Below are 57,671 nucleotides of genomic sequence, written 5' to 3'. Positions count from 1 at the left end.
GCTCTAGTCCTAACTCAGACACAATATCCTCTATAACATCTAAAGAAAATAATTTATTTCGACCTGATATTTTATTATATTCTTCAGCAAATAAATTTAACATCAGTTCATAATTTTTTTTATAGCCTTTCGTGTCTAAATCAGAAGGAACTATACCTTGTACTACATTCGTTATAACTTTCTTTGAGTTAACTACGGATAGTGATCTACCAAACCTGTTTTTTAAGACATCTAGCTTCTGGAATACTCTTGTAACCGCTGTACCATAACTTAAAAATCCTTCAAAAAATTCAGCACAATAATCTACATAATAACGTCCAACATCTAGCCCTAAAAAATCGAATGACCCTCCAGCGACATAATCACTAAGTGTCATACCCAATATTGTTTCACACGAACGATTAAGCGCACCATTAAATTCAGGTACAGAAAAATCACTCCAAATCCCTTTAACTTTATATAGTCCCAGCGCAGAAACAAGATTCTTATGTTTGAATATACGAAATATAACACTATGTGAAGGGGCTGATAGTCGCTTAATCAAGCTATTATTTTCATAATCAGAAGTTAATAAGACATTAAAAAAATCTTCAATATTATCTTTGTTAATATCATTGAAATTTCCAGATTTAAGAAAATAAAACAACAATTCTAATACAGATAAAATAGATCCTTGCTTTCGAGTTATGCTTAATGATTTTGACATTTCTAAGTAAAGATATTTTACAAAGTCAACAAAACTTATTTTAGCCTCTTCACCTTCTTTGTTTGAAATACTTACAAAATTCATTAACTTAAGATTAGATTTAAACTCTGAAAAATCTATTACAACAATTTCATTATTGTAACAGTTATTAGAAAATGAAAACGACCAAGAATCATCATTAAAATTTGCAGATCCTGACAAATCTTTTGATTTGAGCAGCTCATCACATTTCTGATAAAACCCTTCAACTAACGAATTTGGAGAAGTATTATTGAACAGCAATTGATTCATTAAACACCTCCTGTATGAGCGTTAAATAAAGGGGGCAGATGCTCTTTTAATCTATTGTAGAGAGATTCACCTTCGTTTAATACTTTCTTCTTAAAGTTACTATTCGTTAATATTGCATGAATCCACTCAACGGTAGGTAAAGCTGTATTAAATAGAAATTCAGGGTTATTTTCGAACAATCGTATATGAGTTCTATCGACCTCTGCAATGTAATGCTTTAGCTTTAAAACAGTCTCTGGTGATTGAAGTAAATAAATAGTATCAGATAAATCTCCGCTATTTATTTTTGAACTGGTAACTAATCCAAGATCATCGACTTGGATATCTTCACCATTTTTTGAAGCTACTATTTTCAGTTTCGATAGTAGACTTTGCTTTTTCGTGTAAATAAATTTTGTGGCTTTTAAATACTCACTTTTTAACTTTTCACGCTCACTTAAAGATGGTCGTAAAACATTAATTAGAATGTCATTCATTATTGTTCTAGTTATTCTTCCTGTATTATTTTGCCACACTTCATTTTCCTCCGTGAGGTAACACAATCTCTCAGTATCATTAGAATGGGAGCGGGTATTAATAAGGGATGTTGGGTCAAAGTCATCTGAGTTTTTGTGAATACTTGAGTTTTTTATATAGCTTGCAGAAAACCAACGAGTTTCACATGTAAAGCCTTCTTTACTTTTTTTATCATAGCCCTTACTTTCTCCGTGTATAGCAATCTTGTTTATTGCTGCTGGAAAAACCTGAGTTGAACCTTTTGCTGCTAATTTTACATTTATTTTCTGTCTAAGAGACGATTCTGTAATAAATCTATAGAATATAGTTAGAAATGATGTAGGTAATGTTTTTCCATTAAAATTATTATTTTCTATTAGAACAGCGTTCTTCAAGTTTAAACTTGCTGTTTTATCATTTAAGTATGCTATGAATGCTCTACCAAAGTCTGTTTTCAAGCTAATTGTATCTAGCGTATGAACCTTCTTAGATCTAGTTTTGAAATACTCACTTTGTATTTGAGATATGACACCATTCTGACGCTTGATAAATTTAAAGTTACTTAACTTTAATCTCAGTAAATCGGTAGCAGGAACAGTCATAATACTAAGCATAATAGAGAAAAGTAACTCTTCCCCCTTACTCACTGGTACAGGCTTAACAATGGTTTCGTCTCTATTGTATTTAACTAATTCTCTAATGAATTCAGGTGAAAACAGAAGACAATTTTGTGTTGATTGTTTAAAAATCGATTTCCTTCCACGCTCTGTTTCTTGTTGTGTATATATTTTAAGGTTTGCCAATAATCTGAATACGATAGAATTCCATGAATCACTGGTGCACTGCGAGTACACCATAGCTTCAGATATAAGAGTGAATGATTTTATATCTTGTTGCTTTTTTATCTTTTTTCCTAATAAATTAAATAAATCCTGCTTTATTTTAATTTCATTGTTTTTATATCTAGCCTCCGTTTTCCTGAACCCCTCACTTTTACGACCATTATCAAAATCACTTTCCTTCGGTCTAATTATGTTAGTTCTTACTTCAATATCTGCATTATCTTTTAGAAGGTTGATCAGCTGATGCTTAGCTTTATTAATTTCTAATAAACTGGTCACTACTGTTATTTCTAAAGACTCCATTAGAGATTTTGGAAATGAAGCCCTTTTATATAGTTCATGACCTATTCCAACATCATGTCTTCTTAACCAAGAATGCTTCCCAAACCAATTAGATAACGTTAACTGTTCAGTAGGATCGTCAGATGCTACTTTAGTGTTAGCAATTAGGTATAGGTAATCATAATCTTGTTGATTAATATTTTCTTTACAAAAAAAGTATAATGATAATGCCTGATTAATATACTTTTTTATTTCTGCCAAACCTGTAGATTGAGTCTTTACCTTACCCTTTTTTACTCTGTACGCCTCAAAATCTTTTAAAACAGTCATTTTTGAGCTTATATCCATCACGAAGGTATCTAAGAATTCCAAAAAAATACTTAACGTACTTACTGATAATGCATAAGAGGAACCCATTACGTAGTGTTGATAGTATCTTGCATGTAATGCCGAGAATATAAGTTTTTTATGATCACAAGTAGCTTTTTCAAGTCTTAAAACATTGCCATCTATAGTGAAAGACGTTGCTGTTACTGAGTATGGAATATGTCCTACATCTAAAACTTTACGGTGCTCTTTTAACATTTCTTTTTGTGCTGTCAGTAAATCCTTATTATTCATACATGTGACTCTATTGCTAATTTTATCTGACAAGAATGTATATATGTTCTAGTAGTCTCTGATGCACCTCTTCTATCATTCGTTTGGTGTCCGAGTAGTCTTGCTACAATTAAATAAGGAAGCGAGTCTGATGTCACACTATCTAATTTTAAGTTATTTTCGACTACAGCTTCATAGAATTTATTTGTTCCGAAGCTATGCCTTAATACATGATATGAATGTTCATCTTCAAGTACATCCATATTGTCGGAAAACAGTCCTTCTATTTGTTTATTTAAAATACTGCTTCTAGCTGACCCAAAAGCATCTCTAACTACAGCAGAAGAAATAGCTTTTAAATACCCCGAACTAGGCTCTGTTAAAAAAAGATTATCAATGTTGCAGCTAGGTCTTTCCCGATGTATGTATCTTTCAAAATAAATCAGTGTTTCCCTTGAAATATGGATCATTCTAGATAATCCCCCATGATGGGTTCTACCTTTTGTATAAATTCCCTGTAAATAAAATTCAAAGCTATCGCTTTCTGTATTATTCATTTCATCGATTAGAGAGCTAATACCTTTATAGGTTTTTTTCTGGATTGTAAAATCGTCCATAAGCAAACCTATATTTTCTTTTGCTCTAAGTCCACACTCGCCTCCCGCCCTAAGAATGCACTCATCCCGTAAACTATTGGCGTTACTATAAATAGTATTCATAAGTAATGGAGAAAAATAACGTATCGCCGTTTTAGTTTGTGTATTACCTCTAGATAATTCTCGATATTTAGGGGTGAGGTGCAAATTCTTGATAGTTGTGAATCCATTATATGCAAGGTAGTTATAATATGTACGCAAAGCCATCACAGCTTTATTAGCCATACCTTCACTTTTTTGTAAATCACCAACTAAGAAGTCATTTAAATAATAATTTAGAATATCTTCATGTGCATTATGATGTTTAGCTAAAGAAATAAACGAGTTACCTTGTGAATAATTTTCTATCCATAATAAAAAATTTTTCAGCTCATTCATAACTTGAATTATAGTCGTTTCACTTAACTCTTTTTCAGTTAACTTTGCTGGCTTAATACGGTTTTTATCGCCTTCTATGTAAGTGAGTAAATAACTCATTTGTCTAGTAGCCAATGCGTGAGAAAAAAGGCAAGGTACAACAATAGGCGTACCATCTTCATGGCAGTAAAGAGAACATCCAAACTTAATACTAAAAAAATTATGCATCTCAAAATATCCTTTCTTTACGATAACAACTCAATAACATACATATTTAGGCCATGTATCGTTAAACAATAACAGACCACCCAAGTTTTAACATACATTTATTAATATTATTGTAGGCTGTCCATTTCATTTGGGCACGGTGGTGAGGTTGCTCTTAATTATATGATGCGTAACCATGGCGGCTTTGAAGGCAATGGGCAAACTTTTCGCATTGTTTCACACTTAGAGCCCTTTAGTGAGTTTTATGGGATGAATTTATCTCGCCGAACATTATTAGGCTTAATAAAATACCCACAACTATTAACCGAGTTAACACAATTACCTTTACCTGTTGCTCCGCACAGTTTTAGACAATTAAAAGCGGCTGACTGGCATCCTGCCAAAGGCTTATATAGTGATGACACTGAAATGTTTGATTGGGTTTTATCGCCATTATCTGCTGATGATCGCGCTCTTTTTCAATCAATAAAAAAAACCAAAAACAAACATAACAAAACAATATTTAAATCACTCGATTGTTCAATTATGGAGCTCGCTGACGATATAGCTTACGGTATTCATGACCTAGAAGACGCAATAGTTACAGGTGTAGTCAGCCAGCAAGATTTTGAACAAGAAGTTATCACTAAACTTAAAGCAATCGATGAACCTTGGTTGCAAGATTATTGTCAACGTTTAACAGCAAAGCTTTTTAATGAACAACACTACATTCAAAAAGAAGCGATTGGCGGCTTAGTCAATTATTTAATTACCGAAATATATTTAGCTGATTTAAATGAAAACTCGACAATAAGCTTTACTGAACCCTTATTACGCTACAACGCTAAGCTACCAGTTAATGCCGCGAAGGCACTACAGATATTCAAAGACTTTGTCTTCTCATTTGTTATTAAACAAACCAGTATTCAACAACTCGAATATCGTGGGCAACAAATAGTGATGGAGTTATTTGAAGCACTGGCCAGTGATCCCGCTCGATTATTGCCTAAACATACCAAGCAGCGTTGACTTTATGCAAAAACGCATAACTTGAACGAACATCGAGTAATTGCTGATTATGTCTCAGGGATGACGGATGACTATGCTACTCATCTTTATCAGCGACTGTTCCTGCCCAGTGGTTCATTCCCACTAAGTGAGCGCTAACTCTAAGCAAAAAAATGAAGCTAGATATTGACTCGGCTTCATTGTTTACTGTGCGCGCTAAAAGTAAAACGGTCGATACTGATAAAAATTAGCGTAATAGATAAAGCTTAATTCAACCTTGCTGATAGAGTGAACAAACAGCACCTGCGGGATCTTTAATCACCACATGCTTATCTTTACCTACCTGCTTTATTTCAGTGAGCAATTCGCCGCCAAGCTCGATAACATTTGCAACGGCAGCGTGAATATCTTTAACTAAAAAATAAGGTAACCATGTCGCAGGCATACTAGCATTCACTCCTTTAGCATGACAAATACCACTGATAGCTTCACCGCTATCAGGACTCTTCATGACATAATCGTTATGATCGCCCATCGCCACGTTTTCAACTTGCCAACCAATAACGCGCTGGTAAAAATCTTTCACCTCAGTGGCATTGTCTACCGTTAAATCTAACCAAGCCATTTCACCTATTTTGTCACTCATTTTATTTCTCCACTGATTCAATTATTTTTGGGTTTCTTGGATAATACTTTTCAGGCAAGGTGCTGATATGTTCAAAATATCGGGTATCTTTATAGGGTAACTTCATAAAGCCTGATATTCCCTGACCTTGAATTGTTGGTAATAGCGTAATAATTTCAGCTAAACACTCGGCAAATTCTTGCTTTTTTTCATGGTTAAGTAACATTAAATAACTATGAATTTTTAAGTGAGTGGGCAAGACTTCAAAAATAATACAGCCCGTATGATGAATTAGATTTAAACGTCCTAATACAGCCATTATTTCATCGGGTAGATAGAGGTATTCATCGGGGTCTTTACCGTCTTCAAAGTATGAATGCAAACGTGTAATATCATCTACCTCAGCAACATCACTGATCTCAAATGAAAACTCCTGTCCCAACTCAGCAATGAAGTCGTGCTCACTACTTTGTCTTTCGACATGCAAAGTATTTCTGGCATTAAATAAACAACTCTTAAACATACCAACGCGGTGAATACCTTGAGCGAGATGCACCATATTATTGACAGCACTTTGAAAAGAAGCATTAAGATTAGGGTCAAACAAGGTTAAGTTAGAATCAATATAAACACCATCGGCCTGCCAACGTATCGCTAAACCACCAACCACAGGAAAATTACCTAGCCGGCCAACTGCGGCAATAAATGCTTTTTCGGTATCGCCCATGCCCATCAAAAAGTTTTTGTAATATTTTTCTAGTTGCGCATCATCAATCTCGTTTAACTCATCACTCTCGGTAGACTCTCTTAAAAAAGATTTTCTCGAACCGTAAACCACAGTATCAAAAATTTTGTCTGTTTTAGATTTTAACCAAACAGGAATAAGTAATTTAGCATCGAAAGCCGTATGCTTTTTGGCCATGACCATGCGTTTTAAATAAGGTAACTGTTTAAAAAAGTAATCACCGGCGCTATTACGTGTTTTGAGATCGTCGCTGAGCATAGCATCAATAATTTTCGCCAGTAACTTTGGTAAACCCAATGAAAGCGGAGAAATAACCTGATGACCATATCGACACGATTGACCTGACGCAATCGCATAAATAGTTGCCGCTAACCCCTGTTCATCAAAGCGAGGCGAAGACATTGCGCCACTTATTTGGTCTTGACCAATAAAGTAAACATCACCTAAACGCGCATTAGTATTTTGCAAATCGCTACTCATTAAATCCATGACACTATTCGCGGTATTTTGCCCAGTAGCATCTAGCTGCGCAACAACAGCAGAGCCCCAGTCGACTAAGTAAACCTTGCCCGTTTTTTCATTAAAAACAACATTCGAGGGTTTAATATCCCCATGAACATAGGGTTTCCCTTTGCTGTGTTTTTTAGGGTTGCGTAAATAAAGCAAAATTTCAGCGAGTTGAATCGCGATATTAACGACAAGTTCAGGCGCTAACGGCCCATGCTGTTGAGAATATTTCTCTAAATCGATGCCCGGCGCTCGTTCCATATGCACGATAGATTGGCGCTTAATTTTGTAATATTTAACAACTTTAGGGATGCGTCGATGCGATAACTCTCCTTGAATTTCAGCTTCTTCTGCTAGTCTGTCTTGTACGTGTTGCGGTAAGTTCATCCGTGAAAATTTGAAAACGAAGGCATTCCCTAAGTCATCATCACCATTAAACACAAACCCATAGGCGCCCTTTCCCAATAAGGCGATATTTTTATAGCCCAGTAAACTTAATTGCTGCTGACATAATTCAACCCAAACTTTTAATTTAGTAGCGTCTTTAGTGTTTAATAAGTAAACCGATTGCTCTTCGGCAATATAAAAATGTTGCAGTTTATTTTCGTGCACGTGATTTCCTAACAATGCTTGCTCTGCTAAAAAGTATATCTTTAAAGTGACTTGATGTTAACTCAAAGCTCCCGCTTAAATTTAAGCGCTTGAAAGATAATTCTATTGAGGTAATATCTTTAAAAAATAATAAAACATAGATAAAAGGATTTATATGAATTTACTAAAAGCACTGATACTTTTGGCTGTTGGAGCAATACTCGGCTATGGTTTTTTATCGTTGAGCACAGAAAGTTATCAAGATAATTTGGCTCATCCTACGGTAATGGCAGTTAAGACACCGCCAACCGCAAAGATATCAAAATTTAAAGTCGCTCCGGATTTACTCGATCAAACCGTTGTCGCTACTCAAGTCCAACCACAAGTCACCAATAACCAGACATTAACAACTGTTGACGATGAGGAAATGTTAAATCAGCAGCACCTAGATTTAATCGCTGAGCATCAATTATTAAAAGACAAATATAAAAAATCTAAACGTAAAGTATCATCATTGAAATATCAATTAAGTGAATTTGATGGCAGTGAAGCAACCGACGAAGAAATGGAAAAACTAGCTCCAGAGCCCTTCAAATTTTTCTTGAGTTCATTTCGAGGAAAAACAAGAAATGACATCTACGATTTTCATCAAAAAGAAGACGATTTAGATTGGGGTTATAATATGCAAAACAATATTTCAGACTTTGTACTAACCCACTATGATGGCATGAACGTAGATTTAATATCAGTTATTTGTAAACAGCCTTATTGCGAAATTCTAGTGACTGAAAAACAAGAAGATGCTTGGGACAATATTATCAAAGACTTATCGGTACAAACATGGTGGAAATTCTCATCATTTTCAACGTCAACAAAGTCAAATGAAGATAATGAACTCTCTATCTATGCTTTCTTCACTCAATAAAACGTCTCCTTGAGAACCGATACCACCATAAACAAAAAAACCTGCATGAGCAGGTTTTTTTTAATATCAAAAAGCGTCAAACTAAGACATATGCATCAACATATTGCTTGGCTCTTCTAAGAATGATTTCCACAAGTTACAAAAACGGGCAATTGAACCGCCATCAATAACACGATGATCACCAGACCAACTTACTTGCATAATGTAACGTGCTTCAACTTCACCTTTATCATTAAAGCGTGGTAATTTTTGTAATTTACCTAACGCAACAATCGCTGATTCAGGTTTATTGATTATCGGTGTAGCAACCGTGCCGCCAATCGCGCCAATGTTTGAAATGGTAATAGTTCCACCCTTCAAATCTTCTGCACCAACACGACCTGCACGGGCAGAGTCAGTTAAACGCATGATATCTTTAGCAACGTCAACAATAGATTTGTTCTGTACTTGCTTAACATTAGGGACGAGTAAGCCGACTTTAGAGTCAACTGCCATACCAATATTATGATCGTCAAAATAAGTAATTTCAGTACAATCATCATTAACTTGCGTATTTACAATCGGGAATTCTTTTAATGCTAAAGAAATCGATTTCATGAAAAACGGCATCATAGTTAATTTAATATCTTGTTTCGCATAAGCGTCTTTCATACCGCTGCGTAACGCCATTAGATTCGTCATGTCAATTTCTTCACAATAAGTAAAGTGAGGAATCGTTGACACTGAACGTACCATAGCCTTTGCCATCGCCGCTTTAATACCGCGAATAGGCTCAACACGTTTACCGCCACTTTGTGCCACCGCAACAACTGGCGCTACATTTTCAGTGCTTATAACTGGCGCTTTAGTGAAAGAAACAACGTCTTCTTTATAAACACGCCCTTTCTTGCCACTGCCTGGTATTTCATGAATATTAACATTTAATTCGCGAGCTACACGGCGCACCGCCGGGCTAGCAACAGCTTTACTGTTAATAATCTTTTTCTCAACAGCTGCTGCAATAGTTGTTAAAGCCACTTTTTCAACGGCAGAAACCGTTGGCGTTTCAAGAGTTTCTGCCGCGACAACTGCATTCTGATGGCCATTAGCCGCCAGTTTTTCTATTTCAAATAAAGGCGCATGTACTTTCGCAATTTCACCTTTAGCATAGTAAAGCTTAGTCACAGTACCGTTATGCATCGCTGGAATTTGTACTAGCGCTTTGTCTGTCATTACATCAGCAATGGGTTGATCTTCAACAATCACATCACCTTCTTTAACTAACCATTCAACGAGTTCACACTCAACAATACCTTCACCAATATCAGGTAAGATAAAGTCTTCACGTTCAAGTGTTGGCTCACCATGAGTCGAAGCCGCAACTGAATGCTCAGCAACTGGCGAACTTGGCGCAGCAACCACTGGGCTTGCTTGCACAGGCGAAGGTGCCTGCTCTTGATCGGTTGTCATTGAAAAAAGTGGCTGATGTACTTTGGCAATATCGCCCTGAGCGTAATAAAGCTTAGTAACCGTACCATTATGCATCGCCGGAATTTGTACCAGCGCTTTATCTGTCATCACATCAGCAATGGGCTGATCTTCAACAATAACGTCGCCTTCTTTAACTAGCCATTCAACTAGCTCACATTCAACGATACCTTCACCAATATCGGGTAGAATAAAATCAATACTCATGACAAAAACCTTAGTAATTTATGCTGTGTTTAATGGCTTCGTACACTTTTAAGTGGTCGGCAACATATTCTTTTTCTAGTGATAATGGGTAAGGTGTATCCATACCACAGATGCGTGCAATCGGTGACTCAAGGTGTAAGAAACACTCTTTTTGAATCGTTGCTGCAATTTCACTAGCAAAACCCGCCGTTAATGGCGCTTCTTGGCTAACAACTAAGCGTCCTGTTTTGGTAACAGAATTAACAACCGTTTCAATATCCCATGGTAAAATAGTACGTAAATCTATGATTTCACATGAAATACCATCAGCTGCAGCCATTTCAGCCGCCTTCTCTATTATTTCCATTTGTGCGCCCCACGCTAATAACGTGATATCACTACCTGGCGTAACAATTTCAGCTTTGCCAAGGGGTAATTGATAGTCTTCTAAAGGCACTTCGCCCACAGAGGCACGATACAAACGCTTAGGTTCAAAAAAGATAACCGGGTTTTTATCGCGAATAGACGCTAACAATAAACCTTTTGCTTGGTAAGGGTTACGAGGTACAACAACTTTTAAGCCCGGTGTATGAGCAAAATAAGCTTCTGGTGATTGGCTATGATATAAGCCTCCCGCGATACCGCCACCGTATGGTGTACGTATCGTTAAATTACCCACATCAAATTCATTACCACTGCGGTAGCGAAACTTTGCGGATTCATTAACAATTTGATCGAAAGCAGGGAAAATATAATCAGCAAATTGAATTTCAGCGATAGGCACACTGCCTTGAGCTGCTAAACCATTAGCAAAACCAATAACACCTTGTTCAACTAGAGGTGTGTTAAAACAACGTAATTTACCAAATTTTTCTTGTAAGCCACTGGTTGCGCGAAAAACACCACCAAAATGGCCAACATCTTCACCAAAACACACAGCGCGTTCATTTTCTGTCATTGCAATTTCAAGTGCGTTATTAATTGCATGTAATAAATTCATTTGTGCCATTATTTAATTCTCCCCGCGGTGAATGGGTAGGCTTCTGGATACTTTTTAATATGTACTTTCAGCTCGGCAAGTTGTGCTTTTAATAGCGTTGGTGGTTCATCATAAACATCAGTGATTAAATCTTCAACGGGTGGTTTATCAATTTTTTCAGCAACTTTTACTGCCGCTAAGACTTCTTCACGTAATTTATCAAACAAGGTTGTTTCTTGTGCTTCATCCCACCACTTATTCGCTAACATCCAATTTTTCATACGAAGAATAGGATCATGTGCTTGCCATTTAGCTTCTTCTTCACGCGTACGATATCCAGAAGGATCATCTGAGGTAGAATGTGCACCTAAACGATAAGACATGGCTTCAATAAGTACTGGCTTGTTTTCTGCTAAAGCATAAGTACGAGCATCTTGTGTCGCTTTTAAAACCGCAAGTATATCGTTGCCGTCGATTCGAATCGTTTTAATTCCGTAACCCACACCACGAGAAGCAATACCATTACCTGCGTATTGCTCATCTGCAGGTGTTGAAATTGCGTAGCCGTTATTACGACAGAAAAAGATAACAGGAGCACGATGTACTGCTGCCATATTTAATCCCGCATGGAAGTCACCTTCTGACGCAGCGCCTTCACCGAAATAACAAATTGTTACCGCGTCAAGCCCTTGTATCTTCTGGCCATATGCATAACCGGTCGCTTGTGGTATTTGAGTAGCTAGTGGCGATGAAATCGTCATGTAGTTTAATTCACGGCTGCCGTAATGAATGGGCATTTGACGACCTTTGCCTAAATCCTTTTCATTACTGAACATTTGATTCATGAAGTTTTCAAGTGAGAAACCACGATACATTAATGCACCTTGCTCTCGGTATTGCGCCATGATCATATCTTGAGGTTTTAAACCGGCAGCACCACCGACACTTGCGGCTTCTTCGCCCAGTGCGGTCATGTAAAAGCTTAAACGACCTTGACGTTGCGATGCGACCATTCTCTCATCGAGTACACGGTGAAACGCTAACGTTTTATAAATTTTTGTTGCTGATTCTTGATCAATTTCAGGAAGCTCAGCACCTTCATATACGGTGCCGTCTTGTTGTAATACTTTGAGGATGGGAATTTCAACTGAATGACCATCAATAAAAGCGGGTTGATGTACCACCGGACTTTCTTTATATACGTCAGTGTTCATAGCCTTCTCTTCTCTTCTTGTCTTATGGAATATGTTCATTGCAGGATTTGCTATACCCATTATTCTTAATGTAAGTGTACTTAGTTTTAGTACTTTTTGGGTTTTGCGCAATGAGCTGCTGTAAATAATCGAACGTACTTTACCTTTACGTAAACTGAAACACAAGTTGTGTGAGCTAAGTAAAATTTTGGGCATACGGCAATATCATCAATATGCCCATAAAAGTTTACATAAGCATGACCATTATTCGATAGATGTGGGAATAACGGTTAATAATGCTCGCTGCCCAATAGCAACATTAGCATTAGGGAAGATAATTGCTTCCCCGACTTTATCTGTTTTGATCTCGTTACCATCATCTATTGCGAGTACGGTACCTTTTGGAAAGTCAGTAAAGTTTTCAACGTTATCAGAAAAATTTAAAGCAAAGTTTTCACCCTGACGATTAATGGTTTGGTAGATCTCATAAATACTAAAGTCATTTTCATCATAGTCTTTTAGCAACAAGTCTTGTCCTGAAATCAAACGCGTTAGTGTTTCTTTAACTTGAACGAATTTAGCCATGTCATTTTCACCAAAGGGCATCACTTTGCCTAATTCCACAGTAAAAGCGTCAGCATTAAATTCATTTGATGAAAAGTAACTAAAGGTCGTGGTGGGTGAATGCGAAAGTAAAATAGTACTTACCCCACACGCATGCATAAATTGAAGTTGAGATTTTTTCCAAGCTTTACCATGTCGAAAAGGATAAACCGCAAATTTATCGTTTTTTGAGCCTCTAATGGCGGTATGTAAATCGTAATGACAACGCTCTCTGTCTTTATTACTGGATAAGCTTTGACCTTGCTGAAAAAAATCTCGTACGGTATTTTCAAGTAATAAAGCACGGTGGCGTTCTTTATTAATTAAACCCGCCCCCTGTCCCTGATCAGCAGAATGGCCACCAGAGAATAAACGATTCATATTTTCTTCAATAAAACGTTCAGAAATATTAATAGAAGCTGGGTTACCGAAAATAAACAGTACACGCTCGGTACAAGCAAGCTCTCCTAAAATAAGCTTTTTAATGAGCTCAGCACAAATTTCAATTGGCGCGGTTTCATTACCGTGCACGGCACTAGAGAGCACAATGTCTTTATTAGATGTTTGCAGTTCAACGGGTTCAAAAGTAATAAGACCGGTATCAAGTACGGTAACGTTTGTTTCGCTATTACTTTCTTGATGTTTAACTTGAAAGGAAAAACGTCCTGCTATTGACCACTCATTTGCACGAGTTAAGGCGAGAAAGTCACCCGTAGATTGTAACGCTTGCTGTTGTTCTTGTAAGACTACTTGTAATTTATTCAAACCACATTCACTAAGGCAATAAAAATTACTTATATTGTACAAAAAAATAGAGATTATTGCTTGGTTTGATCACAATAAAAGTTAAAGCGACGATAAAGAAAAGTGATGAGAAGTAGCGACGTTTGGCAGTGCTAGCATATAATATGGGTTAATGATTTAGGTCACTAACCAATATTATTATGTTATTTCAATTTATAGCAGGGGAAAAATTCTGATACCTTTATCTTAACTATCGACCTATAAACCGGCTTTAGTAAAAGCAGCACTTACCAGTACTTGGGCTTCGGTAATAATAAGGGCTAAGTGTTTTTGATCGATAAAACTCTCGGCATAAATTTTATAAATGTCTTCGGTCCCTGAAGGACGAGCAGCAAACCAACCATTGTCAGTCGTAACTTTCACACCACCAATAGCGGCATTGTTGCCAGGTGCGTGTGATAAAACTTGGTTAATTTTTTCACCAGCGAGCATCGTAGTCGTAATGTCGTTAGCGCTTAATGAAGTTAGCACTTGTTTTTGTTCAAAACTTGCAACGGCTTCAACACGTCCATAACAAGGCTCACCTAATTTTTCAGCAAGCTCTTGGTATAGTTGATAGGGGTCTTTACCGGTAACAGCAAGAATTTCTGCTGCCAATAACGCCATAATAAAACCGTCTTTATCTGTTGTCCAGCAACTACCATCACGAGATAAAAAAGCAGCACCCGCACTCTCTTCACCACCAAATGCATATGAAGCATCACTGAGACCATCGACAAACCATTTAAAGCCCACCGGCACTTCTGATAAAGGACGGTCAATATAGTTAGCAACACGGTCTATAAGTGAACTAGACACTAACGTTTTCCCAATTTTACTGGTTTTAGGCCAGTCACGATGAGTCATCAAATAATATATAGCAACGGCTAAGTAATGATTAGGGTTCATTAACCCGCCCGTGCGAGTGACGATACCGTGGCGATCAAAATCGGGATCATTGCCAACAGCAATATCAAACTTGTCTTTTAAAGCAATGAGTCCGGCCATGGCATAAGGAGATGAGCAATCCATGCGAATTTTGCCATCTTTATCAAGTGGCATAAAAGCAAAACTGGCATCAACAACAGGATTGACAACTTCAAGATTTAACTGATATTTCTTTGCGATAACTGGCCAGTAATGAATCCCTGAACCACCAAGCGGATCAACACCAATTTTAACACCGGCTTTCGCAATAGCTTTCATGTCAACCACTTGTTCAAGTTCGTTAACATAAAAAGTAATAAAGTCTTGTTTTGATAATAAAGCGGACGAACAAGCTTGCTGGTAGCTAACTTGTTTGACATTGATGAGCTTTTCGGCAATTAAGTCATTGGCTCGTTGTTCAATTTTTTTAGTCACACCACCTTCAGCTGGCCCGCCATGAGCTGGATTATATTTAATGCCGCCATCTGTTGGTGGATTGTGAGAAGGGGTAATAATTAAACCATCGGCTTGCTTATCTTTATTTATCGATAATTTATTATGAGCAATAATGAGCCTAGAAATAACCGGGGTTGGTGTAAAACCATCATCGTCTTGAATAACGACCGGGATGTTATTAGCAATTAACACCGACAGCGCATTAGCAAAAGCGGGCTCTGAAAGGGCATGGGTATCTTTACCTAAAAACAATGGCCCTTTCAATCCTTGTTCAATGCGATGTTCGGCAACTGCCTGGCAAATAGCCAGAATATGTTGCTCATTAAAGCTGGTTTTACTGGCATTACCGCGATGACCTGAGGTACCAAAAGTTACCCTTTGTGCGGTAATGGCAACGTCTGGCCTTAATAAAAAATAATCACTGACTAATTTACCAATATTGATACGGTCTTGTGGTCTAACTGGTTTTCCTGCGTGTGCATGAATAGTCATGATATTCCCTTTATTTTTTATTTAAATATTATCGTCGACAACTTTATACGGCTTATAAAAGATCTCTAATATTTTCGGCATCTTCGTTAGTGTAACCTAACATTAGCGATGCTTTCGTTAACATCATTTTTTTACGGGTAGTGTTCGAGTTTGTCATTACCCAAAATGGACTATCAGGTATTTGTAATGGTTTGGTACTGCTACCACTGGCGGAAAGCTCATCTTTGCTTTTGGCAAAATATAGACGGTCTCGCCCGCGGATCTCAGAGACAACAGCAAAACTTTCACTGTGCACGCGATATAAAGCGGCAAGAATAAGTAAAAATCGACCAACTGCACCACGTTGCATGGCTAACTCTTCTTTATTGATATAATTGAGTACATTATCAATACTAGGTGGTTCTGCCATTACTTCTTCAACTATCACGGCTTCCATTTCGATATTTTCTTCAACGCCAGGCACTAAGTTGTCAGTGGTGACTTCAACATCTTGAACACTTTCGACAAGATCATCAAGCGCATCTTCAGCTAACGTTAAACTCAGTAAGCGACGCAAGATTGACGAAGCACTTTCGCCAATAAATTGGGTATTCGACACTATGTGTTGATAAAGTTCTTCATCTATTTCAATGTTTTTCATTAATTACCCTAGAATTTTATTATTCGCGCAGGATTATACTTAGCTTAAGGAAAACTTTCCAGCGCCAATATCTCGATAAAGCCTCAAAATAATTGCATGGTGCAATAAAAGCTAAGACAATAAAGGTTAAAGCAAGTATATACATTCGATGAGCTATCAATGACTAAGAATTTACATTACCAACAACAAGGCTCCGGCGCCGATATTATTTTAATACATGGCTTATTCGGTAGTTTAGAAAATCTCAATATGGTGGCAAAAGGTTTAAAAGATAATTACCGAGTAACTAATATCGATGTGAGAAATCACGGTTTATCTTTTCACAAAAATTCAATGAGCTATCAAGAATTAGCCCAAGACGTTGTCGATCTAATGGCAATGATTAATATTGAACGTGCCCATATCCTTGGACATTCGATGGGCGGTAAAATAGCCATGCAGCTTGCACTAGACCATAGTGAAAAAGTGGATAAGCTTATTGTTGCTGATATCGCGCCTGTTGCCTATCCACCTCACCACAATCTAATTATTGAAGGTTTACAAAGTATTAAGCTTGAAGACATTCATAATAGAAAAGATGCAGACAAGCAATTGTCTGCATTCGTTGATGACATAGGCGTTAGGCAGTTTTTATTGCGTAATTTAGTGGCCAAAGATGGAAAATTCAATTTCAAATGCAATTTAGATAATATTCAGCAATGTTATCGACAAATAATGGCGGCAAATGAAGGTAAACAAGATTTTAAAGGTGAAACCCTTTTTATCAAAGGTGGTAACTCTGATTATATAACCGCAGCGCATAGTGATATTATCCAAGCATTATTTCCAAATAGTCGAGCCAAAATCATACAAGGCACGGGGCATTGGTTACATGCAGAGAAAACGACAGTATTTAACAAAATTGTTAATGACTATTTAAGCCTTTAATATCGACTTATAAACGCTTTAAAACGAATGAATCAAATAACCTTTTTAGGTTTGCTACAATTAATTGATTGAAAAAATAGCGTCAAATTGCCTTGTCATTTGTGGTAAAAATTATGTGTTTAAGCGTTAGATTATGCTATAGTGCGCCTGAAATTTTTAGGGTGAATTATGTTAGCTGAAAACTTAGAACTTATTGAAACTATTGGTTTGAATTTATTTTTTGCTTTTATCTTTATTTTCATTGGCTTATCAGTCCATGATGTAATGACAAAAAATGATGTTCCCAAAATGGGCCGTATGGTCGTTTATTTGGTTCTATTTTTAGGTTGTGCTGGCTTTATTGCCAAAGGCATTATTCAACTGGTTTGGGAAAGCCAAGGGGTTGGGTAAGAGTTAACAATGGCAAAAGAAGCAAGTGATTTAACCACTATTGATTTGTTTAGTGATGAAAAGCGTCCCGGGCGCCCAAAAACAAATCCTCATTCGCGTAGCGTGCAAGTAAAAATAAACAAGCGCAATCAAGTTAAACGCGATAAAAACAATGGCTTAAAACGAGTTGAGTTTAAAATACATCAAGACTTGTTTGAGCAACTCGACGACTTAGCTAAAGTTAAAGGTGTTAGTCGCGGAGAACTTATTGAGTCGATATTGAAAAATTCAATGACGACACCAGCATTAAATATTAGTAAATAAGGGTTTTATACCATGGCAATTGTAGGTTTATTTTTCGGTAGTGATACAGGCAATACTGAAGCTGTCAGCAAAACTATTCAAAAAAAGTTAGGCAAAAAATTAGTTGAAGTAAAAGACATCGCAAAAAGTACAAAAGAAGAAATAGCTGAATTTGATTTAATCATTTTAGGTATTCCAACTTGGTATTATGGCGAAAATCAATGTGATTGGGACGACTTCTTACCTGAGCTTGAAGAAGTAGACTTTACCGATAAGTTAGTCGCTATTTTTGGTTTAGGTGATCAAGAGGATTATTCTGAATACTTCTGTGACGCAATGGAACCTTTAAAAGATATTGCCGAGTCGAGAGGCGCAATTATTGTTGGTAACTGGTCAACTGAAGGTTATGAATTTGAAGCATCTAAAGCCTTAGTTGATGAAAAAACGTTTATTGGTTTATGTATTGATGAAGACCGTCAGCCAGAATTAACTGAAGCGAGAATTGACAAGTGGGTTACTCAAATATTTGAAGAAATGTGTTTAGCAGAACTTGCAGACTAATTTATTTCTTATAAGCCACTAATAATAAGCCTGTATCGACAGGCTTTTTTTTGTCTTACTTTTACCTAATTAGGTCAATAAAGTCGGTTTATTCTTCTGACGTATATATAAACGCCTATTTAGTTTAGCCACTAGCTCACCATCAATATTTTTGACATAAACATTGACCGTGGGTTGATATTTTTCACCATGACGGGTTTTTTCAATAATCTCATTAATAAAATCATCACTGACGTAAAAATCAGCTGTTACTTCGCCTTTCCCTGGTCTGATAAAGTCAATGTCAGCTGATTTATCCCAGACATAATATTGATTATCTAAACGCGCTAAAATCATTAACACATAAAAAGGGTCGGTCATCGAGAATAGTGAACCTCCAAAATGTGTGCCTAAAGCATTTTTATTCCATGCTCGCATTTTTAAACGCACCTTGGCTTGTCTAAAATCACTAGATAGCTCTGTAACTTTGATACCCGTAAATAAAAATGGCGGCCAAATATTTAGCAGTAATTTTAATAACCACGCTTTTCTTAACATCTAAATCTCCTTTGATCCTATAATCACTCGCTCATACAACTCATCGTACCAGTAAAGCTATTGGTGTTTATACAAATTTCGAAAATCAAAGCCAATGAATTTACTATTCATTTCAACTAAGGCTTCCCTCAAGCAGAAGAACCCCCTATAATTTTGTTTAAATTACCGAATTAGAGAATTAAAGTTAATGGCAGACCAAAATGAAGAGCTAAAAAGAGCTGGATTAAAAATCACCCTGCCGCGAATCAAAATTCTCACTATTTTGCAAAATCCGAATAATCAGCATATTAGTGCGGAAGATGTTTACAAAATATTATTAGTGCAGAATGAAGAGATTGGCTTGGCTACCGTTTACCGTGTACTTAATCAATTTGACGATGCGGGCATTGTTAGTCGTCATCATTTTGAAGGCGGTAAATCAGTTTTCGAATTAAGTCATAAAAAGCATCACGACCATCTTGTTTGCTTAAAATGTGGCAAAGTAGTTGAGTTTGAAGATAACGTCATTGAACAACGCCAAGAAGATATTGCTAAATCACATAAAATAAAGCTAACAAACCATAGTTTATATTTATATGGTGAGTGTGAAGATGAAGAAGCTTGTGATTCATACCGAACATCTAATAGCTAAGTTGTAGTATGAATTTCGCTTAATAAAACCTGCTTTTAGCAGGTTTTTTCTTTACTGAACAACAATATAATTTCGACAAGTATTAAGATAAATTAGGTGTGTAAATAATCTTTTTCTAGACAAAGAAAAAGCGACATAAAAGTCGCTTTTTTCGTTGCTAATTATAATGCTGCAAATCCATTTGCTAATTTTTAAATTTCCTAAATCATACGGAAATTATTTTTGGGTAATATCACTTTACTCAAACTTTATTACTATCCTTAATTAACATCCATTTCAGTACTAACTGTTCATTTAATTCCTTTAAATGACTCCGTATAAGCAGAGGTATTATCTCTGTGTTAAGTATCCCTTCTCAGCTAGTTTCATCCATAAATTTTCATTCATTATAAGCGTAGTAAATTAAGTTAACTTCAGCACTTGTTGTTGCATCCATTCATGTAAATCCATTTACCTTCCATTCCGTTGGAAATGTTAGTGTCCTTGCGGGTAAATCCTTTATCAACTGAATATTAACTTATACCACTTTCCATTTCGTACTTCCTATACGTGTTCAACAAATAGTATTTATCCCTTAAACTTATTTGTAGTGTTATCCATAACTTGTGTCGTCCTGACAAGATAAATATTAGCATTCATGTGTTTTGTCGCTAGCAAGGTAAACGAAATAAAATTAACGTTATTTTGTCTTTTTATCGAACAATTAAAATTTATTACTATTAAACATATAGTTACAAAGTGTTTCTTTTTACACTTACAAATTATTGTATGATCACTGACGTCATTGTGCGAAATGGCTTACACCAGAGGTGTGACTTTGTCGGAAGGTATCAAGATGATAAGTGATGGAATATGAAAATATCACTGAAAGTTAAAAGAAAATTGGTTACTCTTGCCAAAGTTTTCAGATCAAACAATATTTTTAGGAGTTTATGTGCTTTTGTTGAAGTCACTATTTTGTTTAACCGGTTCAGATAATCGTCGTCGATTCATCGCTATTCATATAAGTTGTTACTTGTTGTTTACCCTTACTAGCGCCATTTTTTCTTTTAACAACTTATTATCTTTTATGGCATTGTCTATTTTTGCAGGTATTTTTACTCTTTCAACAAAACGTCGTCTAAATGATGCCAACCTCAAGATAAGCTGGTTGCTGCCACCTACAGCCAGCTTTTTACTTGCTGGGTTAATTATCGTCATCAGTGATAACACCATAAGCTACTGGTTACTTTTACTCCCTTTAGCTATTTCTACATTCTTAATGACCTACAAAAGCCAAAAAATTAATCATATTCTTGGTTACGCTGGTGATGTCGATTTAACGGGCTATATAAAAAAAGGAAGTTCTCAACCTCAAAAACGTATAGAACCGACATTTAATCAGCACGAAGTAAAAGATTCATTGGCAAGCTCCTATCAAGATACCCCTGATACGTTGGCTCAACATGATAACAAAGCTAAAGACTCGCCTGTTTCCCCTGCTAATGATATTGGTGAAGCGATCAGGCTGAAGCTACTTAACAATAAACAGAAGGTATTAGTGTTAACAGTACTAATATTAATCATCATAATGGCAATAATTCTGCCATCGAGTATTACCTCAGTTGATGATGACGTTATAGCAGCAAACACTAATGAAACAACAGCCATAGAGCAATCAAAATTATCCCTGAGGCACGAAGTTACACTGCCTGATAACTTTTCTTTATTGGCATCATCTTTTGATGGTATTACTATAAAATGGCAGGGTGACAAATCTATTAGTGGTTTTTTATGGCAACAAATGACCGCACAAGGTGATAAAAGCTGTCAGGTTATCTCTTATGATAGTGGTGAAGTGATTAGAACATTGGACGTTAATCAAGAAAATAATGGTGACTATTTAGCGCGGTTTTCACCACTAGATACTAAAGTGATAATCAAGAATATTGCCATTAGAAGCAGCTTTACTTTATGTGGTTATACCTTTTCTCTTAAGGGTAGCCAAGCCATTTTAGGTAAGCACCCATATTATTCAACATTCCTTGAGAATTAAATTACTATATTTTAAGCAAAAAAATACGGCTCTAAGAGCCGTATTTCCTGAACTAGCTTATATGCATCCTGCATATTATATGTGTCCCGCTTCATCCATAAAGAACTGTCCGTAGTGTTTCCTAATAATCCTTTGCTTTCCATTCATCTTCCGTGATTGCAACTCGTCCTGAGTCACATCAATAGTGATATTTCATCCTTGGGCTTATTCCGTCAGCCGTTATTCCTTTAACCTAAATCCATTTAGTTCATTCGATGACTCCTGTCATCTGGCTTGTTCCTCTAGCCGTTATTCCTTTAACCTAAATCCGTTTAATTCCTTCGATGACTCCTGTCATCGGGCCTATTCCTTCAAGCGTCCTTTTAAGAGTACTCTACTCTATCGGTCTTCCTGACCTGCATCTTCCTGATGTGGTTAATATTACGTTAATTAAGATTTATTCGTACCCATAATAATATTTTATATTTAACGATATAAAAATGTAACAAGCATGTAAATATACAAAAACCAACATAATCAACAACTAAAGTATATAACACGTCTTTTTTTTTACATCTACTTACTCAATATCTTACATTAACGTAAGATATGTCTTACAAATATTTAATCAAAAATGCAATAGTCTGCAATAAATTGCGTGGTTCGTCACAAATAATAAGAAATGACTCACACGATGAGGAAATTTAACATTTAATTTACACCGGAGAAAATTTTGTAACCCGTCAACGATCCAATAAGGTCAGCAAAGATACGATAGCGGAAGTTAGCATTGGCTTCACTAACGACAAGAGAACCGACAACAGTGACCAAAAATGCTTTCAAAATTTATCGTTACTAAAGACTCCTCTGTGGCAAAAATGATCAAAAAAAATTATCATATAGAAACTACAATATTTAATGGCTATCCATGTACCACGAAAATCTACTAAATCTTTGCTTTGAGGCTTTATTACATCTTTACTTCACAGTTCAGTCAAATGATAGTTATACTTCTGCTACAGCTAGAAATGCGATACTAGTTAAGTTTTTAAAACCTAAATTGAAGTTAGCGGCTTATAAAGATCAAAAAAAGAATATTCAGCTCATGCTACGACTGGGACGTCAAAAAGATAAAAAATTAGAGCTAGAATTATTTGAGTTAAAAAAACTTACGTTCGATGTTTATAATGCTCCCGATTCTTAAGATCCCTGACTGGCATCTAAGCCACCATTGCCGTCAGTCACGAAGTTTCATGGCATGACTTCAAAGTGCGCCTTGTTGACATGGCCTAGTGGCTAATCTTTAGGTCAACTGATAGCAGTTAAGCAGATGGTCAGCGGTTGTTATCAAATTTCAATTTCAGCGAGATGCAGTTATATGAATAAATAAGTCGTGACTGACTTGTGGATCGCACTTACCAGTCATGCATTGCGTACTGTTTTTAGTATTTTAGCGGCCAGTGATCATCCAAGATAGTTAACTGGCTTTGATTTGATACTATTGAAATTGTAAATTGCTCCTTAAGTTCTTTTTTTTCGATATTTCCATCCAAATAAAAGTGTCAGGTTTCTTTACATTTTCTTATGTTTAATAAATATAGAACAAACCAACACATTGTATTTTATAGATAATTTAATGATGGCGTAATTCGTGCTGAATAAGCATAATAGACAGTAGTCTCTTCCTGTTTCCTAATTCTAGACACTTCCCGTGTTGAGTTTTTGCTGATATGAAGTCCTCACCTTAGGAATAAATTGTCCTTCTATGGGCATTTCAATTAACGTGATATGGAAACACCAAATGAAATTTAAGTTCCGAAACCAGATACTAGCCGTGTTTTACGCCATAACCATGTTTATTACGGGTGGCGCAAACGCTGGTTTGATTACAATAGACGCCGTTAAGCATAATATTGGGAGTGTTATAAGTTTTGACGAATTTGATGATACGTTAGGCACGTTAAGGAATGTTAAATTACATTATAGTCTTAGCATGTGGCTACGTATAGTGAATGATTGTTGCGATATAGCTGCCGACGAGTGGAACGCGGCCGTCGAAGTCAGTATTGATGACTTTATGACTTATGAAGCCTTGGGGGTTAAGACGTACGATGTTGCAACGTTTGATATTGTGGAAAGCGGCGGGTCGGTGGTGATGTATGAATTCACTATAAGCGATGTAATGGACATCGCGCCGGCCACAGGCGTTGTCGGGATTCAATGGATTTATGTGAGAATTTTCGGAAGCGGGGCTGACGCAATGTTTAGGGGGTTGAGCGGAGGGGACGCGTACTGTGAGGATGATTACCATTGTATAGGCGGCGGTTTTAGCAGTGTACGTTTAGAGTACCAATACGAGACATTTGCCACAACCACCCAGACCAATGTACCCGAGCCGTCAACACTTGCTATTTTTGCATTAGGAATGATGGGTTTAGTATCACGTCGGTTCAAGAAGTAATCTTAAATTTACTGATTCAATATCAAAATTAATTATCGACGACCCAATGCTTTGGTTTATATTAGCCAAGCCATGTAAGCCAGCGTTGTCACGTAATTTATAAAAGAATCACCAAGAAGCATCTTCCAATTAGGTAGGTGCTTTTTTGATCGCCAAGGATGGTGGAATGAGACAAACGCAGGTCCAGTTTTTGTGCGGCTCATAAAGGCGTGTAAATCTACGAATGTAGTTGTTTAATATTAATACTAACATCAGCTATACGCTTTAAAGCGTTCAGCATATGAGTTAAATATCTCCATTAATCAAGACCGCAGTGTGGAAAGGTTTTGTGTCCAGCGACGATACGCCACAGAGTCCTTTGAGCTTAAACCAGCCCCACAAGTGAGCAGAAAATTTTGGTTAATATTACCCTAAATATACTCCTGAATTTGCTAAGGCTTAATGTCCGCAATTGGCTGATAAGTGACCATTCAGTACATAGCTTAGGAGGTTTTTAAATTTCCTTATTTTTTGTGACGTTTTTTATAGTTTTCTCACGATTTTTGACGAAAATTTTTCAATCGATTTAACTCAATCTAGCTACAGCCAAGAAAATCCTGAACGAGAGTTCTAATTATTCATGAAGATCCATAATTGTGCAGATCCTCCCTCCTTAATCATACAGGGTAACGCAGACAAGGATGTAGCGATTGTTTAAGGGGGAATTACGTTTAGAGAAGGTCAATCCCCTGGAGTTGAATCTCAATATATAGAGTTTGAGGATACGAGTCACTCGCCGACCCTCGAACAGGATCAGCGCGGAGTATATGCGGTATTAAAGTCGTTTAAAAAGCATTTTTAATATGACTAATTAGCGTATGCCAAAAATATTAATGAGACGATTAAAAAGGTTATTTTTAATCGTGATGTCTAGCAATAAACATTTGCTACCCAAACTTTAATGATTTAGAGAGCGGTTGTTAGAACATGGGGTTTATATTTCATCCTTTAAATAATAAAGGCACAAAGCTATTTTGTTAACTATGCCCACCTATGATTAGTTAATAACTTCTCGCCACGAGATGACTCGATCATTTCCTCTAAAGACTCCAAAGGTGGCAACAGCAGTAGGATTATCATCATACTCACCATCATTGTCCCAATCATATTTCAACCAGTCATAGCTATCGTACAAGACGCCTATTTCCCCTTGTTTACCTGATCCCGGCGCTGTCAATTTAATATCCCGAGCTTTACCCGTCATAAACACACCCTGTCCTTCTGCACGAGTAAGTGCGGGGTCTAAACTAATATTGCTCAGGGAAATTTTATCTGCGTTATAAGTAACACAATTATTATCAGTGGTAGTAATAAAAGTTGTACCATCAAAATGTTCACTATTGATCAGTTGGTTAAGATTGGCAGTTTCAGGCCCAAAGCTATTGACTAATGATAATCTTCCAAAGCGAATTTCGACTCCCACCGGTGACGCATCAGCCGTCGTTATTACGTTAACATTGTCAGAATCGGTAATTGAAGCTATTGAAAAATCAATATCAGCGGTAAAGGGTGCCACCAGAGCGTTGGCAGAGCGGTCATAAAAAAAGTTATCACTATTTGATAGTTGATAGTGCAATACCCCTTTAGGGAGCGGATTATCTTCGGGTATTAATGTTGTTAAATCATTTTGACTCAAAATACCCGTATTCATATTAGCCGTTAACAATAGTTTAGTGCTATCAGCGCCTATCGCCACTTGGTCTAAAGTCGGCTCAGTGATACTAACCCCCGTATTGCTGAGCTTCATATAACTGTCGGTATAGTTCTGGGTAATTTGGCCCTGTTGATTGTAAGCCGTAATAGCCAGTGTTGGATTAGTTAAGTATGTTATTGCACCAATAGTGTTAGTCGCTTCGTCTTTTTGGCCGCTGTAGGCAAATGTTGTTCCTGAGTTACATGTCGCCAAAAAATAACCATCTTCTGCTATTGTTTGAATAAAGTGATCGGGGATAAAGCGACCGATATCAATTGCATCAGCTAAAACAGTAATATTAGCATTGCCATAATTACTGTCTTTTACCGCTAAGTTAAGCAAGCCTACTTCTGAATATTGTGCTTCACTATAAGTAGATACACCTGAAGAAAAATCACTAAGCGTTACATTTTCAAATTCAGGTTTTAGATAAGCCTTTAATAGACCTGTTGTTGCATAATTAAAATTACCATCTGCACTTACACCTACTGTTGGACCTGTCCTACTTAACTTAATTTGTATTTGCCCTGGCGAGTAGTTTGGCGTAATAACATCAAGACTATTGAATGCTTTTACACTTAACTCAAAATTTGCACCTGCTGGGTGTACTTTAGTTGCCGTTGACGTTGCGCCATTTATATCAGTTGTGCCCGCTTTAGCACTAACAATTAATTTAGCTGGACTTACCCAAAAGGTATTACTCGTTCCCAATACTGTTGATTCACCTAAGGTATAACTAGCATGCAAACGAATTTGACCTGCATCATGATAAATTGGCATGGGTATGACGGCAATACTATCACCCGTAAACTGTAACGTGGTAGGTGAAGTGTTTGGATGTTTGGCAATAATCCTATTGTTAGTGGTAAAGCTAAGACCGCTCGTCCCAACAGGATCGATATTTTCTTGCGATAAAGCTACGCTAACATCATCATTAAATAACCCCGTACACACTCCAAGAGTATCTTTTACAGCCTGCAACTTTAATGTATCGTCAAATACCGAACCTGATATTTGATTCGTTAATGTCAATCGATTATCGTCACCGTAGAGGAACCTAAAACCAACATTACTAAACGCCATATCACAAGAAGAGCCAACGCCATCATCACACACAAAGGGATTAGAAGAGGTAACTGAAGCGTTTGCTATTGAGAAGGTTAAGGTTTCAACGCTGGTATAACTAAAATCAATGCGAGCACTACCGTTAAAAGTAGGTGAACTGATGATATTGCCATCAGCAAGGAAATCTAATGACACTGATACGGCACTTAAACTTGAGCAGCTTTCATCAATACAGGCTTTAACGGTCACAGACTCTTCTGCACAAGTTAACCCTTGGCCATCATGTACGATTTCGTAGTGATGAACAACGGGTTCAGGACAAGTACGCGGACTACCGTTATAATTTTTTTCGCCGGTAAGTTGGTTGTTATAAATAGTACGCACATCATTTAAAGATAGCACTGAACCAAAAACCAGCAATTCGTCGAGTTGACCGTTAAAATTTACTCCATTGTTTTTAATGAGACCAATACTAGAGAAGGCTGTACTCACATCTCCAATTTCAGAGGTTACAGAATTGTCTAACTTTCCATCTACAAATACTTGCACTACTCCGGTTGAGCTGTCCCAAGTTAATACAACATGGTGCCAACTGCCGTTATTAATAGGTTGGTTTGAAACGGCGGAACGTCCATTACCTTTTTGTATTCGTATATGCCCAGAGGCATCTATATAGCCCCAAAAAATATCATTGCCACCACCGTTTTGCTCAACACCGGCAATACCAGGGGCATTCCAAGCAGTATTATTACCAACTTGAAGAGTATTTATCCAAAAGGAAAGACTTGCTGTCGTACTAAGGTATTCATCGATACCCGGTACCTCGACGTAATCGCCACTACCGTCAAAAGTACCCGCTCTACATACCTGTCCATCATTAATGGTCGTGCTATTACCAATGGCAGTACCATTAAGGCCGTTACTTAAATTATCAAGTACTTCACCACTGTTTCCGCCCCAGCTTAATTCATCAAAGTGATACTCAACTAACAGGTTTGTTTTTTCATAAACAACGATATTACTGAAAAAGCTATCAGCTCTTTGTCTTCTATCATCGTCATTTATAAAAAATAAATATTGAAAATTACCGGTATAAAATTCGCCTACAGGAATAGTAAAATGGGTTGTACCGTTACCGGTATAAGTAGCAAAATTAGAAATCCCCCAGTTTTGTGTGCCATGTACCCTAAAACTTTTATCTGAGCTGATGCCTAAATCGTTATCAAAACCTAAACCGTGTATCTCACCCTCAACAGTACTTTGAAAATCAAATTCTATAACCGTATCTACGGTAACCGTATAAGGAAAATCAATCTTTTGCCAACGATTACCATCCATGTAAAGCCCTAAACCAGCATCTCTTATCTCTACCGCTCCGGTTCTGTCTTGACTTGAACCGCCATAACTAGAAACACCATACTCACCGATCACGTCCTCGGTATATACAGATAATTTAATCGGTTTTGGTGTGTAATCAACAACTAATAACGGGCCGTTATTACGTTCCCCATCATATGATTCTGCAGTACGTTGGCAAGTCGGTAATATGCACCCCGAACCAGGTTCAACAATCAGTACTAGATTATTGTTAGCCAACCAACCGGCTCTATCAACAATCTCTTGAATGATACGGCTAAGATCAGGCGTTTGATGAAGGGCACTAATAGTATTCCAAGCTGATGGTGTCCAATTTACCGCTGCTGAGGTTTTAGCTCGGTTGTTGCTAATATTATTAGCAACACTGGAAAATTGATTAGCGCTGTCAGCATCTTCGCCAAATATAACTAGAGTAGTAGCACCACTGTCACGCTCATCAGTTTCGAAAAAAATATAAGCTGAATTTATGGTTGCACCTTGAGGAATATTGACATTTTGAAAGCGCATACCAACAATTTGTAAACCGCCAACAAACTCATCAAAACCAAATTCAAGATCTGTACTATCCCGGTACATGTCGCCATCCGTGATACGTTCTTCTACGTCATCATTAGTCGAACTTATTCTAATTTGTTCAGTGACAGCCTGAGCGGGTAATGAGAATATTGATAAAGCCCAGAGAAGGCACGCGATTAAACAGCGAGAATTTTTATGATAAACATACATTTGAGACTATCCCCTAAAAAGCTATTTCCTCTACAAAACATCATAATTATAATATATAAAAAATCGTATGTATCTACTAGAAAAGTAAAAATAACTAGTCAAAGATCTAAGCTTATGCCCTTTTTTATAAGGTATAAAAAAAACACTAAAACAATAAAAACACCCTTCAAAAACAAAACTTACCTTACCACCAAATAAAAATGGATACTCACTTGTATCCATTTTTTTACTTATTCAAACAACCTATAGCTTACGACTGTTAATAAACCTGTTAAATAACGAGACCATAAAGATATTATTTATCTTTATGGTCATTAATATCTACCCATGAATTACCTCAAAGATATCTTTAAATGAGGTTTTAGTAATAATATCAATATGTAAATGTAATTTCCGCGCAATATCACTCGAAGATATAACACCTCTTATATGGTGATTACTCCTATCAACAACTAAACAATGGCGTAATCCATAATTTTTTAATGTTGAAACAACATCATTAACCTTAGCATTTTCAATATCTTTGTAATCAAGTGCGTGTAGCATAGACCTTGGTATCATCATATCTTTTACTAGTATTTCATCTCTAGCAATGCCCTTCGCAACTTCTGCTACGATACTTTGCTCTGACAACTCATTGGTACTCACTATACCTAAAAAATCATTGTTTGTTGACACAACTATTTTCATTTTTACATGTGCTTTGAGCATCAACTTTAAAGTATCAGCAGCGTTAGTATCCCCTTCAATCACTAACGCCTTATGTTCTTTAAAATCAGTAAAGATATCTGTAGCTGGCGATGTTAAAGATATATTGTGAAAATCTTCTGGTGATATAATCTTATCTATTAAATCTAAATCAAATAACTGTAAACTGGTCATAATTACTACTCACTTTATTAAGAATCATCTTGTCTATAACAGAAAAACACATACTAAATAAATGATATTTTCCTGCTGCTTAATCAAGGTTTTAATCGTGTTACTCAGTTAATTAAACGCTTGATTAAAAGCATCTTTTGTATAATTACAAATCACTTTTATATTGATGTTTTTTCTGCCTAGTAAATGACATATGACAGCCGAACTTAGCATGACCTTTTCGACAACTATCAAGCTCAAAAGTAACGTGAACACAATGAATTAAATGTGTATGTATACTAAGGTTTTTACGATTTTATTAACGTAGGATTTTAATTTTGCGTCCTACGTTTAATAACAAAATATCGTTGATAGCATCTTAAATAAATCTCCACAAAAAATTGTCGAGATTAGGTCAAAAATCAATATTTAAATGGTCTAATTAAAAGCAATGAAATTTATACGATTTTTAAGGGAGGAGCTCTTGGGTGCAGGTATTGAAATTTGTCATTCAATAATATGATGTTTTTGTTTGTTGAGATTTTAAATAGATAGGTAACTTGGTTGATGCGATTATTTGTTTTATTGCTGATAAGCAATACATCAGGTTCTGCATCACATGCGATATCAGTGAAGACTTCAAGAGTGAATTGTTGAGCAATGTTCGAGTTTATTTCATCGCCAATACTATATCCTAACTCTCCATGGGAGCTGGTTATAACAAATAAAAGTATGGCGAAGATAAATTTACTCAAGCGGTTCTCAAAATAAATTACTATTAAATATATATTGAGTGACAAGTTTATTTTTTCAAGTCAGTAAATGTAATTTTTTATTTCTATGATTTTCAAGTTACTTTTTCACATGTAATTTCTCTTAAATGACACTTTAGATAGCGCTTATTTAGGCTATCTACTGGTTATATCTAACAGCATAATCTAAGTAAAAACTCAGCAAATCTTAAGTTAACTCTGCTATCTTCTAAAAAGAGAAACTGTTTATTATAGGCTTACCTTGAAAATATTAATTATTGAAGATTCAACTTCATTAAGAAGAAGTCTAAAAATAGGGCTGTCAAACTTAGGTTTCACGGTAGATGATACTGGCGATGGCTCTGAAGGCCTGAGTATGGCTTTAGCTGGTGATTACTCGCTACTAATACTTGATTTGATGCTGCCATCTGTTGATGGCACTGCAATATTAAAAGCTATAAGAAAAGCCAATAAAGACCTAAGGGTACTGATACTATCAGCAAGAGATCTGACTGAGGATAAAATATCAGGCTTACTAAATGGCGCTGATGACTATTTAACAAAACCGTTTTCATTCGATGAACTCCATGTTCGTCTGCTTTGCTTAATGCGCAGAGGCAGCTTAAATATAAATGACAGCAAAATTAATATTGGCGTTTTTTCATTAGACATCCATTTAAAACAATTGCTATGCAATAGCATCGATGCCCATTTAACACCTAATGAATATAAGCTTGTTGAATGTTTATTTACCAATCAAGGTAAAGTCGTCTCTCCTGAAAAACTAAGTGACTATCTAGCCGGCCAGTACAATGCAGTAGCAAAAAATTCCATTGAAGCCCATCTATCAACTACCCGAAAAAAAGTAAGAGATATAGGTCATGATTTACCCATAAAAACCAAGCGTGGTTTCGGCTATTTTGTTGAGAAAAATTAATGACTTCTATTAAGAAAAAGTTAAGTCGATATATATCAATATCAATATCGATATTGTTAGTCTCGCTCTTTTTAATTACTGATATTAGTGTTGATAGTTGGATCAGCAGTCAGTTTGACCGCGCGATGATTAATAAAGCCGGTTTATTAGAAACCTTAGTAAGCGAGCATCCTGACAAAGTAGATTTTGATTTTGCTGATGAGTTTATGCCTGAGTTTTCAGGGGCTAACGATCCTGAATATTTTCAATTATGGCGAGATGACAAGGTATTTGAGCGCTCTGAAACACTTAAGCTTTTTGAAAATAACGACTTACCCAAGTTAGACGTTACACTACACAAATCATCAATAACAAATATAACGCTACCCGATGGGCGTTCTGGCCGGATGTATTTCACAAAATTCATCCCTCAAATCGACAGTGATGTGAGAGAAGAATACGGAATAACAAAAGCGTTCTTTGCAAAAACTCAAAAGCCAATGGAGTTGGCCTATGCAACGAGTAACGAGGGCTTAAATCAAATTCTTTGGTTTGTTGATATTATTTTTATATTGACCTCGATTTTCGCGGTTATCGCGGTAAGGATTATCGTTTTTAATGTTGTTGAGCGAGGGTTAAAACCGCTCGATGAGTTAAATATCAAACTGAAACAGATTAATTTAAATTCTGAAATTAGCACCATATCAACTAGCCAACTCCCCGAAGAACTTATCGCAATAGCAAACGGAATTAACCATTTTATCAGCGAGAATAAAATTCTTTATTCCAGAGAAAAAAGAATTACCTCTGATATTGCACATGAGTTAAAAACGCCAATCACCGAGTTACTTAATTTAAGTGAAGTTGCAATAAAATTCCCTCATGAAGAGCAGTTAGCCGCAAGCTTTAAGACGGATGTACTTGCGATCACACAGCGATTAAGAAATATCGTCAATGGGATACTTTTATTGCAAAAAAGTACTTATCAAGCTGAATTAGAGAAACAACAAGTAAATGTTGAGCTGTTACTCAAGACAATCATGGTCTCTGAAAATAAGCAGTGCAGAAATATTACCCTTAGCTTTAGTAAGCAATGTGGTTATATTCAGACCAATGAATTTGCTTTCACTACTGTGCTAACTAATCTGATTAATAATGCGATCTACTATAGCCCAGAAACAACTCCGGTGATTATTGCCGTAAGGCCAGAAAAAAATACCAATAAAATACGGCTGGATATTTCAAACGTCAGCAGTTTTGAATATTCAGAACAAGACTTAACGATGTTTTTTGAACCTTTGTGGCAAAAAGATTCATCAAGAACATCCGAAGAAAGGTACGGGCTAGGTTTAGCAATTGTTAAATCTTACTGTGAGAGAATAGGGGCTATTTTAGACGTAGCAATAGCACCTGACCAACGTATTACTTTTACTATTATAATATGATCTACGGTATTATTTTATCTAGCCTATGACTAAGCTTGTGGCGTTATGAAAAATAACGACCATCAGTACCACTCAATTGCATTTATGTTTACCGCTTTAAAATTAAATATTTGCGATAAAGCTACGATAATTCGTAAACGTCAAGGCAGTTACCAGGCAACTAAGCTGCCGTTAATATTTTGTCAAACATTGATGATATAAAACTTTTAACTTTAACGATGCCCCCATAACGATCATAAGTAGATATAATAGCTATTTCCCTTTATCAATTTTATTTGTTAATGTGCCAGTGCGTTAAATCAGTATCGATGTGGGGACGACCTCACCGCTCTATTTTTTCAGGGGACGACCCCTAAATTTAATAGAGTGTCTCTATGTATTGGTTCATCTTATTTCTCGCAGGAATTTTAGAAGCTGGCTGGTTAGTTGGTATTCAAAAATCAGAATCTTTTACAAATATCCCATATGTAATATTCGCTGTTCTTTCAATGACGCTTAGCTTAGTGTTGTTCTCAATAGCATTAAAAGACATTCCTGTTAGCCAAGCATACCTCGTTTGGTTAGCTATAGGTGCGTCATCAATTTCAATCATAAACCATTACTTTTTTGATCAACCACTTTCAATTCAACAATTGTTTTTCTTTTGTTTGATCTTTGTTGGTGTGGTTGGTCTAAAAATATCTAATTAATACAAAAATTAAACTTAGGAAATATATATGTCTGGTGAAAAAAACTTAACAAAATTAATCGCGTCAATGACGCCTGTTTTAGTCGAAAATGAATATGTGTTTGGCACTCTTGAGACATACGATTATCAACAAGTTTTGTTGCTAAACCCTTTAAGTACTTTTCAAGAAAAGGAAGGACTAACCGTTATATTGACGAAAGAAAAAGCCGATGAATTTGGCATTTCTTACTCTGGTGTTTTTAAATGTATTACATTGAATGTACATTCAAGCCTTGATGCAGTTGGGTTAACCGCTGCGGTTTCTACTAAATTGACGCAATCCAATATTAGTGCAAATGTGGTTGCTGCTTACTATCATGATCATGTTTTTATTGCCGTTAAGGATGCAGAACAAGCATTAATTGATCTTAACGCACTGACTCAACAAGGCATTGCAGGTTAATACCGTACTGGTTATTGAAAGGCATTACATGGTTTGTATACTGCTGAAGTATCTACTTTGTCAGAGGTTGCCTTTCAAATTTAAAACCCTAATGACTTCAATGTTGGCTTAGTTGCCAGTTAGGATAAATCCGCATCTATGACTTATGATTATGCTCAGTGGCCTAATAATATATTGATGCTAACGTCGCTTAATCGGAACAGTTACTATTATAAAAATGAGTATTAACGACTCTTTTTCAGAAATGATGATGATTTATTTCTGAAAGTTGGTGGTTAACCTAAATAACATTAGCTGGTCAATGTATTAGGTCGCAGTAGTCAATGGTAGAAATCGAAAGTTCTAATATAATTGGGTGGCATAACCGATGTTATTATTCAAAAAAGTAATGCCTAAAGAAGTACCTATTATTGAAATAAATGCCAATGTCGTTCAGTTTCGTTACAAATATGTTTTTTAACACTGGCCACCTTTTATCTAAACTATCGATTTAGTGGCGAATGCCAGATGACATGACTCAATTTAAAAATACTAATCTTAATCTTTATAAAAGACAGCTTAAAAAAAAACGCTCTTCGCCTTTTGACTAAACTGAGGCTTGAATTTTAATCTAGTCACGCTTTAACCTAATAGGTAAACTAGAAGAATCACCTATTTAAGATTCTTCTAGTTTACGGCAGGTATTATCAATTTTTTTAATTCGAGTGTTGCAACTTCTTTACCTTCTTTTTCTTGCTCTACTCTAAAAGGAATAAAGTTATGCTCGACACTTAACCAAAAATGGGTTTTTCTTGAGCTATTGGTTTTTACTCGAGAAACCTTTAACGTATCAACCAGCCCCATTGGTGTCTTAATTTTTTCTCTACCTGAATATTCAAATATATAACTTTTAACTGAATTATCATCATAAACAAAATATTCTAAATGCTGTTCTTTTTTTTGTAAGTCATGGCTCAATTTCTCGATAACTAATAACGGGTCGAGTATATTAGCTTTTAAAGCAAGCGACCATTGTTCAGCGGTATCGCTCCCTAAAACAAGTTGGTTAGCATAATCAAATTCAATCGTTTGATTCTTTGTCTTCTTAAATGTTCGCTCATCTTTGCTGGTATATTTTATTGGTTTTATCTGTTGAGCATCATATGAAAACTCACTAGATTCTTCGGTATTAATAACATAAAAATATTTTGAAGCCTCCGTTTTAAATGTCAATTTATACTGATTATCAGCAGTTTTTGATAACATCCGCTCTGCTGTTCCATATTTATCACCTTTTCGATAAACGGTATAATGCGCTGTATATTCTGCCAAAGTGGCATTATTCGCTACAGTGGGTTTCTCTGTACTTTGTGCATAACAACTGACCATAACTAAACAGGACAATATATAAGTTCGAATATAAGTTGAGCGTAAAAAATGAGAGTAGAGAAACATCCAAATAGTACCTTGTGGTGGTGATGCAGAAAAATCACATGGAAAACGTTCTCTTTTTAGCGTAAATCACGTCCAAGGTAAATTGATTTTTATCTTAAAGGCTATTTTCAGTTTAGCCTAAGCGAACCTTAAGTTTGTATTATTACTATGAAGACACTAACCCATAGGTGTTTTTATGAATTTAATAATTAAATATATCTCTTATTTCAACAATATAAAATTAACAACGAATCAATTATTGTTCTTTACCAGTTGCTACATAGCACTGATCTTGAATTTACCTTTTTTGATCAAATCCACAACGATTATTACGGCGCTTGATAACTATAATTTATTCTTTCTGGTGTCATTGCCAATATTTTTATTAGCGTTAACCATGATCATTCAAGGGCTTTTTTCATTTAGATGGTTAACTAAACCTTTGTTGATCGCTACGGTGATTTGTTCTGCTTTAATATTTTATGGCACCATTTCATACGGGATCGTTTTTGATTACGGTATGGTGCAAAATACTATAGAAACCGACACGGCTGAAGCGTGGTCCTACATAAATTTTCACGCTATTATATTCTTTATATTTTTTGGATTGCTCCCCTCGTTCATTATTTATTCGGTACAATTAATTTATAAGCCCTTTTTCAAAGAACTGTTAAGTCGACTAAAAATCATTGGCCTAAGTCTTATCTCGGTCTTTTTAATAGGCGTCTTTTTCTATTCAAATTACGCGGCTGTTGGCAGAAATAATAAAGACCTTATTACCTACATCATCCCTTATAAAATGGTGGTTTCGTCATTCAAATTTGTCCGAAATCATTATTTTTATCCACCATTAGAATTTAAGGTCTTAGATACAACACCATCAATAGTGCGTGACAGTCAGAAAAAGCATGTCACCGTAATGGTATTAGGAGAAACAGCTCGCGCTCAAAGTTTTTCACTAAATGGCTATAGTAAACGGACTAACCCATATACCGAAAAACAAGGTGTTGTCTCTTTCTCAAATATGAGTTCATGTGGAACGGCAACGGCTGTTTCTGTCCCCTGCATGTTTTCAAGATTAAATAAAACGGGTTATGACAAACGTGTTGCGATGGCACAACAAAATGTTGTAGATCTTATTCACTTAGCGGGGGCTGACGTTTTATGGATAAGTAATAATAACGGCAGTTGTAAAGGCGTTTGCACGCGGGTAAAAACGAAACAAATAGACACTAACAAATCAAACCCTTTGTGTGATGGTGAGTACTGCTATGACGAAGCACTTTTAGCGCCCTTAAAAAGTAAGCTTAATGAACTAACCCATAAAAACACCATGATCATACTGCATATGATTGGCTCTCACGGACCCACTTATTTTAAACGCTACCCTAAAGACAAACGTATTTTCACTCCTGATTGTCAACGCAGCGATATTCAAAATTGTACACAAGAGCAACTTATTAACAGTTATGACAACACTATCGCTTATACCGACTTGGTACTCTCAAAAATTATTAATGAGTTAAATCAAGTGGCTGAGAAAAATGATATTGAAACTTCTTTGCTTTATATTTCAGATCATGGCGAATCACTTGGTGAGAATGGACTTTATTTACATGGTTTGCCCTACGCCTTCGCTCCAGAGGAGCAAACCCATGTTCCCATGATCTATTGGAACGACCCAATGCAAAATGACTTTGACCTTAATTGCTTGAAAACATCCGCAAAATCACCTATAACTCATGACAATGTTTTTGACACTTTACTTAGTATTATGTCAGTTCGAACAAAAGCATATTATATTGATAATGACCCTTTTCTGGCGTGTAAATCACAAGGTGCTATAGCACGCACCACTATAACCCAAGACAAATCAATGGAGATTCAAGACTAGTGTTTGACAATATAAATAAACCCAAAGGGTTGCATAGAGTCTATTTAGCGGCTTTAAATTCACTACGCGCATTTAAATGGCTTTACGCCAATGAGTCAGCATTTAGACAAGAGCTTTTACTGCTTATTATAGCCATACCACTGTCTTTTGTTTTTAATATAAGCTTCAAAGAACAAGTGATATTAGTTCTGGCGATTCTCTTTGTTATATTTACAGAAATATTAAATACCGCCATCGAAGCTGTTGTTGATAGGGTTGGTTTAGAGATTCATCCATTGTCTGGGCTTGCAAAAGACTTAGGATCTGCAGCAGTGATGATCAGCCTTATTGTCGCCAGTAGCATTTGGCTAATAATACTTCTGTAATGCTCATAAAAGCTTAACTTCAGTTTAAGTTAAGCTTTCCTTAAGTTTTATACTTTAAGGTAAGTATCGTGTTTTATTAGAGATATTAATAACGATGTTTACCTCTACAACCGCTTTAGTTCGTCCATTTTTACTGTTTGCATTATTATTAATTTTTACACTTTTTGTCGCTAGGCTTGGCTTTGCGATTTGGCAAATTGAACGTTTTACCGATTTTAGCAGTATGGTTACCCTGATACTTAATGGGCTAAAAATCGACTTAAGCACGCTAGGTTATCTATTAATTTTACCTGGAATAGTTCATCCCTTGCTAATGCTGTCTAAATTTCAAAGCACATGGCTTAGCGCGTTAAGAGCAATGTTTTTCTTTATTTTTATGGCAGTGCTCTTTTTTGAGCTTGCCACACCTGCATTTATTAATGAATATGGATTTAGACCTAACAGGTTATTCATCGAATATTTAGCTTATCCTGATGAAGTCATGAAAATGTTATTCAACGGACACTTATTGACCATAGTTGTATTATGTTCCTTAATGATGGTGTCTAGTCCGTTTATTTGGCGTACGGTAGGTAAACTCACTCGTACCAAAAAGCCAATAATTGCTGTAACGCCCTCATCATCATCCCTATCATTTATCATGCTCTTTATTGTGCTTTTTCTCTGCGCCAGAGGTACTGTAGGTCATCGCCCTATTAACCCGTCATTCGTTTATTTTTCTACCGACCCACTGATTAATTCATTAACCTTAAATTCAATCTATAGTGTTGCTCATGCCTATAAACAGTTCGGTAATGAAAAGTATGCATCAAAACTTTATGGCACTATGGCTACAGAACAAGTTATTAAACTTGTTCGCCAGGAAACTGGCTTAAATACACAAGTTTTTAATAATAATGCGCAACCTTCTTTTAGCGCTAGGGCACCCGTTTACCAAGGAAAACCTAAAAATTTAGTGATAATTTTAGAAGAGAGTTTAGGTGCGCAATTTGTTTCATCATTAGGAGGGCTACCACTTACGCCTGAAATTGATAAATTAAATACTGAAGGCTGGGCGTTCAAAAATTTATATGCTACCGGTACACGCTCTGTAAGGGGCATTGAAGCGGTTATTACTGGGTTCACACCAACGCCAGCTCGAGCAGTAGTAAAGCTTGATAAATCTCAGCATGGCTTCTTCACCATCGCAAGTTTACTTGAGAGAAATAATTACACCACGCAATTTATTTATGGTGGAGAAAGCCATTTTGATAATATGAAAGGTTTCTTTTTAGGCAATGGCTTTAGCGATATTGTTGATTTTAACAAAATACAAAACCCTCAGTTTGTCGGTTCGTGGGGAGCCAGTGATGAAGACTTGTTTAATCAAGCTGATATCGAATTAAGCAAATTACACAAAGGTGATAAACCTTTTCTAAGTTTTATTTTTTCATCCAGCAATCATGATCCTTTTGAAATACCCTCAGGTAAAATAACGCCACTAGCATATTCAACAGCGCAATTAGCTCTGTACGATTCAAAAGAACTATTGCGCCATCAGGCGATCCAATATGCAGACTATGCTCTGGGTAAGTTTATCGACCAAGCAAAAAAACAACCCTATTGGCAAGATACTATATTTATTATTGTTGCTGACCATGATGCTAGAGCGTTAGGAAACGACCTTGTTCCTATTAAAAATTTCCATATTCCAGGCGTTATTCTTAATTCAGGCAATAAACATTTATCTGATGAAAGAATTGTAAGTCAAATCGACCTTGCTCCGACCTTGCTGTCCTTAATGGGCGTAACTAACGATTCCCCTATGATTGGCCGTGATTTAAATAATACCCAGGTCAAAGGAAGGGCAATGATGCAATATGCCGATAACTTTGCCTATATGACCGATGAGAATGTCACAATACTGCAACCACAAAAGCCACCAGTAAATTTTGACTATTCTTTAAAGAAAAAGAAACTAGAACCTAAAGCAATTAACGCGAAACTTGCTGAGATCGCTTTAGCCCATGCTTTATGGGGAAGTTTAGCCTATGAAAATCAGTGGTATTCCAGTAAAACTGAGTGAAACACTGAGCAACACAACCTTAAGTTATTGATTTTAATGATTTATTAAAAATATCACTGACATATTTTCGTCAGCATTCCATTCGTGAGCTTTATTAAGTCGGCGGGGCTCAATTCTATTTCTAATCCTCGCCGGCCTGCACTCACATAGATAGAGGCGTAATGGTTAGCTGAGGCGTCAACAATTGTTCTCAGTGCTTTTTTTTGCCCAAGTGGGCTTACTCCTCCAAGAACATACCCCGTTGAACGTTCAACATCAGACTTATCAGCCATATTAGCTTTTTTAGCTCCAACAGCTTTTGCAATAAGCTTCATACTAAGCATAGCGGAAACCGGAATAATACCTACGGCTAAGCTTTTATCATCTAGCATTACCACTAAAGTTTTGAATATTCGTTGTTCGATGACACCTAATTTTTCGGCTGCTTCGAGTCCATAGGACTCCGCGGTTTCATCATGAGAATACTCATGTATTTTATGTAAAATTTTATTTTTTTTAGCTACATTGATTCCTGGTGTCATTTCAATATCCTAAGTGAGTAGCCTAAAGAAATCGCTGATAATTGTTGGCTAATATATTATTATAAAAACAATGTTCAAACTTAAAGAGCTTCTTTAAAGCGACTCTTTATTTTCATGCTGACAGTTCCAGCATATCTCAAAGGAAGCATCATTTGTTTCGGCGCAGCTTTTACATAGCCAGTCTTCGCCTTTGTTTGCCTGCTGATATGACGTTAATATCGTCGTCGCACGTTCAAAATCAGCCTCATTAACAAGCCAGACTTCTGGCCAAGCATCAAAAGCTGATATTTCACCTACGGCTCCTTGAGCAAATTCATTTTTAATAAAGCAACTTATTTGTTGTGCTTCAATAAGGTTTTTAACATTGTTAACCATAAAATGGTTTTCGTGAGCATAAAGCAGTTTCATCATTTCGCCCTAGTGATAGTTATTAATAGGTAGGGTGTAGTTAGCTAAAATATTAACCAATAAATTCATTATTACTTTGTTAATAACACTGAATTTACGCAAGTACGTGTTGGCTAATATGCTGATTAAATTGGATAAGATCGAAAGAACCTTTAATCTCAAATTTAGCCATACCGAGTTCACTGACATAGACTTCTATTTCACAATCTAAATCTAATGTGCCCGATGACTCAACTGAAAAAGCCTGTATTTTGCTATAAGGTAAAGAAGTATAGTCGACCTTTGAACCGGTAATTCCCTGAACGTTGGCGGCAATAATGCGCTTATTCGTGAATACCACTTGGTCTCTAATACTTTTAAAGGCCGCAAAAATTGACTCCCCCTCAATCATAAACTTGTGAAAGTCTTCTCTCGCATCTTCGATTTCTATTGGTTTTAATTTGAACACCGAAGAGTTTTTAAAATCTATCATAGTTAATCCTTATGTAATTAATTTTCGAATACCGTAATAAAAAGCATAGCTTTGCAGTATTGACAAACGTGACATTTATCTCCAACTTCATGGTTTCCCACGATGATGTTACGCCATAGCAGTATAGTTGGGGTGTGCTTGTACCCTATTGATCCACATTTGAATCGCAGGATATTCAAGCAGGTTAAAACCACCCTCTTCTGCTACGTGTGTATATCCATAAAGTGAAATATCAGCGGTAGTCAATGTGCTCCCGACAAGATAAGGTGTTATTTCCAATTGCTTCTCCATAATTCTTAGAGCTTTGTGACCCCCTTCTTGTTTGGATTGATATTCCGCTTTACGGTTATCAGGTAAACCAAGATATTTAGCAATAAACCTAGCAACAGCAATAAATGGCTCATGGCTATATTGTTCAAAAAATTGCCACTGCTGTACCTTTGCATTTTCATATCTATCTTTAGGTAACAGTGATGAACCTGAGGCAAGGTAATTCAAAATAGCGTTAGATTCTGATAAAAAACGTCCGTCATCGAGCTCAAGTAACGGAATTTTTCCTGTTGGGTTCTTTTTCAAAAACGACGCTGTGCCACTCTCACCTGCAAGTATATTAATATTAATCCACTCATGCTCTATCTTTAAAATTGAGGTGACAAGCTTAATTTTATAACAATTACCTGACTGAATATCCGCATATATTTTCACTAAATTATCCTTAAGCATGCCACGGTGCAATAATTGCTCGAACAATTATTATCGACAATATAAATAATAGCTTGTGTAATCAAACAGCGTAATACTTTACTGACTAGCTATGCCGATTACTCGTCCAACAACCAACCTTGCTCTACCGCATTATCAATTTGCTGACAAACATATAACCATAACTGAGGAGCGAGTCCTTCAAGAAAACTATTACGTTTTAGTACCTGTGATTTGTTAACCTTATGCTTAACCCAACTGCCCCCCTCATTCTTTATATTTTGTAAAAAGGGTAAAACGCTGTCTATGGCTTTAGCAAATCGAGCATCAACAGTTTCAGCTTCTTCGAACTCTAACCATAAGGCATTAAAAGCTTGAAATTGTTTATCCGGCAATAAACCAAAGATACGGGTTGCTGCAGCAATTTCTTTTTCTTGTTGCTCTGCTAGTGCTTGTTTATCGGAAAAAGCAAACATATCCCCTGCATCTATCTCGACAATATCGTGAATAAGTAACATACTCATCACTCGTGCTATATTGACCTTCTCTACTGCATACTCTTGAAGTATTTCAGCCGTTAATGAAATATGCCAACTGTGCTCTGCACTGTTCTCAAATCTATTTTTATCAGACTTGACCAGCGCTTGTCGATAAATTCCTTTGAGCCTATCTAATTCAATAATAAAATCTAATTGTTTATTGAGTTCTTCCATTGTTTTTCCAAAATGATAAGGTAAATGAAGCATAATTTGACGACAGTTCGCCGCCTATAGCATAAAAGATCGTGCTTAGTGGTGGTCAACAAATCATCAAATAATGGCGAGGCGGGAATGAGCAACTAAGTGGCGTTTAAAACCAAACCTTTCGATTGATTAATGATCACAAGTGAGAAGACAATTTCTGTTGCTCCACCAATAAATGCGCCAATGATAAAATTAGCACCTAACAATATACATAACATACCAGAAAATATCAGCACGCTTCCTAAAAGCCAATATATTTTTAAGCCATACAGCGTATTAAACACTAGATAACGTACACCAATGATCATCAGCATTATCGGATAAAACCATTCAACTTGCAGCTTTGCTACATAGAAAGCCAAAAATAAACCAACAAATAAGATAATTGTACTTTCTAATGCCAGTTTTCCAAGTGGATTTTTAGGATAGTGATTGCCAGGACGTTTAAAGTATTTTGACAATAGCATCGACAACGGATGGATAAACATACCGCCAAAGAATAATGCTAGCATACTCAATTGATTCGAATGCACTAAGGCAACTGAACCAGCAGCACACCAAATTAAACCAGAAACTAATACACCAATTCCACCATCAAAATATGAAAAGCGCATGTTTTCCTGTGCTGCTTCAAACTTCATCTAAACTCCTTAACTTTGCAATGCATGTCCTATTAACGGCAATTCACTAACAATAATATCCTTAACAAAAATATTGAGTAAAACCCTATAGCTAATACTTAGTGTTTGAACATTTTTTGTAAGCTAAAATGGATAGTTAAAGCACAAAAATTTGATTAATCAACAAAATATAACATTGGCCACTTTGAAAATACAACCGCTACATTTTTAACTTAGGTAAAAAAACACCTTAAATTAAGTAAAAAAATACCAAATATTAATTTGGTATTTATCTAAAGTTGACCAAGAGATTCAGTTTAACTTTTACTTCGGTAATGAATCATCAGTGAACCCGAAACATTACCAATAGAGAGCTCTTTAACCAGTTCATAATCAACTTCTTTAAAAAATTGTTGATATTTCTTTGTTGTCGCATAAACAGCAACCCCTTCACTTGCAGAGTGCTCTTCTAATATTGTATTGACGGCTGCCATAAGGTAATGACCAAAGCCATGATGTTGATGTAAAGGATGAATCGCAATAAAGGCAAGCATATGAAATTTCTTCATTGGTACAGCAGCAAGTACTGTTTTTTCTTTTTCAATCATCTGTTTGGTACTAAAGTAGCCAGCACCTAGCATCATCTTTAAACGCCAGTGCCAAAATCGCTCTGAACTAACACTTTCATCTGGGCTATTTAAACAAGCAACACCTACCATTGCCTCCCCCAAGTATAAGCCAACCATAGGTTGTTTAGCATGCCAAAAAGCACTTAACTCTTCTCGAATGGCTGCACGCAACTTTTGTTCGTAATCGTTGTTTTCATTGGAAAATATTTCTAGAAAAACAGGATCATCATGATAAGCTTGATACAATAAAGAGGCAGCGAGTTTTAAATCTTCACCTGACAAATAAGCAGCTTTTATATCAAGATTTTTTTTATCACGTATTACTTCTGACATACCTTGTCATCCTTGCGTTTATTATTTTTATTTCATCACCATAGCAGTAAAAAACGAATAAGGTCAAACAAAACTCCAACGCTTTCAAGCTATTTTCTTAAGACAAATATGTAATAATAAACCGTCGATAGCAGGTGCCGTTATAGTAAAAACATTAGGGTTTAGTTGTAAAGGTAGCACTAGCGGTTACCTTTACACTATAAACAATAACGATTAACCTGAAATGTTGCGTCTATAATCTGCACCATTACCCGTTTCTAATAAAACACCATCTACAAAATGTAAATATGTGCACTCGTCCTTAGTGGTTAAATCATCTTTATGGACACGATGAGTACGATAAAAGAGCACCTGTATTTCTTTACCGTCTATTTGGTATTTTTCATTGAAGTCGCCAAGCCCTAGCTTTTGCTTAACATCACTATAGCTGGCATTTAATTGAATTTTGTCAATTTTCTTACGGTTTTCATATTCACGATCGCCAAACGAAGTTGACATTGAATGCCCTTCATCACCGCCACCAACAGCAATAACACATCCCGTTAATGATAAAGTTAAAGGTGCCGCAATAAGTAATGCTATAATTGATTTTTTCATAAGTTTCCCTGATTAATATTTTATGTGTAAATATTTTATATAATTTAAACAACGTTATTGGTCTACAACTTACTTAATAGCAAGGGATAAACCAACTCGGCAACACATTGATATATATAAATAAAATAAAAACCAGGTAAACACGGCGAACATGTTTTGTGATATTCGCTAAAACATAGCCTCTTTGACAAGTAATTATAAATTTATGACCATAACTGACGAAATAACAATCATCGCTAATCAATTAGCTAATCAAGGTAAAAAGCCAACGGTAGCCTTGCTTAAAACCAAACTAAAAACACCAGTTCCACTGCCAACCCTTATATCAATATTAAGAAATTGGACCCATGACCCTAAACTGATCACATTAACCGGTGAAACTAAGAAGCTTGTTGAAAAAAATCAAACGCTAGCCTTGAACTCTCCAGAAATAGAGATGATGATAACTAAAGCAATAGCAACGGCATTAGAGCCAATAGAAACTGAATTAGCAGAGCTAAAAGCCCTGATCATTAGCCTAAAAAAAATATAAGTTAAGGAATTCTAGGGCTGAGCATATTAATAAAGCTAACCAGTGAGTCGGCCACTTTCTTATGCGCTTTAGCACCTACTTTTTCGACCCAGATCTCCCCGTTGTCATTGTTGACACTTAAAATCATATTATCGTCGTCGGTCAAGGCAAAAAATAAAGTTAATGGTTGCTTTAATTTCTGCTTCATTAATATATGCCCTATCACATTCTCTTGTAAACGTTGGAAGTCATCTTTGCTCCAAGCAAAAAGTAGTGATAAAGCGCCTTCCTCACAGCTTGCATCTAAGGTGTCGCTGTACAAACTGGTGAAATAGGTTTTAAAATCCGCGTTTATTGTTATTTCTAACGCTTTTTCAACATTATCAAAGTTAATCGGGTCGCTGATTTCACAAGGTTGCCAATATTGATGATTTTCATCATAATCATCTGATAAACATGGAGAAGGCCATTGTTCGTCTTTTTCTATAAGCGGTAAATGCTGGTAACGTTCTTGGTATTGTGATAAATATTTTTGTGAAAATAATGATAAAGATTGCATTAACTCGCATGGTGATGATTTCATCTGTTAAAAAGATCCTTTAAAATGTAACGACAAATAGCCAATAGACTAAACTAGCCATTGTATGACAAATTATAAAAACGCAAAAGTATTAAGCCAATTAACACTTGGAAAAGCCACTAATTATTGCAGTGAATATAACCCAGAACTCTTACAAGCGGTACCTCGAACTTTAAATAGAGACAGTTTAGCTATTCACGCCGAAAGCTTACCCTTTATTGGCGAAGATGTCTGGTATGCCTATGAACTTTCGTGGCTCAATAGCAAAGGTAAACCCATTGTTGCTGTTGCAGAATTTCGTTTTCCTTGCACCAGCACTAACATAGTTGAGTCTAAGTCATTTAAATTGTATTTAAATAGCTTTAATCAGAGTCGGTTTTCATCTTGGCAAGAGGTTGAAGATTGCTTAATTAAAGATCTATCCAATACCGCTGAAGGCAAAGCGGGCGTAAAGCTATTTCCTGTTGATAATTGCCCTGCACTGGAAATAAATCATCAGATTTTTTCTGAAAACACCCTATGTATAGATGATGTTGAACTTGATATTGATAACTATCAACTTGATCCAACGCTGCTCAACAATGCAAATATTGCAGGGGAAATTGTCAAGGATGAATCTTTAGTCAGCCATTTATTAAAATCTAACTGTTTAATTACTAATCAACCCGATTGGGCAAGTATTTATATTCAATACAGTGGTCAAAAGATTTCACCGAGCGCTTTGCTAGCTTACTTAATATCATTTAGACAACATAATGAGTTTCACGAACAATGTGTTGAAAGAATATATTGTGATTTAATGAAATATTGTCAAGTGACTGAGTTGACTGTTTTTGCGCGCTACACCAGACGAGGCGGTTTAGACATAAATCCATTTCGATCGACGTCTACCTTACACGCACCAACCGGAAGAACGCTAAGACAATAAACACTATTTGAGTTAAATCAATTATAAATCATTATCAATGCTGACTTTTTAGCATCTTAGGTTTACTATTAAGTCATATAATTTAAAAGTGTGTTCATTTTTATATTAACTATATTTAGCTATACTCAATGCAAATTTATCAAGTCCATTAGCCGATAAAGTACTTTACGGAAGACCGTTTTTTATGAGCAACAACCCAGCCGCCAACAAAGAAATAACATTACTGAAGAAAAAACTCGAACTCGCCATTACTTCACGTGCCGACGTAGAAAAAGATCTAAAATCACAGTCTTCACTGTTAATAACCTTTATTGAAAAGCTTTCTCTTGTATGCAAGGGCATGGATATTACGTTAGATAATAAGTTGGCTAAGTTACGACTTTTACTCAAACAGTCGGCGCCACTTGCTGACATTCAAGCACACATAGCCGCAACTTCACTTTTACTACAACAGCAATCTCAAATAAACATTTCAAATCTTAACCAATTACACGAAAGATTCCATATCGCTGGTTTAGCTTTGCAAAAAATCAATGGCTTACCTGCTGACTTACGACGTAAATTACGTAGTTTAATCACGGAGTCAAAAGATCCCAAAGATGCTGTTATACAATATGTTCCCTTGTTAAGTCAGTTATTAACCTTTTACGATGACGCCTTAGCAGCAAAGTTTATTGACGCTGCTCCTGTGGGGGGATTATTAGGACAACAGAACTCAACAACAAAAACGGTTAAAGTTAATAACGATGCCGAGCTGAAATACATCGCTCGTTTTGAAACAATTATTGCCGACTTAGTTGTCTCAGATAAACATGCAAAAGATATCGCTGTGATTAAGTCTCAGCTCAATGAAGGTATATCAAACAACAGCTTACTAGACAGTTTTTTGGCCGTATTTGATGTGATCATTGAAGATTTAAACGATGAAAGAAATACTGCAAAAGTATTTCTTTCAACATTAAGCGAAACCTTAACAACGGTACAGTTCGCAGTAAAAACAACACTAAACAGTTGCAAAGAATCTCAATCACAACATGGTTTATTAAATGAACAGTTGCAAAAACAGATTGTAGATATGGCTAATGGTTTAGATAAAGCCACGTCTCTAGCCGATATTAAAGTTGATATTAATGCTAAGTTAAAACTTATTGCTGGTACACTTTTAAAGAAAACAACCTTTGAACGTGAACAACAAGATGCTTTACACGGCCAATTATCGTCAATGACTGAAAAGGTCGAATTATTAGAAAAACAAAGCCGAAACTTTGAAAAACGTATTCAAGAACAACAAGCCAGAAGCTTACAAGACGCCTTAACTAAGCTCAACAATCGCGCCGCATTTGATGAATACTTCGCTAGAGAAATGGTGCGTTTTCATAATAAAAATTTCGACTTGGCTATTGTGGTAATGGACCTTGATAACTTTAAGCGTATTAATGATACCTACGGCCACACTGCTGGCGATAAAACCTTGCAAGTTATTTCAAGTACCTTAAAAAAACACATAGGTAGTGACGCATTTATTGCACGTTATGGCGGAGAAGAGTTTGTACTCGTATTCTCTGGTACCAATCAAGAAAACTTAATCGATAAACTTAACCGACTGCGCTTACAAGTCGCAAAATTACCCTTTAAATTTAAAAGTAATAAAGTGACCATCACCATTTCTATTGGCGTTACACATATCCAACAAGATGATAATGTCCATATGGCTTTTGAACGAGCAGATGGTGCACTTTATCAAGCCAAAGAGAAAGGCAAAAACAACGTTGTTTACCTATAAATATCGTCTGAAAATTCCGTTTTTTCCTGCAATTATCCATAAAAAGCTAATAACCTTGGTACGTTTCAAGTTATTAGCTTTACATTTTTCTGAAGGAGCTCAATGATGAATACGCAAATAAATCCTGTTGGCAATATGAACCTGCTCTCACAATCAGAAATAGAGCAACTTCAAAAATCAGCGAACAGTAAAACTTATCAAGTCTATCGAAATTGTTCACTCGCGGTATTAAATGCCGGCAGCCATACCGATGATGCCGAACAAATATATCAAAAATTTCAAGATTTTGAGATACAAGTTTTGCGCCGCGAACGTGGTGTAAAATTAGCTTTAACAAACCCACCTGGTGATGCCTTTGTTGATGGTAAAATAATAAGAGGTATACAAGAGCTTTTATCAGCGGTGTTACGCGATATTCTTTTTACCCATAATCGATACCAAGCCGATGCTAAACATACTCAGCAGATAACAGATCTTACATTTGATATTTTACGAAATGCGAATGTTATTATCCCTGAAAGCGATCCTAATCTGGTTACTTGCTGGGGTGGTCATTCTATAAACGATAATGAGTACAAGTACACTAAGGAAGTGGGTTATCAATTGGGCCTGCGAGGCTTTAATATCTGTACAGGCTGTGGCCCAGGTGCAATGAAAGGTCCCATGAAAGGAGCAACTATAGCTCATGCAAAACAGCGTAATAAAGACGGTCGTTATATTGGTTTAACAGAGCCAAGTATTATTGCGGCTGAGCCACCTAATCCTATCGTTAATGAATTAGTTATCATGCCTGATATCGAAAAACGCTTAGAGGCTTTTGTTCGAATGTCACATGGTATTGTTATTTTCCCTGGGGGCGCAGGAACCGCCGAAGAATTGCTTTATATTTTAGGTATTATGCTCAATAGCAAAAATGAAGCTCAAAAATTACCTATTATTTTGACAGGACCTAAAGAGAGCGCAGAATACTTTATTCAAATTGATCGCTTTATTGGCGCAACTTTAGGTGAAAAAGCACAAAACCTTTATGAAATTATTGTTGATGACCCAATTGCGGTAGCTAAAGCCATGCGTCATAAATTAAATGAAGTCATAACTTATCGCAAAAAAACGGGTGATGCCTTCCATTTTAACTGGTCTTTAGTGATTGAGCCCGACTTTCAACAGCCTTTTGAACCTACGCACGAGAACATTGCTAACCTGCCAATTAACTATGATTTAGACAAAGCGACATTAGCAGCAAACTTACGCCGTATTTTTTCTGCTATAGTAGCGGGTAACGTAAAATCGCAAGGTATTAGAGCAATCAGAGAGAATGGTCCCTTTGAAATATCTGGCGATAAAAAAATAATGAAACTAATGGATAATTTACTGGCGTCATTTGTTGAGCAACAACGAATGAAACTACCTGGCAGTAAATATATACCATGCTATAAAGTAATTTAAGGGTAAATGAATGTCCGCACATCTTGTATTAATTGATGCGTTGAATTTAATTAGGAGAATATACGCAGTACAAGAGCGTCCTTTTCTTTTTAATAACGAGCTTGCAGAAAACACCAAACAACAAGTCCTGTTTAATACTCAGATCGCTTGCGGACAAGCGTTAACAAAAATACTTGATCATCTACAACCTAGCCATGTTTTAGCGGTATTTGATAGTGATAAGCCTTGTTGGCGTTACGAGCTATTCCCTGATTATAAGAAAGGTAGAAAAAAAATGGCAGCACATTTGGCTGCCAGCCTTCCTGATATTCAAGATGAGTTAATGAAGCAACAAGTCGATTCATTAATACCAGAAGAAGATGAAGCTGACGATATCATTGCGACATTGGCGGTAAAAATGGCATTAAAAGATCAAAATGTTACGATCGTTTCGACAGATAAAGGCTTCCTCTCATTATTGGGTCCACATATCGGCGTTTATGATCACTTTAATCGTCGCCATCTTGATACTAACTTTGTACTAAGTAAATTCAATGTTAAGCCACAACAGCTTATGGATTTATGGACATTAACCGGTGACAATACCAATAAGATTCCAGGGGTTGCGGGGATTGGACAAGTCACTGCTGCACAGTTATTAAATCAGTATGGCTCATTAAAAAGTATACTTGAAGCAACTGATATTAAAGCAACATTAGCCAATAAGCTTGCTGAACATAAAGAACAAATTGCACTCAGCCAAGAGCTTATTACGCTCAAAAAAGACATACCACTGGGCTTTAATTTGAAAGATATTCGCCTTTCTTCATAGGGGAGTGAACAAAATATTTGTATTAAACCTTGTATAAATTAACTAAAATAATTAGCGCTTGTTAAGCTTCATATTTCAATATTGATCAACAATTTAACGGAAATTTTAATAAATGAATAAGAAAGTCATCTCTCGTATCTTAATCGCATTAGCCATTTACGGTGTTTTTGTTGCCCTAGTGGTAAACTTTTATGATGACAGTCCATCTGATATGGAATGGGGTGACCGCGAATCATATAACAAGCAATACATAGGTAAATTAACCTTAGAAAAGTTTAATTTCGACCAAGCGATAGAAGAATTAGGCAGTCCAGATATAACAGAGGCGAAAAAAGTTAATGAAGACAGTTTTCAAGTGACCTTTTATCGTACTCAACACGTTAAATCTGATGGATTTACTACCCAAGACGAATGTACCGCACTTTTATTTAAAAATGGCTCACTTATCGCTATTGGCAACACAGCTTACGAACAGTTTCAGCAACTATAAACTAACGCTGAAAGCAGCTTTAATAAAACAAAAGTCTAATAACGTTTCATTAAACGATCCTTTATACTAACAACTATAAAACACAATCAGGTAAAACCAAACGATGTAGGGTGCCTGAAAGGTTTTATCCTAGATTACACAAGTATCGCGTGCTATAACAGCACCCGTTTCCTAATTTGACAAACTCTTTTGAAAGGCAGAAAAATGGCTACACAAACCATAACAGTGATCCCCGGCGATGGCATTGGTCCCGATATTATCGATGCTACAATTAAAATACTAGACAAAGCCGGATGTGATTTTGCATATGAATATGCTGACGCCGGTCTTACTGCTCTTGAAAATCATGGTGACTTGATCCCAGAAAGTACCTTAGCGCTTATTCAAAAAAATAAAATCGCCCTTAAAGGTCCACTTACCACACCGGTTGGCGAAGGCTTTACTTCTATCAATGTTACTTTGCGTAAGCATTTCCAACTCTACGCAAATGTTCGTCCTGTAATATCGTTTAAAGGCACTAAAGCCCGCTACGAAGACATAAACATCATAACGGTACGTGAAAACACCGAAGGTATGTATTCAGGCTTAGGACAAATATTGTCTGATGATGGCGAAGTTGCTGAAGCAAAAAGTTTAATTACCCGTAAAGGTGCTGAACGCATTCTTACTTTTGCCTATGAAACGGCTATCAAAGAAGGTAGAAAAAAAGTAACAGCTGTTCATAAAGCGAATATTTTGAAATCAACTTCTGGCTTGTTTTTAAAAGTTGCGCGTGAAGTTGCTGCCCGTTATCCACAAATAGAATCGACAGAAATGATCGTTGATAATTGTTGTATGCAATTAGTAATGAACCCAGAACAATTCGATGTCATTGTAACAACCAACTTATTTGGTGATATTTTATCTGACTTGTGTGCAGGTTTAGTTGGTGGTTTAGGTATGGCTCCTGGCGCTAACATTGGTGGCGACTGCGCTATTTTTGAAGCTGTGCATGGTAGTGCACCAGATATTGCAGGCAAAAATTTAGCTAACCCTACTTCAGTGATATTAGCCGCTATTCAAATGCTTGAATATTTAAACATGGGTGATAAAGCCAGTAAGATCCGTAATGCAATTACAGATGTTATTGCTACGGGTGATAGAACGACTCGTGATTTAGGCGGCACTCACGGCACCACTGATTTTACCCAAGCGGTATTAGAGCGTTTATAAACCTAACGGGTTAGAAGTTGTTAGTAATACCCGCTTGTAACAGACATTAAAAAACCGACATTACGTCGGTTTTTTAATGCAAGAAGAGCCGTGCTATTCTTCTTTCATTGGCGGTGGAGATAATAATCTTGCATGAACAGTTATTTCTTCACGATCATAATAAAGGTGCTTAGCGTAGAGTTCATACTTTACTTTATGCTCACTAAAAGCATCTTTAAGTATTTGTAAGTCATTAGTGACTTCCTGATAACGGCCTTTCATTGGCAACTTTAAATTAAATATAGCTTCTTTACAGTAACCTTTTAATAACCACTCAGCCATTAGCTTAGCTACGCGTTGAGGTTTTTCGATCATGTCACATACTAACCAATGAACATTTTGTTTCATTGGTACATATTTGAAACCGTCCATCATGCGATGTTTAACTTGCCCTGTATCCATTAATGACTCAGCCATAGCGCCATTATCAATAGCTGTCACCATCATACCACGACGTACTAATTGATATGTCCAACCACCAGGAGCAGCGCCTAAATCAACGGCTTTAAGACCTGATGTTAAACGTTCGTCCCATTCATCGCGAGGTACAAAGTGAAGAAAAGCTTCATCTAATTTTAATGTTGAACGGCTCGGTGAAGCGCTTGGAAACTTCAACCTTGGAATACCCATAGTATAAACAGAGCTATTATCGGCTAACGAAAAACCAAAAATAGCTTCTTTACCACTTAGAAAAAGACCATGTAAGATAGCGCCATCGTTATCACCTTTTTCCATAAGAATTTTATTCTTACGTAATGCCTGGCGTAGCGGTACAGACAGCTTACGACAGAATTTCGAAAGTTCTTTACCTTCGTTTGTGTCAAGCATTTCCATCCGTAAATCAGCATATTGCCATTCGGTACCTAAAACTTCGGTAATAGCTTCAACACGATTGTAATCAGGTAAGTCAATTTTATCTGTTACGGTAACAAACCAATCGCGAGCGAATATCAGGCGGCGCAATGGGATTTTTTCCATTAAAACTTCACCGTCTTGAGGATTGTTTAAATGAAAATAGACTAAACCTTCGTTTTTAGTTAGCTGTAAATAGCCAAACACTTCATTCCACGCGGCTTTTTCTTGAATTTCTGCACCACACTCTTTTTCAAAGCCTGGGCGACAATATAATATAATAGAGGTCATAACTAATTTACCTACAAACGATCTTGGTCTGTGTTTAAAGTACACAGAGTACTATTAATTCCCGCCCAGCTGATACACAACCAACCCAGCGCAAATGATATACCACCAAAGGGAACTATTTTTCCAATAACAGTAAAATCAAAAAATGTTTTTATATACAAAACACCACTAAAAAATAAAATCCCGGCTATAAAAAAGCTTGCTGATAAATATAAAAGATTAATAACTTTAGCCGCATGACGCTTACTCATTAGAACTTGCAACCAAATGGCCACAGTAAGTAGTGCTATAGTATGAAAAAATTGATATTGCAATGCATTGGCAAGGCGTGATTGTACTTCATTTGGTAAATTTGCCCCAGCATGAGCAAACCAAGCGCCGAATAATACAGAAAAACAGCCACTGATACCAATAAATATCATAATGGCGGTCAAGTAATTTCTATAAACACAACTATATTTCATCTGGGTTATGCTCATCAATAAATTTAACCATTTCATTAACCGCCGATTGTATATGTTGAGCATGGGTAAAACCTGACTTTACTCGTGGTTTCAAATTATGATCCCCATCGGTAAAAAATATACAGTGACAACGCTCTGAAAATTCATATTGTGCAATTTCTTCTTGGCTACCTAACGCATCTCGAGTGCCCTGTAAAATTAATATAGGCATTTGTGTTTCTTGCAAAGGTGCCAACCTTAATTTTTCAGGTTTTTTCTGTGGATGAAACGGGTAACCTAAACACATTACCCCTAAAAACTTAGCTGTTTTATCTCCAGCCAATGTCGCAGCGACACGTCCACCCATTGATTTCCCCGCGATAAAAAGGGGTAAATCACTATCTAACCCGTCAATAACGGTGGAAAAACATTCCAGTAATTTTGGCATTCTATCGGGTGGTCTACGATTACCTTGCGCCAAGCGAACATCCATATACGAAAAGTTAAATCTCAATACATTGATATTTTTTTGGTTTAAAGCAAGACTGACTTGTTCCATAAATTCATGACTTTTATCGGCACCCGCACCATGAGCAAAAACAACCAAAGCTTTAGGCTTTGCTACGGTACTAATAATAGTTGAAATATCAGGAGTAAGATTAATCATCTTATTGGTCATTTAATTCTTCTTGGTCTTGGGCAACAGTATCAAGCACCCATTCACGAAATGCTGCAATTTTACCTAAATCAACTTGTCGGTCTCGACACACGACGTAGTAGGCATTTTTACTTTCTAAAACATCTTCAAAGGGACATATAAGCCTACCTGCATCAATATCAGGTTTCGCCAGGAAACTATGAGCTAATGCGACACCTTGCCCATGCATTGCCGCCTGAACAACCATAGCGGAATGACTGAATATGGGTCCATGATTGACATTGGTTGCTTTAACGTTTACTTGTTTGAACCATCGTTTCCAGTCACGGCGAGAAGTATCATGCAATAAAGTATGGTTGATCAGATCTTCGACTTTATCGAGTGGCTTTTTACCTTGCAACAATAAAGGTGAACAAACAGGAATAAGATATTCTTTTTGTAATTGTTCTGCATCAATATCGGCCCAATGGCCGCGACCAAAATATATCGCTACATCAACATCACCCGTCAATGAATTCTCAGGTTGATCTACCGCTTTAATTCGAACATCGATGTCAGGATGTAAAGCATAAAAAGCATTTAATCTCGGCACCAACCACTGAATAGCAAAACTTGGTTGTGTGCTAACAGTTATCGCGCCTTTTTCACCACGGGCAAACAATCGCTCAGTTGCTTCGTTAATGGCATTAAAGACATCTTTAATATCAAGATAGTAGGCTTGACCTTCTTCAGAAAGCAACAAAGCACGATTTTTACGCATAAATAACTTTATGCCTAAAAAATCTTCAAGCGATTTTATTTGATGACTGATAGCCGCTTGAGTGACGAATAATTCTTCAGCAGCGCGAGTAAAACTCAACTGTCTTGCTGATGCCTCAAATGCTCTCAAAGCGTTTAGTGGCGGAAGCCTGTTAGACAAAATTCACCTTTAATTATAACTTTTACATGGAATAGCATTCAAAATAAATGCATAAATAAGCAACAATGATAAATAACTATTATTCATTAGTTTTTCTAATGATAAACATTATAAATTGTCATTTCAAAAGTTACCAGAGTTAACGTAGAATTCGTTTCATAGATGAAGGACTTCATCTTTATCCCAAACATATTGGGCTAGCTATTGAATGTGATTCCCAACCCATATTCAAGAATTAAGTAAGAAAAGGTCCCAGAACATCTATATGGATATAACGTTTAATTTAAGGGTGACCCTATGAAATTTTTTAATAAAGTAGCAATATTAACAGTAGCAGCAACCATGATGGTAGCACAAGTTCAAGCCATAGAATTGGTAGAAGTAGAAACAGTCGCTGAATTTTCAATAACATTAGCGGCTGAAAAAAGTCTCGCTGATTCAATGAAATTGAGTACCTTTAGCACCATGTTAGCAACAGCTGATATTAACGTGCCAGTGACACAAATAAGCGATAAAGAAGTAAAGTCTACGCGTGACTTTGAAAAGTCACTATTGATTGCTGAGTAAGCGCTTATCTTAATTATAGGTATACTTTAAAAGCTTTTACGGAAGTTTCTCTAGAACTTCTCTAAAGTGGATAATTAAATAATAACCTATAATAACCCAGCGAAAAGAAACAAAAAAGGATGCCATTAGCATCCTTTTTTAGATCTTATTCACTCAAAACGCATGCGTTAACTTGGAAATATACGATTATTTTGCCAAAGTTTACTAAAGATAGAATCAACAGACATTGATGCCGCTTTTGAAAACTTTTCCGCTAAGGTTTTTTTCATTACGTATCTTAAAGCAATAATTTTGTGCGACTTACTTCGAGACTGAAGGAAATCATCACTGGTTTGAATTTCATCAACTAAACCAAGCTCTTTCGCGGTACTGCCAAACCAATGTTCGCCTGTTGCTACTTTATCAATATCTAAACTTGGACGACGTTCGCGAACAAAGTCTTTAAAGAGTAAGTGAGTTTCTTCTAATTCTTCAGAAAACTTTTCACGACCTTTATCGGTATTTTCACCAAACATAGTCACTGTACGTTTGAACTCGCCGGCAGTAAATTGTTCGTAGTCAATATCGTTTTTCTTGAGCAATTTATGAAAGTTAGGAACTTGCGCAATAACACCGATTGAGCCAACAATTGCAAACGGTGCAGAGATAATATGATTGGCAACACATGCCATCATATAGCCACCACTTGCCGCAACCTTATCAACTGATGCAGTTAACGGGATATTATGCTGACGAAGTCTGTCAAGTTGTGAAGCTGCTAAGCCATAACCGTGAACCATGCCACCACCGCTTTCTAAACGTAAAAACACTTCATCTTCAGGGGTTGCAACCGTTAGTATTGCTGATATTTCTTCACGTAGTGCACTCACTTCTCTTGCGTCAATGCTACCATTAAAATCAACAACAAAAATCCTAGCTTCAGCTTTAACTATAGTACCTTCATTGTCGGCTGATAATTTTGCTGCTTTCTTATCGGCTTTAGCTTTTTCTTTCGCTGCTTTCTTATCTT

53 protein-coding genes and 1 pseudogene (1 of these 54 running past the window's edge) are annotated in these 57,671 nt (G+C 36.4%); 25 read left to right on the top strand and 29 right to left on the bottom strand.

Annotated features, from left to right (window positions below):
- The 3 genes in view from H4J69_RS12275 to H4J69_RS12265 are tightly spaced (each overlapping or abutting the next) and all read right to left on the bottom strand, a layout consistent with a single transcriptional unit that may run on beyond the window.
- Nucleotides 1–997, bottom strand: the 5' portion of a protein-coding gene (locus H4J69_RS12275) for a hypothetical protein (RefSeq protein ID WP_182244909.1). The gene continues 1,673 nt to the left of window position 1, outside the view; the window shows 997 of its 2,670 coding nt (coding positions 1–997); its start codon is at nucleotides 995–997; its stop codon lies off the left edge, out of view.
- Nucleotides 997–3,237 (bottom strand): hypothetical protein, encoded by a 2,241-nt coding sequence (locus tag H4J69_RS12270; protein ID WP_182244910.1) that lies wholly within the window; start codon nucleotides 3,235–3,237, stop codon nucleotides 997–999. The genes H4J69_RS12275 and H4J69_RS12270 overlap by 1 nt, the downstream gene beginning before the upstream one ends.
- A complete protein-coding gene (locus tag H4J69_RS12265; protein WP_182244911.1) occupies nucleotides 3,234–4,457 on the bottom strand; it encodes a site-specific integrase in 1,224 nt (407 codons plus the stop codon). Before H4J69_RS12265 ends, H4J69_RS12270 begins: the two co-directional genes overlap by 4 nt.
- A gap of 117 nt (nucleotides 4,458–4,574) precedes the next feature.
- On the opposite strand from H4J69_RS12265, the pseudogene H4J69_RS12260 reads away from it, so the two are divergent.
- A pseudogene (locus H4J69_RS12260) lies at nucleotides 4,575–5,603 on the top strand (anti-phage deoxyguanosine triphosphatase).
- Nucleotides 5,604–5,715: 112 nt separating this feature from the next.
- Here H4J69_RS12260 and H4J69_RS12255 read toward each other — a convergent pair.
- Nucleotides 5,716–6,090 carry a VOC family protein gene (locus H4J69_RS12255; protein ID WP_182217703.1) on the bottom strand — a complete coding sequence of 125 codons (375 nt, stop codon included), beginning with the start codon at nucleotides 6,088–6,090 and terminating at the stop codon, nucleotides 5,716–5,718.
- Nucleotide 6,091: 1 nt separating this feature from the next.
- Entirely contained in the window at nucleotides 6,092–7,933 is a 1,842-nt protein-coding gene (locus H4J69_RS12250; RefSeq protein WP_182217705.1) for a protein kinase domain-containing protein, read from the bottom strand.
- Between the two features lie 154 nt (nucleotides 7,934–8,087).
- Here H4J69_RS12250 and H4J69_RS12245 point away from each other — a divergent pair, with 154 nt between their 5' ends.
- A complete protein-coding gene (locus H4J69_RS12245) occupies nucleotides 8,088–8,837 on the top strand; it encodes a hypothetical protein (RefSeq protein ID WP_182244912.1) in 750 nt (249 codons plus the stop codon).
- 81 nt (nucleotides 8,838–8,918) lie between these two features.
- On the opposite strand, the gene H4J69_RS12240 is transcribed toward H4J69_RS12245, so the two are convergent.
- From H4J69_RS12240 to seqA, 6 genes are all read right to left on the bottom strand, one after another.
- Complete coding sequence (locus H4J69_RS12240; RefSeq protein WP_182217709.1) at nucleotides 8,919–10,511, bottom strand: dihydrolipoyllysine-residue acetyltransferase; 1,593 nt, start codon at nucleotides 10,509–10,511, stop codon at nucleotides 8,919–8,921.
- A gap of 10 nt (nucleotides 10,512–10,521) precedes the next feature.
- Nucleotides 10,522–11,499: an alpha-ketoacid dehydrogenase subunit beta gene (locus H4J69_RS12235; RefSeq protein WP_070376283.1), complete on the bottom strand. Its 978-nt coding sequence runs from the start codon at nucleotides 11,497–11,499 to the stop codon at nucleotides 10,522–10,524.
- A complete protein-coding gene (locus tag H4J69_RS12230; RefSeq protein ID WP_182217711.1) occupies nucleotides 11,499–12,683 on the bottom strand; it encodes a thiamine pyrophosphate-dependent dehydrogenase E1 component subunit alpha in 1,185 nt (394 codons plus the stop codon). The genes H4J69_RS12235 and H4J69_RS12230 overlap by 1 nt, the downstream gene beginning before the upstream one ends.
- A 243-nt stretch (nucleotides 12,684–12,926) precedes the next feature.
- Nucleotides 12,927–14,030, bottom strand: coding sequence for a succinylglutamate desuccinylase (gene astE, locus H4J69_RS12225; protein ID WP_182244913.1), 1,104 nt, complete (start codon nucleotides 14,028–14,030; stop codon nucleotides 12,927–12,929).
- 237 nt (nucleotides 14,031–14,267) lie between these two features.
- The gene (gene pgm / locus H4J69_RS12220; protein WP_182243560.1) at nucleotides 14,268–15,923 is read right to left on the bottom strand and encodes a phosphoglucomutase (alpha-D-glucose-1,6-bisphosphate-dependent); all 1,656 of its coding nucleotides are present in this window, start codon (nucleotides 15,921–15,923) and stop codon (nucleotides 14,268–14,270) included.
- A gap of 52 nt (nucleotides 15,924–15,975) precedes the next feature.
- The gene (seqA, locus tag H4J69_RS12215; RefSeq protein ID WP_182217716.1) at nucleotides 15,976–16,563 is read right to left on the bottom strand and encodes a replication initiation negative regulator SeqA; all 588 of its coding nucleotides are present in this window, start codon (nucleotides 16,561–16,563) and stop codon (nucleotides 15,976–15,978) included.
- A 159-nt stretch (nucleotides 16,564–16,722) separates the two neighbouring features.
- Here seqA and H4J69_RS12210 point away from each other — a divergent pair, with 159 nt between their 5' ends.
- The 4 genes from H4J69_RS12210 to fldA all read left to right on the top strand — a co-directional run bounded on the left by H4J69_RS12210 (nucleotide 16,723) and on the right by fldA (nucleotide 18,723).
- On the top strand, nucleotides 16,723–17,490 hold the full coding sequence (locus tag H4J69_RS12210) for an alpha/beta fold hydrolase (RefSeq protein WP_182244914.1): 768 nt from the start codon (nucleotides 16,723–16,725) through the stop codon (nucleotides 17,488–17,490).
- A 168-nt stretch (nucleotides 17,491–17,658) separates the two neighbouring features.
- Nucleotides 17,659–17,880 (top strand): DUF2788 domain-containing protein, encoded by a 222-nt coding sequence (locus H4J69_RS12205; RefSeq protein ID WP_070376277.1) that lies wholly within the window; start codon nucleotides 17,659–17,661, stop codon nucleotides 17,878–17,880.
- 9 nt (nucleotides 17,881–17,889) lie between these two features.
- Nucleotides 17,890–18,183, top strand: coding sequence for a LexA regulated protein (gene ybfE / locus H4J69_RS12200; protein ID WP_182217720.1), 294 nt, complete (start codon nucleotides 17,890–17,892; stop codon nucleotides 18,181–18,183).
- 12 nt (nucleotides 18,184–18,195) lie between these two features.
- Complete coding sequence (fldA, locus tag H4J69_RS12195; protein WP_070376275.1) at nucleotides 18,196–18,723, top strand: flavodoxin FldA; 528 nt, start codon at nucleotides 18,196–18,198, stop codon at nucleotides 18,721–18,723.
- 69 nt (nucleotides 18,724–18,792) lie between these two features.
- On the opposite strand, the gene H4J69_RS12190 is transcribed toward fldA, so the two are convergent.
- Nucleotides 18,793–19,260 (bottom strand): DUF4442 domain-containing protein, encoded by a 468-nt coding sequence (locus tag H4J69_RS12190; RefSeq protein WP_182171757.1) that lies wholly within the window; start codon nucleotides 19,258–19,260, stop codon nucleotides 18,793–18,795.
- Nucleotides 19,261–19,447: 187 nt separating this feature from the next.
- Here H4J69_RS12190 and fur point away from each other — a divergent pair, with 187 nt between their 5' ends.
- The 4 genes from fur (at nucleotide 19,448) to H4J69_RS20195 (ending at nucleotide 24,366) form a co-directional block, all read left to right on the top strand.
- Nucleotides 19,448–19,891 carry a ferric iron uptake transcriptional regulator gene (gene fur / locus H4J69_RS12185; RefSeq protein ID WP_070376273.1) on the top strand — a complete coding sequence of 148 codons (444 nt, stop codon included), beginning with the start codon at nucleotides 19,448–19,450 and terminating at the stop codon, nucleotides 19,889–19,891.
- Between the two features lie 940 nt (nucleotides 19,892–20,831).
- Nucleotides 20,832–21,926, top strand: a complete 1,095-nt coding sequence (locus H4J69_RS12180) for a hypothetical protein (RefSeq protein ID WP_182217722.1) — start codon at nucleotides 20,832–20,834, stop codon at nucleotides 21,924–21,926.
- Nucleotides 21,927–22,833: 907 nt separating this feature from the next.
- Nucleotides 22,834–23,109, top strand: a complete 276-nt coding sequence (locus H4J69_RS12175) for a DUF2913 family protein (RefSeq protein ID WP_182217724.1) — start codon at nucleotides 22,834–22,836, stop codon at nucleotides 23,107–23,109.
- Between the two features lie 597 nt (nucleotides 23,110–23,706).
- Nucleotides 23,707–24,366 carry a PEP-CTERM sorting domain-containing protein gene (locus H4J69_RS20195; protein ID WP_259364994.1) on the top strand — a complete coding sequence of 220 codons (660 nt, stop codon included), beginning with the start codon at nucleotides 23,707–23,709 and terminating at the stop codon, nucleotides 24,364–24,366.
- 1,036 nt (nucleotides 24,367–25,402) lie between these two features.
- Here H4J69_RS20195 and H4J69_RS12165 read toward each other — a convergent pair.
- Nucleotides 25,403–29,266 (bottom strand): LamG domain-containing protein, encoded by a 3,864-nt coding sequence (locus H4J69_RS12165; RefSeq protein ID WP_182244575.1) that lies wholly within the window; start codon nucleotides 29,264–29,266, stop codon nucleotides 25,403–25,405.
- 321 nt (nucleotides 29,267–29,587) lie between these two features.
- Nucleotides 29,588–30,148 (bottom strand): CBS domain-containing protein, encoded by a 561-nt coding sequence (locus H4J69_RS12160; protein ID WP_182244574.1) that lies wholly within the window; start codon nucleotides 30,146–30,148, stop codon nucleotides 29,588–29,590.
- A gap of 993 nt (nucleotides 30,149–31,141) precedes the next feature.
- On the opposite strand from H4J69_RS12160, the gene H4J69_RS12155 reads away from it, so the two are divergent.
- The 4 genes from H4J69_RS12155 (at nucleotide 31,142) to H4J69_RS12140 (ending at nucleotide 34,370) form a co-directional block, all read left to right on the top strand.
- On the top strand, nucleotides 31,142–31,816 hold the full coding sequence (locus tag H4J69_RS12155) for a response regulator transcription factor (protein WP_182218550.1): 675 nt from the start codon (nucleotides 31,142–31,144) through the stop codon (nucleotides 31,814–31,816).
- A complete protein-coding gene (locus tag H4J69_RS12150) occupies nucleotides 31,816–33,240 on the top strand; it encodes a HAMP domain-containing sensor histidine kinase (RefSeq protein ID WP_182218552.1) in 1,425 nt (474 codons plus the stop codon). The genes H4J69_RS12155 and H4J69_RS12150 overlap by 1 nt, the downstream gene beginning before the upstream one ends.
- Nucleotides 33,241–33,614: 374 nt before the next feature.
- Entirely contained in the window at nucleotides 33,615–33,929 is a 315-nt protein-coding gene (locus H4J69_RS12145; protein ID WP_182218554.1) for a multidrug efflux SMR transporter, read from the top strand.
- A 27-nt stretch (nucleotides 33,930–33,956) separates the two neighbouring features.
- A complete protein-coding gene (locus tag H4J69_RS12140; protein ID WP_182218556.1) occupies nucleotides 33,957–34,370 on the top strand; it encodes an ACT domain-containing protein in 414 nt (137 codons plus the stop codon).
- 666 nt (nucleotides 34,371–35,036) lie between these two features.
- On the opposite strand, the gene H4J69_RS12135 is transcribed toward H4J69_RS12140, so the two are convergent.
- Complete coding sequence (locus H4J69_RS12135) at nucleotides 35,037–35,804, bottom strand: DUF3108 domain-containing protein (RefSeq protein ID WP_182218558.1); 768 nt, start codon at nucleotides 35,802–35,804, stop codon at nucleotides 35,037–35,039.
- Between the two features lie 175 nt (nucleotides 35,805–35,979).
- Between H4J69_RS12135 and H4J69_RS12130 the strand changes: the two genes are divergently transcribed.
- The 3 genes from H4J69_RS12130 to H4J69_RS12120 all read left to right on the top strand — a co-directional run bounded on the left by H4J69_RS12130 (nucleotide 35,980) and on the right by H4J69_RS12120 (nucleotide 40,107).
- Nucleotides 35,980–37,677 (top strand): phosphoethanolamine transferase, encoded by a 1,698-nt coding sequence (locus tag H4J69_RS12130; RefSeq protein WP_220467878.1) that lies wholly within the window; start codon nucleotides 35,980–35,982, stop codon nucleotides 37,675–37,677.
- A complete protein-coding gene (locus tag H4J69_RS12125) occupies nucleotides 37,677–38,042 on the top strand; it encodes a diacylglycerol kinase (RefSeq protein ID WP_182218560.1) in 366 nt (121 codons plus the stop codon). Before H4J69_RS12130 ends, H4J69_RS12125 begins: the two co-directional genes overlap by 1 nt.
- Before the next feature lie 94 nt (nucleotides 38,043–38,136).
- Nucleotides 38,137–40,107, top strand: coding sequence for an LTA synthase family protein (locus H4J69_RS12120; protein WP_182231322.1), 1,971 nt, complete (start codon nucleotides 38,137–38,139; stop codon nucleotides 40,105–40,107).
- Nucleotides 40,108–40,160: 53 nt separating this feature from the next.
- Here the strand turns inward: H4J69_RS12120 and ybaK are convergent, their stop codons facing one another.
- The 8 genes from ybaK to H4J69_RS12080 all read right to left on the bottom strand — a co-directional run bounded on the left by ybaK (nucleotide 40,161) and on the right by H4J69_RS12080 (nucleotide 45,132).
- Nucleotides 40,161–40,628 carry a Cys-tRNA(Pro) deacylase gene (gene ybaK, locus H4J69_RS12115; RefSeq protein ID WP_182218719.1) on the bottom strand — a complete coding sequence of 156 codons (468 nt, stop codon included), beginning with the start codon at nucleotides 40,626–40,628 and terminating at the stop codon, nucleotides 40,161–40,163.
- Between the two features lie 93 nt (nucleotides 40,629–40,721).
- On the bottom strand, nucleotides 40,722–41,036 hold the full coding sequence (locus H4J69_RS12110; protein WP_182218720.1) for a DUF2007 domain-containing protein: 315 nt from the start codon (nucleotides 41,034–41,036) through the stop codon (nucleotides 40,722–40,724).
- A 94-nt stretch (nucleotides 41,037–41,130) separates the two neighbouring features.
- The gene (locus H4J69_RS12105) at nucleotides 41,131–41,508 is read right to left on the bottom strand and encodes a PH domain-containing protein (protein WP_182173093.1); all 378 of its coding nucleotides are present in this window, start codon (nucleotides 41,506–41,508) and stop codon (nucleotides 41,131–41,133) included.
- A 108-nt stretch (nucleotides 41,509–41,616) separates the two neighbouring features.
- Complete coding sequence (locus tag H4J69_RS12100) at nucleotides 41,617–42,213, bottom strand: glutathione S-transferase family protein (RefSeq protein ID WP_182231321.1); 597 nt, start codon at nucleotides 42,211–42,213, stop codon at nucleotides 41,617–41,619.
- Between the two features lie 116 nt (nucleotides 42,214–42,329).
- Entirely contained in the window at nucleotides 42,330–42,923 is a 594-nt protein-coding gene (locus H4J69_RS12095) for an HD family hydrolase (RefSeq protein ID WP_182217558.1), read from the bottom strand.
- Nucleotides 42,924–43,048: 125 nt separating this feature from the next.
- Nucleotides 43,049–43,594 carry a DUF7010 family protein gene (locus tag H4J69_RS12090; RefSeq protein WP_182217556.1) on the bottom strand — a complete coding sequence of 182 codons (546 nt, stop codon included), beginning with the start codon at nucleotides 43,592–43,594 and terminating at the stop codon, nucleotides 43,049–43,051.
- A gap of 296 nt (nucleotides 43,595–43,890) precedes the next feature.
- Complete coding sequence (locus H4J69_RS12085) at nucleotides 43,891–44,535, bottom strand: GNAT family N-acetyltransferase (protein ID WP_182217554.1); 645 nt, start codon at nucleotides 44,533–44,535, stop codon at nucleotides 43,891–43,893.
- Nucleotides 44,536–44,748: 213 nt separating this feature from the next.
- A complete protein-coding gene (locus tag H4J69_RS12080; RefSeq protein ID WP_070376254.1) occupies nucleotides 44,749–45,132 on the bottom strand; it encodes a DUF3192 domain-containing protein in 384 nt (127 codons plus the stop codon).
- Nucleotides 45,133–45,337: 205 nt separating this feature from the next.
- Between H4J69_RS12080 and H4J69_RS12075 the strand changes: the two genes are divergently transcribed.
- Nucleotides 45,338–45,664 (top strand): hypothetical protein, encoded by a 327-nt coding sequence (locus H4J69_RS12075; protein WP_182217553.1) that lies wholly within the window; start codon nucleotides 45,338–45,340, stop codon nucleotides 45,662–45,664.
- Nucleotide 45,665: 1 nt separating this feature from the next.
- Here the strand turns inward: H4J69_RS12075 and syd are convergent, their stop codons facing one another.
- Nucleotides 45,666–46,226: a SecY-interacting protein gene (gene syd, locus H4J69_RS12070; RefSeq protein WP_182217551.1), complete on the bottom strand. Its 561-nt coding sequence runs from the start codon at nucleotides 46,224–46,226 to the stop codon at nucleotides 45,666–45,668.
- Between the two features lie 61 nt (nucleotides 46,227–46,287).
- Here syd and queF point away from each other — a divergent pair, with 61 nt between their 5' ends.
- The 6 genes from queF to H4J69_RS12040 all read left to right on the top strand — a co-directional run bounded on the left by queF (nucleotide 46,288) and on the right by H4J69_RS12040 (nucleotide 52,893).
- Nucleotides 46,288–47,151: an NADPH-dependent 7-cyano-7-deazaguanine reductase QueF gene (gene queF / locus H4J69_RS12065; RefSeq protein ID WP_182217550.1), complete on the top strand. Its 864-nt coding sequence runs from the start codon at nucleotides 46,288–46,290 to the stop codon at nucleotides 47,149–47,151.
- 184 nt (nucleotides 47,152–47,335) lie between these two features.
- Complete coding sequence (locus H4J69_RS12060; RefSeq protein WP_182217548.1) at nucleotides 47,336–48,934, top strand: GGDEF domain-containing protein; 1,599 nt, start codon at nucleotides 47,336–47,338, stop codon at nucleotides 48,932–48,934.
- A gap of 105 nt (nucleotides 48,935–49,039) precedes the next feature.
- A complete protein-coding gene (gene ppnN / locus H4J69_RS12055; protein ID WP_182217547.1) occupies nucleotides 49,040–50,380 on the top strand; it encodes a nucleotide 5'-monophosphate nucleosidase PpnN in 1,341 nt (446 codons plus the stop codon).
- A 10-nt stretch (nucleotides 50,381–50,390) separates the two neighbouring features.
- The gene (xni, locus tag H4J69_RS12050) at nucleotides 50,391–51,191 is read left to right on the top strand and encodes a flap endonuclease Xni (RefSeq protein WP_182217545.1); all 801 of its coding nucleotides are present in this window, start codon (nucleotides 50,391–50,393) and stop codon (nucleotides 51,189–51,191) included.
- Nucleotides 51,192–51,303: 112 nt separating this feature from the next.
- On the top strand, nucleotides 51,304–51,681 hold the full coding sequence (locus H4J69_RS12045) for a DUF3192 domain-containing protein (RefSeq protein WP_182217543.1): 378 nt from the start codon (nucleotides 51,304–51,306) through the stop codon (nucleotides 51,679–51,681).
- A 204-nt stretch (nucleotides 51,682–51,885) separates the two neighbouring features.
- Entirely contained in the window at nucleotides 51,886–52,893 is a 1,008-nt protein-coding gene (locus tag H4J69_RS12040) for an isocitrate dehydrogenase (RefSeq protein WP_182244573.1), read from the top strand.
- Between the two features lie 93 nt (nucleotides 52,894–52,986).
- On the opposite strand, the gene rlmM is transcribed toward H4J69_RS12040, so the two are convergent.
- The 4 genes from rlmM to H4J69_RS12020 are packed head-to-tail and all read right to left on the bottom strand — an operon-like array spanning nucleotide 52,987 to nucleotide 56,095.
- Entirely contained in the window at nucleotides 52,987–54,075 is a 1,089-nt protein-coding gene (rlmM, locus tag H4J69_RS12035) for a 23S rRNA (cytidine(2498)-2'-O)-methyltransferase RlmM (RefSeq protein WP_070376245.1), read from the bottom strand.
- Between the two features lie 11 nt (nucleotides 54,076–54,086).
- Nucleotides 54,087–54,509 (bottom strand): DUF423 domain-containing protein, encoded by a 423-nt coding sequence (locus tag H4J69_RS12030; protein WP_259366497.1) that lies wholly within the window; start codon nucleotides 54,507–54,509, stop codon nucleotides 54,087–54,089.
- A gap of 19 nt (nucleotides 54,510–54,528) precedes the next feature.
- The gene (locus tag H4J69_RS12025) at nucleotides 54,529–55,197 is read right to left on the bottom strand and encodes an alpha/beta family hydrolase (protein ID WP_182217540.1); all 669 of its coding nucleotides are present in this window, start codon (nucleotides 55,195–55,197) and stop codon (nucleotides 54,529–54,531) included.
- Complete coding sequence (locus H4J69_RS12020) at nucleotides 55,187–56,095, bottom strand: transcriptional regulator GcvA (protein ID WP_182217538.1); 909 nt, start codon at nucleotides 56,093–56,095, stop codon at nucleotides 55,187–55,189. The genes H4J69_RS12025 and H4J69_RS12020 overlap by 11 nt, the downstream gene beginning before the upstream one ends.
- A 297-nt stretch (nucleotides 56,096–56,392) precedes the next feature.
- Here H4J69_RS12020 and H4J69_RS12015 point away from each other — a divergent pair, with 297 nt between their 5' ends.
- Complete coding sequence (locus H4J69_RS12015) at nucleotides 56,393–56,662, top strand: hypothetical protein (protein WP_070376242.1); 270 nt, start codon at nucleotides 56,393–56,395, stop codon at nucleotides 56,660–56,662.
- Nucleotides 56,663–56,829: 167 nt separating this feature from the next.
- Here H4J69_RS12015 and sohB read toward each other — a convergent pair.
- Nucleotides 56,830–57,671, bottom strand: an 842-nt coding sequence (sohB, locus tag H4J69_RS12010; RefSeq protein WP_182251969.1) for a protease SohB, incomplete at its 5' end; no start/stop codon positions are given.

This window comes from Colwellia sp. BRX10-9, from assembly GCF_014077405.1.
Lineage (GTDB): Bacteria > Pseudomonadota > Gammaproteobacteria > Enterobacterales > Alteromonadaceae > Colwellia_A.
Note: the sequence above shows the minus strand (reverse complement) of the source record. Positions and strands in the feature narration are given on the sequence as shown.

Coding starts and splice junctions, on each gene's coding strand:
- H4J69_RS12270 (WP_182244910.1), bottom strand. CDS start 3,237: ATGAATAATAAGGATTTACTGACAGCACAAAAAGAAATGTTAAAAGAG.
- H4J69_RS12265 (WP_182244911.1), bottom strand. CDS start 4,457: ATGCATAATTTTTTTAGTATTAAGTTTGGATGTTCTCTTTACTGCCAT.
- H4J69_RS12255 (WP_182217703.1), bottom strand. CDS start 6,090: ATGAGTGACAAAATAGGTGAAATGGCTTGGTTAGATTTAACGGTAGAC.
- H4J69_RS12245 (WP_182244912.1), top strand. CDS start 8,088: ATGAATTTACTAAAAGCACTGATACTTTTGGCTGTTGGAGCAATACTC.
- H4J69_RS12240 (WP_182217709.1), bottom strand. CDS start 10,511: ATGAGTATTGATTTTATTCTACCCGATATTGGTGAAGGTATCGTTGAA.
- H4J69_RS12235 (WP_070376283.1), bottom strand. CDS start 11,499: ATGGCACAAATGAATTTATTACATGCAATTAATAACGCACTTGAAATT.
- H4J69_RS12230 (WP_182217711.1), bottom strand. CDS start 12,683: ATGAACACTGACGTATATAAAGAAAGTCCGGTGGTACATCAACCCGCT.
- pgm (WP_182243560.1), bottom strand. CDS start 15,923: ATGACTATTCATGCACACGCAGGAAAACCAGTTAGACCACAAGACCGT.
- seqA (WP_182217716.1), bottom strand. CDS start 16,563: ATGAAAAACATTGAAATAGATGAAGAACTTTATCAACACATAGTGTCG.
- H4J69_RS12210 (WP_182244914.1), top strand. CDS start 16,723: ATGACTAAGAATTTACATTACCAACAACAAGGCTCCGGCGCCGATATT.
- H4J69_RS12205 (WP_070376277.1), top strand. CDS start 17,659: ATGTTAGCTGAAAACTTAGAACTTATTGAAACTATTGGTTTGAATTTA.
- ybfE (WP_182217720.1), top strand. CDS start 17,890: ATGGCAAAAGAAGCAAGTGATTTAACCACTATTGATTTGTTTAGTGAT.
- fldA (WP_070376275.1), top strand. CDS start 18,196: ATGGCAATTGTAGGTTTATTTTTCGGTAGTGATACAGGCAATACTGAA.
- H4J69_RS12190 (WP_182171757.1), bottom strand. CDS start 19,260: ATGTTAAGAAAAGCGTGGTTATTAAAATTACTGCTAAATATTTGGCCG.
- fur (WP_070376273.1), top strand. CDS start 19,448: ATGGCAGACCAAAATGAAGAGCTAAAAAGAGCTGGATTAAAAATCACC.
- H4J69_RS12175 (WP_182217724.1), top strand. CDS start 22,834: ATGTACCACGAAAATCTACTAAATCTTTGCTTTGAGGCTTTATTACAT.
- H4J69_RS20195 (WP_259364994.1), top strand. CDS start 23,707: ATGAAATTTAAGTTCCGAAACCAGATACTAGCCGTGTTTTACGCCATA.
- H4J69_RS12165 (WP_182244575.1), bottom strand. CDS start 29,266: ATGTATGTTTATCATAAAAATTCTCGCTGTTTAATCGCGTGCCTTCTC.
- H4J69_RS12160 (WP_182244574.1), bottom strand. CDS start 30,148: ATGACCAGTTTACAGTTATTTGATTTAGATTTAATAGATAAGATTATA.
- H4J69_RS12150 (WP_182218552.1), top strand. CDS start 31,816: ATGACTTCTATTAAGAAAAAGTTAAGTCGATATATATCAATATCAATA.
- H4J69_RS12145 (WP_182218554.1), top strand. CDS start 33,615: ATGTATTGGTTCATCTTATTTCTCGCAGGAATTTTAGAAGCTGGCTGG.
- H4J69_RS12140 (WP_182218556.1), top strand. CDS start 33,957: ATGTCTGGTGAAAAAAACTTAACAAAATTAATCGCGTCAATGACGCCT.
- H4J69_RS12135 (WP_182218558.1), bottom strand. CDS start 35,804: ATGTTTCTCTACTCTCATTTTTTACGCTCAACTTATATTCGAACTTAT.
- H4J69_RS12130 (WP_220467878.1), top strand. CDS start 35,980: ATGAATTTAATAATTAAATATATCTCTTATTTCAACAATATAAAATTA.
- H4J69_RS12120 (WP_182231322.1), top strand. CDS start 38,137: ATGTTTACCTCTACAACCGCTTTAGTTCGTCCATTTTTACTGTTTGCA.
- ybaK (WP_182218719.1), bottom strand. CDS start 40,628: ATGACACCAGGAATCAATGTAGCTAAAAAAAATAAAATTTTACATAAA.
- H4J69_RS12110 (WP_182218720.1), bottom strand. CDS start 41,036: ATGAAACTGCTTTATGCTCACGAAAACCATTTTATGGTTAACAATGTT.
- H4J69_RS12105 (WP_182173093.1), bottom strand. CDS start 41,508: ATGATAGATTTTAAAAACTCTTCGGTGTTCAAATTAAAACCAATAGAA.
- H4J69_RS12095 (WP_182217558.1), bottom strand. CDS start 42,923: ATGGAAGAACTCAATAAACAATTAGATTTTATTATTGAATTAGATAGG.
- H4J69_RS12090 (WP_182217556.1), bottom strand. CDS start 43,594: ATGAAGTTTGAAGCAGCACAGGAAAACATGCGCTTTTCATATTTTGAT.
- H4J69_RS12085 (WP_182217554.1), bottom strand. CDS start 44,535: ATGTCAGAAGTAATACGTGATAAAAAAAATCTTGATATAAAAGCTGCT.
- H4J69_RS12080 (WP_070376254.1), bottom strand. CDS start 45,132: ATGAAAAAATCAATTATAGCATTACTTATTGCGGCACCTTTAACTTTA.
- H4J69_RS12075 (WP_182217553.1), top strand. CDS start 45,338: ATGACCATAACTGACGAAATAACAATCATCGCTAATCAATTAGCTAAT.
- syd (WP_182217551.1), bottom strand. CDS start 46,226: ATGAAATCATCACCATGCGAGTTAATGCAATCTTTATCATTATTTTCA.
- queF (WP_182217550.1), top strand. CDS start 46,288: ATGACAAATTATAAAAACGCAAAAGTATTAAGCCAATTAACACTTGGA.
- H4J69_RS12060 (WP_182217548.1), top strand. CDS start 47,336: ATGAGCAACAACCCAGCCGCCAACAAAGAAATAACATTACTGAAGAAA.
- ppnN (WP_182217547.1), top strand. CDS start 49,040: ATGAATACGCAAATAAATCCTGTTGGCAATATGAACCTGCTCTCACAA.
- xni (WP_182217545.1), top strand. CDS start 50,391: ATGTCCGCACATCTTGTATTAATTGATGCGTTGAATTTAATTAGGAGA.
- H4J69_RS12045 (WP_182217543.1), top strand. CDS start 51,304: ATGAATAAGAAAGTCATCTCTCGTATCTTAATCGCATTAGCCATTTAC.
- H4J69_RS12040 (WP_182244573.1), top strand. CDS start 51,886: ATGGCTACACAAACCATAACAGTGATCCCCGGCGATGGCATTGGTCCC.
- rlmM (WP_070376245.1), bottom strand. CDS start 54,075: ATGACCTCTATTATATTATATTGTCGCCCAGGCTTTGAAAAAGAGTGT.
- H4J69_RS12025 (WP_182217540.1), bottom strand. CDS start 55,197: ATGACCAATAAGATGATTAATCTTACTCCTGATATTTCAACTATTATT.
- H4J69_RS12015 (WP_070376242.1), top strand. CDS start 56,393: ATGAAATTTTTTAATAAAGTAGCAATATTAACAGTAGCAGCAACCATG.